General features: G+C 70.5%; 49 protein-coding genes and 1 pseudogene (1 of these 50 running past the window's edge). 22 read left to right on the forward strand and 28 right to left on the reverse strand.

Annotation, left to right across the window (positions count from 1 at the left end; translation table 11 throughout):
* Positions 1-112 precede the first annotated feature (112 nt).
* A complete protein-coding gene (gyrB, locus tag ABZS40_RS14830; RefSeq protein ID WP_354943810.1) occupies positions 113-2059 on the reverse strand; it encodes a DNA topoisomerase (ATP-hydrolyzing) subunit B in 1947 nt (648 codons plus the stop codon).
* Between the two features lie 521 nt (positions 2060-2580).
* On the opposite strand from gyrB, the gene ABZS40_RS14835 reads away from it, so the two are divergent.
* Together ABZS40_RS14835 and ABZS40_RS14840 are read left to right on the forward strand one after the other, a co-directional pair.
* Complete coding sequence (locus ABZS40_RS14835; protein ID WP_354943811.1) at positions 2581-3135, forward strand: hypothetical protein; 555 nt, start codon at positions 2581-2583, stop codon at positions 3133-3135.
* A gap of 86 nt (positions 3136-3221) precedes the next feature.
* On the forward strand, positions 3222-3398 hold the full coding sequence (locus ABZS40_RS14840) for a hypothetical protein (RefSeq protein ID WP_354943812.1): 177 nt from the start codon (positions 3222-3224) through the stop codon (positions 3396-3398).
* 7 nt (positions 3399-3405) lie between these two features.
* Here the strand turns inward: ABZS40_RS14840 and ABZS40_RS14845 are convergent, their stop codons facing one another.
* The 5 genes from ABZS40_RS14845 to dnaA form a co-directional block, all read right to left on the reverse strand.
* Positions 3406-4017, reverse strand: a complete 612-nt coding sequence (locus tag ABZS40_RS14845) for a DciA family protein (RefSeq protein WP_354943813.1) — start codon at positions 4015-4017, stop codon at positions 3406-3408.
* Entirely contained in the window at positions 4007-5140 is a 1134-nt protein-coding gene (recF, locus tag ABZS40_RS14850; protein WP_354943814.1) for a DNA replication/repair protein RecF, read from the reverse strand. The genes ABZS40_RS14845 and recF overlap by 11 nt, the downstream gene beginning before the upstream one ends.
* A gap of 16 nt (positions 5141-5156) precedes the next feature.
* Positions 5157-6029 carry a phosphogluconate dehydrogenase (NAD(+)-dependent, decarboxylating) gene (gene gnd / locus ABZS40_RS14855; protein WP_354943815.1) on the reverse strand — a complete coding sequence of 291 codons (873 nt, stop codon included), beginning with the start codon at positions 6027-6029 and terminating at the stop codon, positions 5157-5159.
* Between the two features lie 39 nt (positions 6030-6068).
* Positions 6069-7202 carry a DNA polymerase III subunit beta gene (gene dnaN / locus ABZS40_RS14860; RefSeq protein ID WP_210782097.1) on the reverse strand — a complete coding sequence of 378 codons (1134 nt, stop codon included), beginning with the start codon at positions 7200-7202 and terminating at the stop codon, positions 6069-6071.
* Between the two features lie 775 nt (positions 7203-7977).
* The gene (gene dnaA / locus ABZS40_RS14865) at positions 7978-9804 is read right to left on the reverse strand and encodes a chromosomal replication initiator protein DnaA (RefSeq protein ID WP_354943946.1); all 1827 of its coding nucleotides are present in this window, start codon (positions 9802-9804) and stop codon (positions 7978-7980) included.
* A gap of 626 nt (positions 9805-10430) precedes the next feature.
* On the opposite strand from dnaA, the gene rpmH reads away from it, so the two are divergent.
* From rpmH to ABZS40_RS14910, 9 genes and pseudogenes are all read left to right on the forward strand, one after another.
* A complete protein-coding gene (gene rpmH, locus ABZS40_RS14870; RefSeq protein WP_007453904.1) occupies positions 10431-10568 on the forward strand; it encodes a 50S ribosomal protein L34 in 138 nt (45 codons plus the stop codon).
* A 34-nt stretch (positions 10569-10602) separates the two neighbouring features.
* Complete coding sequence (gene rnpA, locus ABZS40_RS14875) at positions 10603-11019, forward strand: ribonuclease P protein component (RefSeq protein ID WP_354943816.1); 417 nt, start codon at positions 10603-10605, stop codon at positions 11017-11019.
* The gene (gene yidD, locus ABZS40_RS14880) at positions 11016-11312 is read left to right on the forward strand and encodes a membrane protein insertion efficiency factor YidD (RefSeq protein WP_354943817.1); all 297 of its coding nucleotides are present in this window, start codon (positions 11016-11018) and stop codon (positions 11310-11312) included. Before rnpA ends, yidD begins: the two co-directional genes overlap by 4 nt.
* 2 nt (positions 11313-11314) lie before the next feature.
* Positions 11315-12304, forward strand: coding sequence for a membrane protein insertase YidC (gene yidC, locus ABZS40_RS14885; protein WP_354943947.1), 990 nt, complete (start codon positions 11315-11317; stop codon positions 12302-12304).
* Between the two features lie 212 nt (positions 12305-12516).
* Positions 12517-13137 (forward strand): R3H domain-containing nucleic acid-binding protein, encoded by a 621-nt coding sequence (locus ABZS40_RS14890; protein ID WP_238677489.1) that lies wholly within the window; start codon positions 12517-12519, stop codon positions 13135-13137.
* 148 nt (positions 13138-13285) lie between these two features.
* Complete coding sequence (gene rsmG / locus ABZS40_RS14895) at positions 13286-13996, forward strand: 16S rRNA (guanine(527)-N(7))-methyltransferase RsmG (protein ID WP_354943948.1); 711 nt, start codon at positions 13286-13288, stop codon at positions 13994-13996.
* Positions 13997-14251: 255 nt separating this feature from the next.
* Positions 14252-15577, forward strand: a complete 1326-nt coding sequence (locus ABZS40_RS14900; RefSeq protein ID WP_354943818.1) for an AAA family ATPase — start codon at positions 14252-14254, stop codon at positions 15575-15577.
* 27 nt (positions 15578-15604) lie between these two features.
* The gene (locus ABZS40_RS14905) at positions 15605-16624 is read left to right on the forward strand and encodes a ParB/RepB/Spo0J family partition protein (RefSeq protein WP_354943819.1); all 1020 of its coding nucleotides are present in this window, start codon (positions 15605-15607) and stop codon (positions 16622-16624) included.
* 1425 nt (positions 16625-18049) lie between these two features.
* Positions 18050-18640, forward strand: a pseudogene (locus ABZS40_RS14910) (hypothetical protein); the annotation flags it as partial.
* Positions 18641-19276: 636 nt separating this feature from the next.
* Here ABZS40_RS14910 and ABZS40_RS14915 read toward each other — a convergent pair.
* Both ABZS40_RS14915 and ABZS40_RS14920 read right to left on the reverse strand, forming a co-directional pair.
* Positions 19277-20278, reverse strand: a complete 1002-nt coding sequence (locus tag ABZS40_RS14915; protein ID WP_354943820.1) for a D-alanine--D-alanine ligase — start codon at positions 20276-20278, stop codon at positions 19277-19279.
* Positions 20279-20285: 7 nt separating this feature from the next.
* Positions 20286-21599: a PLP-dependent aminotransferase family protein gene (locus ABZS40_RS14920; RefSeq protein WP_354943821.1), complete on the reverse strand. Its 1314-nt coding sequence runs from the start codon at positions 21597-21599 to the stop codon at positions 20286-20288.
* A gap of 293 nt (positions 21600-21892) precedes the next feature.
* On the opposite strand from ABZS40_RS14920, the gene ABZS40_RS14925 reads away from it, so the two are divergent.
* The gene (locus ABZS40_RS14925) at positions 21893-22558 is read left to right on the forward strand and encodes a GNAT family N-acetyltransferase (RefSeq protein WP_091396576.1); all 666 of its coding nucleotides are present in this window, start codon (positions 21893-21895) and stop codon (positions 22556-22558) included.
* Between the two features lie 14 nt (positions 22559-22572).
* On the opposite strand, the gene ABZS40_RS14930 is transcribed toward ABZS40_RS14925, so the two are convergent.
* The 7 genes from ABZS40_RS14930 to murJ form a co-directional block, all read right to left on the reverse strand.
* Positions 22573-23736 (reverse strand): N-acetylmuramoyl-L-alanine amidase, encoded by a 1164-nt coding sequence (locus tag ABZS40_RS14930; protein WP_354943822.1) that lies wholly within the window; start codon positions 23734-23736, stop codon positions 22573-22575.
* A gap of 171 nt (positions 23737-23907) precedes the next feature.
* Positions 23908-24231 (reverse strand): thioredoxin, encoded by a 324-nt coding sequence (gene trxA, locus ABZS40_RS14935; protein ID WP_030331849.1) that lies wholly within the window; start codon positions 24229-24231, stop codon positions 23908-23910.
* A 31-nt stretch (positions 24232-24262) separates the two neighbouring features.
* Entirely contained in the window at positions 24263-25213 is a 951-nt protein-coding gene (trxB, locus tag ABZS40_RS14940) for a thioredoxin-disulfide reductase (RefSeq protein ID WP_354943823.1), read from the reverse strand.
* Positions 25214-25395: 182 nt separating this feature from the next.
* Positions 25396-26406 carry a hypothetical protein gene (locus ABZS40_RS14945; RefSeq protein WP_354943824.1) on the reverse strand — a complete coding sequence of 337 codons (1011 nt, stop codon included), beginning with the start codon at positions 26404-26406 and terminating at the stop codon, positions 25396-25398.
* On the reverse strand, positions 26403-27113 hold the full coding sequence (gene sigM / locus ABZS40_RS14950; RefSeq protein ID WP_354943825.1) for an RNA polymerase sigma factor SigM: 711 nt from the start codon (positions 27111-27113) through the stop codon (positions 26403-26405). Before sigM ends, ABZS40_RS14945 begins: the two co-directional genes overlap by 4 nt.
* 43 nt (positions 27114-27156) lie before the next feature.
* Positions 27157-28770, reverse strand: coding sequence for a protein kinase family protein (locus ABZS40_RS14955; protein ID WP_354943826.1), 1614 nt, complete (start codon positions 28768-28770; stop codon positions 27157-27159).
* A 445-nt stretch (positions 28771-29215) separates the two neighbouring features.
* Positions 29216-30967 carry a murein biosynthesis integral membrane protein MurJ gene (gene murJ / locus ABZS40_RS14960; RefSeq protein ID WP_354943827.1) on the reverse strand — a complete coding sequence of 584 codons (1752 nt, stop codon included), beginning with the start codon at positions 30965-30967 and terminating at the stop codon, positions 29216-29218.
* 126 nt (positions 30968-31093) lie between these two features.
* On the opposite strand from murJ, the gene ABZS40_RS14965 reads away from it, so the two are divergent.
* Positions 31094-32554 (forward strand): CCA tRNA nucleotidyltransferase, encoded by a 1461-nt coding sequence (locus tag ABZS40_RS14965; RefSeq protein ID WP_354943828.1) that lies wholly within the window; start codon positions 31094-31096, stop codon positions 32552-32554.
* A 194-nt stretch (positions 32555-32748) separates the two neighbouring features.
* Here the strand turns inward: ABZS40_RS14965 and ABZS40_RS14970 are convergent, their stop codons facing one another.
* Together ABZS40_RS14970 and ABZS40_RS14975 are read right to left on the reverse strand one after the other, a co-directional pair.
* Positions 32749-34266, reverse strand: coding sequence for an SPFH domain-containing protein (locus ABZS40_RS14970; protein ID WP_354943829.1), 1518 nt, complete (start codon positions 34264-34266; stop codon positions 32749-32751).
* 28 nt (positions 34267-34294) lie between these two features.
* Positions 34295-34834 carry a hypothetical protein gene (locus tag ABZS40_RS14975; protein WP_238681658.1) on the reverse strand — a complete coding sequence of 180 codons (540 nt, stop codon included), beginning with the start codon at positions 34832-34834 and terminating at the stop codon, positions 34295-34297.
* Positions 34835-34949: 115 nt separating this feature from the next.
* Between ABZS40_RS14975 and ABZS40_RS14980 the strand changes: the two genes are divergently transcribed.
* Complete coding sequence (locus ABZS40_RS14980) at positions 34950-35429, forward strand: methylated-DNA--[protein]-cysteine S-methyltransferase (RefSeq protein WP_354943830.1); 480 nt, start codon at positions 34950-34952, stop codon at positions 35427-35429.
* Between the two features lie 71 nt (positions 35430-35500).
* Here the strand turns inward: ABZS40_RS14980 and ABZS40_RS14985 are convergent, their stop codons facing one another.
* A complete protein-coding gene (locus tag ABZS40_RS14985; protein WP_354943831.1) occupies positions 35501-36580 on the reverse strand; it encodes an inositol-3-phosphate synthase in 1080 nt (359 codons plus the stop codon).
* A 23-nt stretch (positions 36581-36603) separates the two neighbouring features.
* Complete coding sequence (locus ABZS40_RS14990) at positions 36604-37242, reverse strand: PadR family transcriptional regulator (RefSeq protein WP_030331823.1); 639 nt, start codon at positions 37240-37242, stop codon at positions 36604-36606.
* Positions 37243-37417: 175 nt separating this feature from the next.
* Between ABZS40_RS14990 and ABZS40_RS14995 the strand changes: the two genes are divergently transcribed.
* Entirely contained in the window at positions 37418-37867 is a 450-nt protein-coding gene (locus ABZS40_RS14995) for a DUF5318 domain-containing protein (RefSeq protein ID WP_030487681.1), read from the forward strand.
* Positions 37868-38006: 139 nt separating this feature from the next.
* On the opposite strand, the gene ABZS40_RS15000 is transcribed toward ABZS40_RS14995, so the two are convergent.
* Positions 38007-38702, reverse strand: coding sequence for a hypothetical protein (locus ABZS40_RS15000; RefSeq protein ID WP_354943832.1), 696 nt, complete (start codon positions 38700-38702; stop codon positions 38007-38009).
* Positions 38703-38706: 4 nt separating this feature from the next.
* Between ABZS40_RS15000 and ABZS40_RS15005 the strand changes: the two genes are divergently transcribed.
* Positions 38707-40917, forward strand: a complete 2211-nt coding sequence (locus tag ABZS40_RS15005; protein WP_354943833.1) for a transglycosylase domain-containing protein — start codon at positions 38707-38709, stop codon at positions 40915-40917.
* Positions 40918-41043: 126 nt separating this feature from the next.
* Positions 41044-42552 carry a glycosyltransferase 87 family protein gene (locus tag ABZS40_RS15010; protein WP_354943834.1) on the forward strand — a complete coding sequence of 503 codons (1509 nt, stop codon included), beginning with the start codon at positions 41044-41046 and terminating at the stop codon, positions 42550-42552.
* A gap of 28 nt (positions 42553-42580) precedes the next feature.
* Here the strand turns inward: ABZS40_RS15010 and ABZS40_RS15015 are convergent, their stop codons facing one another.
* Both ABZS40_RS15015 and ABZS40_RS15020 read right to left on the reverse strand, forming a co-directional pair.
* The gene (locus tag ABZS40_RS15015) at positions 42581-44851 is read right to left on the reverse strand and encodes a hypothetical protein (RefSeq protein ID WP_354943835.1); all 2271 of its coding nucleotides are present in this window, start codon (positions 44849-44851) and stop codon (positions 42581-42583) included.
* Entirely contained in the window at positions 44848-45639 is a 792-nt protein-coding gene (locus tag ABZS40_RS15020; RefSeq protein ID WP_354943836.1) for a deoxyribonuclease IV, read from the reverse strand. The genes ABZS40_RS15015 and ABZS40_RS15020 overlap by 4 nt, the downstream gene beginning before the upstream one ends.
* A gap of 629 nt (positions 45640-46268) precedes the next feature.
* On the opposite strand from ABZS40_RS15020, the gene rpsF reads away from it, so the two are divergent.
* From rpsF to rplI, 4 genes are all read left to right on the forward strand, one after another.
* On the forward strand, positions 46269-46559 hold the full coding sequence (gene rpsF, locus ABZS40_RS15025) for a 30S ribosomal protein S6 (protein WP_036391391.1): 291 nt from the start codon (positions 46269-46271) through the stop codon (positions 46557-46559).
* Positions 46560-46639: 80 nt separating this feature from the next.
* Positions 46640-47176: a single-stranded DNA-binding protein gene (locus ABZS40_RS15030; RefSeq protein WP_181518404.1), complete on the forward strand. Its 537-nt coding sequence runs from the start codon at positions 46640-46642 to the stop codon at positions 47174-47176.
* Complete coding sequence (rpsR, locus tag ABZS40_RS15035; protein ID WP_051723758.1) at positions 47176-47457, forward strand: 30S ribosomal protein S18; 282 nt, start codon at positions 47176-47178, stop codon at positions 47455-47457. The genes ABZS40_RS15030 and rpsR overlap by 1 nt, the downstream gene beginning before the upstream one ends.
* A gap of 14 nt (positions 47458-47471) precedes the next feature.
* The gene (gene rplI / locus ABZS40_RS15040; protein WP_354943837.1) at positions 47472-47918 is read left to right on the forward strand and encodes a 50S ribosomal protein L9; all 447 of its coding nucleotides are present in this window, start codon (positions 47472-47474) and stop codon (positions 47916-47918) included.
* Positions 47919-48122: 204 nt separating this feature from the next.
* Here rplI and ABZS40_RS15045 read toward each other — a convergent pair whose 3' ends face one another.
* Positions 48123-49682, reverse strand: a complete 1560-nt coding sequence (locus ABZS40_RS15045) for a hypothetical protein (protein ID WP_354943838.1) — start codon at positions 49680-49682, stop codon at positions 48123-48125.
* Between the two features lie 381 nt (positions 49683-50063).
* Between ABZS40_RS15045 and dnaB the strand changes: the two genes are divergently transcribed.
* A complete protein-coding gene (gene dnaB / locus ABZS40_RS15050; protein ID WP_354943839.1) occupies positions 50064-52904 on the forward strand; it encodes a replicative DNA helicase in 2841 nt (946 codons plus the stop codon).
* A gap of 23 nt (positions 52905-52927) precedes the next feature.
* Here dnaB and ABZS40_RS15055 read toward each other — a convergent pair whose 3' ends face one another.
* The 5 genes from ABZS40_RS15055 to ABZS40_RS15075 form a co-directional block, all read right to left on the reverse strand.
* Complete coding sequence (locus ABZS40_RS15055; RefSeq protein ID WP_354943840.1) at positions 52928-53605, reverse strand: maleylpyruvate isomerase N-terminal domain-containing protein; 678 nt, start codon at positions 53603-53605, stop codon at positions 52928-52930.
* 104 nt (positions 53606-53709) lie between these two features.
* The gene (locus ABZS40_RS15060) at positions 53710-54093 is read right to left on the reverse strand and encodes a zf-TFIIB domain-containing protein (protein ID WP_354943841.1); all 384 of its coding nucleotides are present in this window, start codon (positions 54091-54093) and stop codon (positions 53710-53712) included.
* 22 nt (positions 54094-54115) lie between these two features.
* The gene (locus tag ABZS40_RS15065; RefSeq protein WP_354943842.1) at positions 54116-54748 is read right to left on the reverse strand and encodes a phosphoribosyltransferase; all 633 of its coding nucleotides are present in this window, start codon (positions 54746-54748) and stop codon (positions 54116-54118) included.
* 41 nt (positions 54749-54789) lie between these two features.
* On the reverse strand, positions 54790-56139 hold the full coding sequence (locus ABZS40_RS15070) for a glycosyltransferase family 87 protein (RefSeq protein WP_354943843.1): 1350 nt from the start codon (positions 56137-56139) through the stop codon (positions 54790-54792).
* A gap of 50 nt (positions 56140-56189) precedes the next feature.
* Positions 56190-57671: the 3' portion of a bifunctional diguanylate cyclase/phosphodiesterase gene (locus ABZS40_RS15075; RefSeq protein ID WP_354943844.1), read on the reverse strand. It continues 921 nt past the right edge of the window; the window shows 1482 of its 2403 coding nt (coding positions 922-2403); its start codon lies off the right edge, out of view; it ends in the stop codon at positions 56190-56192.

A 57671-nucleotide genomic window follows, 5' to 3' on the forward strand; every position in this document is an offset into this window, starting at 1 on the left:
GCCCCCTGTCTTCCGGGCGCCCCCCCCGGGCCCCCTCCCGCCCCCGCGGTTTCAAACCCGCTGGCCCCCGGCGCCGCCGCCGCCCCGCCCCCCCCCCCCCCACCACGGTCTGTCAGATGTCCAGGAACCGGACGTCCTTGGCGTTGCGCTGGATGAACGACCGGCGCGCCTCGACGTCCTCACCCATCAGCACACTGAACAACTCGTCGGCGGTCGCCGCGTCGTCGAGAGTGACCTGACGCAGGGTACGCGTCGCCGGGTTCATAGTGGTTTCCCACAGCTCGGGATAGTTCATCTCGCCGAGGCCCTTGAAGCGCTGGATGTCGTCCGGTTTGGCGTTCGGCTTCTTCTGCTGGCGCAGCGCGATCAGCCCGTCCCGCTCGCGGTCGGAGTACGCGTACTGGGCGTCGTCGCCCTTCTTGTTCCACTTGATCTTGTAGAGCGGCGGGGCGGCCAGGTAGACGTTCCCCATCTCGACCAGCGGACGCATGAAGCGGAACAGCAGGGTGAGCAGCAGCGTCTGGATGTGCTGGCCGTCGACGTCCGCGTCGGCCATCAGCACCACCTTGTGGTACCGCAGCTTCTCCATGTCGAAGTCGTCGTGGATGCCGGTGCCCAGCGCGGTGATCAGCGCCTGGACCTCGTTGTTCTTCAGCACCCGGTCGATCCGGGCCTTCTCCACGTTGAGGATCTTGCCGCGGATCGGCAGGATCGCCTGGGTCCGTGGGTCGCGACCCTGCTTGGCCGAGCCGCCGGCCGAGTCACCCTCGACGATGAACACCTCGGACTCGCGGGGGTCTGTCGACTGGCAGTCGGCCAGCTTGCCCGGCATCGAGCCGGACTCCAGCAGCGACTTGCGCCGGGCCAGCTTGCGCGCCTGCTGGGCGGCGATCCGAGCCCGGGCCGCCTGGGAGGCCTTCGTGATGATCATCTTGGCCTCGGCCGGGTTGCGGTCGAACCAGTCGACCAGCCGGTCGTTGCAGACCCGCTGCACGAAGCTCTTCACCGGGGTGTTGCCCAGCTTGGTCTTGGTCTGGCCCTCGAACTGCGGGTTGGCCAGCTTGACCGAGATGATCGCCGCCAGCCCTTCGCGAATGTCCTCGCCGGAGAGCTTCTCGTCGCCCTTGAGCAGCTTCTTGTCGGTGCCGTACCGGTTGACCACGCTGGTCAGCGCGGACCGGAAGCCCTCCTCGTGGGTGCCGCCCTCGTGGGTGTTGATCGTGTTGGCGAAGGTGTAGACCGACTCGCCGTACGACTCGTTCCACTGCATGGCGATCTCGAGGGACATGCCCTCCTCTTCGGCCTCGAACTCGACCACGGTCTTGTGGATCGGGCTCTTCGAGGCGTTGAGGTGCCGGACGAAGTCCGCGATGCCGCCCTCGTAATAGAAGGTGACCTCGCGCTGCCGGCCGTCCTCCTCCTCGGCCACCCGCTCGTCGAGCAGGTGGATGCGGAGGGCACGGTTGAGGAAGGCCATCTCCTGCAGGCGCCGGTAGATGGTCTGGAAGTCGAAGTCGACGGTCTCGAAGACGTCGGGGTCGGGCCAGAAGGAGACCGCCGAGCCGGTGCGGTCGGTGGTCTCGCCCTTCTCCAGCTGGCTCGGCTTGGAGTTGGTGTAGTGCTGCCGCCACACGGAGCCGGACTTGTGGATCTCGACGAACATCTTGGTGGAGAGCGCGTTCACCACTGACACACCGACGCCGTGCAGACCGCCGGAGACCGCGTACGCCTTGCCGTCGAACTTGCCACCCGCGTGCAGGATGGTCAACGCGACCTCGACACCGGGCTTCTTGAGCTTCGGGTGAAGGTCGACGGGGAAACCACGGCCGTTGTCGGTGACCCGGACGCCGCCGTCGGCGAGCAGCACCACGTCGATGGTGTCGCAGTATCCGGCCAGCGCCTCGTCGACCGCGTTGTCGACGACCTCCCAGACGAGGTGGTGCAGACCGCGCTCGCCGGTGGACCCGATGTACATACCGGGCCGCTTGCGAACCGCCTCCAGCCCCTCGAGAACGGTGATCGACTCTGCGCCGTACTCCTGCTTGTCCTGCGCTGCCACCCTCGGCCACTTTCTCGCGTCAGCCGCGCCGCTAGGGCGCGTCGGGCGCGGGTTCGGCGGACAGGACGCGACGTCGGCGCGTGGACCGGCGCCGGAGACCTCCGGACAGCGGGTCGAACGCGCCGGTCGCCGCGGTTGCCCGCGGATCGCGATCGGCTCGACCCGACGTGGAGAATGAATCTGGGGCTAGCGGCCCCGTCCCACTCCCGCACCGGGTCTTCGTCTCGCTGTCAATCCTACTGTGCCCGGAGGACAGAACCACCACTCGGCACCCTCAGAGAGGCGGCTGAGAAGTCCATAGCCGGCAGAACCCCGCCGCCCACGACTCCCCCCACACGCCAGGCCCCCATCGCACGCGCCGCCCCGGAACGGGTTGACCCGCGGTCGGGCGGGTCGGGGGTCGCGGCCGAAGCGTCAGTGCCGTACGTTTGCGGCGCCCCGGAACCAGCCTTGATCTTTACCGGTTGGAACCGGGACGATCGACCCGATCGACCCGACACGTGCTCTTTAAGAGGTGACAGATGGGGCTGGACAACGTCGCGGTGCACTGGCCGCGGACCGGCCGCTTCTACGATCCGGTGGCGCCGGCCGAGTTCGTCGACTTCGGCGAGATCGTCGACCTGCCGCGCATCTCCGCGCCGACAGCGGCGCTGGCCGAGCTGATCGCGAAGACCGGCACCATCCGGGCGACCGCGTACACCGAGTTGGTGGATCTGCTGCTCGGCCTCGAGGGTGTGTTGTACGCCACAGACGCCGCCGCCGAGGACGAGGATCCGGTGATCGACCCGGACGGCTGCTCCTGGATCGCGAGCGGCATCGAGCGGTTCGTGGCCGCGCACCGCGCGACCGGCGAGGCGGTCACCTTCGATTCGGTGAGCACCGTGCTGCGCTCCCTGCTCGGCGATGGTCGGTTGGCCGAGCAGCAGCTGCGCTGGCTGGAGAGCCGGCTCGACGCGCTGCGCGACGAGCGCGGTGACCCGCCGCAGTGGAACTTCACCTGCGCCGAGCTGGGCGTGCTGGCCGCGTTCTACCGGCGCTGCGCCGAGCGCGGGTTCGCCGTCTACGCCGACGCCTGAGCCGCCGCGTCGGTCTCCGAGGCGGCTGGCCGGTTGGCGGCCGAGATCAGCCGCGTGAGCACCGCGTGGGCGAGGGTGGCCGACTGATGCGCTGGGCCTTCCGGCACCTCGCCGGCCCGGCCGAGGGTGTGCAGGGCGCGGTGCAGGGTGGCTCGGCCGAGGCCCGCGAGGCGTGGAAACGCGACCTGGCCGAGCGCAAGCGCTTCACCCGGGAGCAGCGGGAACGCAGGCGGGCAGCCCGCGCCGCCGACCGGCGCGGCTGAAGCCGGCTCAGCCGTACGTGTCGCGCGGGCCCCGGCCGCGTACCCGGCGTGGGCCCTTCCCCCAGGAGGGCGCGGCCGGGCCGTGAATGTGCAGCTTGCGCACCACGTTGTGACCGACCTCGCTGGCGATCTGCTTGAGCAGCGAGCCGGCGAGCAGCCGCAGCTGCGTGGCCCAGGCGGTCGACCGGGCCTCCACGGTCAGCTCGCCGTTCTCCAACTTCACCGGGCGACTGTTCTGCGCGACCTCCGCGCCGACGACCCGCTCCCAGGCGCCGAACACGGTGGCCTCGGCCGCCGGCTGCTGCCAGCCCCGCGCCTTCACCAGCCGGTTCAGCACGGCGCTGAGCGGCTGCGGATCGCGCGGATCGGGGCCGGGGCCGGAGTAGCCGCGCAACCGCCGCCCGGAGCCTCCGGCAGCGTCGCCGCCGCCGGGGGTACGCCGGGCGCGGGCCGCCGCCTGCCGTCGGGACAGCGCCGCGTCGAGGACCGCCCGGGCCAGCTCCGGGCCGCTGGCGGCCGCCGCCGACCCACCGGCCGCCGATCCCTCCGCCGCCTTGGGGGTACGCGCAGCAGGGCCGTCGCCGGCCGCTGGCCGTTTGGTGCCTGGCTCATCCGACACGGCGTACCGTCCCTTCGCCGACCTGATAGCGGGTGCCGCGCAGGGCGGCCGGCACGTCGTCGTCCACCGCGCAGGTGACCAGCAGCTGACTCGCCCCGCCGACCAGCTCTGCCAACCGCTCCCGGCGGCCGGTGTCCAACTCCGCGAAGACGTCGTCGAGCACCAGCACCGGCTCGATGCCGTCGGCGCGCAGCAGGTCGTACCCGGCCAGCCGCAGCGCGAGGGCGAACGACCAGGACTCACCGTGGCTGGCGTACCCCTTGGCGGGCAGTGGGCCGAGAGTCAGGGCCAACTCGTCGCGGTGTGGGCCGACCAGGGTGGTGCCCCGCTCGATCTCCGCGGAGCGGGACGCGGCCAGGGCCGCCGTCAGCGCCTCGGCCAGCGCGGCCCGGTCGGTGGTCGGTTCGGCCAGCTCGATCGAGGGCCGGTAGGTGATGCTCGCCGCGCCTCGACCGGCGGCCACCGCGTCGTACGCCTTCGCCACGTGCGGGGTGAGCGCGGCCACCAGCTCCAGGCGGCCGGCGAGCAGCTCGGCCCCGTGCTGGGCCAGGTGGGTGTCCCAGACCGCGAGGGTGCCGAGGTCGCCGCCCCGGGACCCACCGGTCTTGCGGGCCAGGTACGCGGTGCGCAGCAGGGCGTTGCGCTGCTTGACGACCCGCTCGTAGTCGGCCCGCACGCCGGCGAACCGGGGCTGCCGGTTGACCAGCAGGTCGTCCAGGTAGCGGCGGCGCTCGGCCGGGTCGCCCCGGACCAGCTCAAGATCTTCCGGAGCGAAGAGCACCAGCCGGAGCGCCCCGAGCACGTCCCGGGCCCGCCGCGCCGGTGAGCGGCCCAGTCGGGCCCGGTTGGCCTTGCCGGGCACGATCTCCAGCTCGACCAGGAGCTCGCGGCCGTCGTGCACCACGGCGCAGCGGATCACCGCTGACGTGGCGCCCATCCGGACCAGAGGCGCGTCGGTGGCGACCCGGTGCGAGTCCAGGGTCGCCACGTAGCCCAGCGCCTCGACGAGGTTGGTCTTGCCGACGCCGTTGGCGCCGATCAGGACGTTCGCTCCCGGCTGGAGGTCGACGGCCACCCGCTCGTACGAGCGGAAGTCGACCAGTTCCAGCCGGTGAACGTACACAGGTTGTGGATACCGCTCAGCGCTTGTGGACGGCGTGGCCACCGAACTGCTGACGCAGCGCGGAGACGGCCTTCATGGCGGGCGAGTCCTCCTGCCGTGAGGCGAACCGGGCGAACAGCGAAGCGGTGATGACGTTCAGCGGCACCGCCAGCCGGACCGCCTCGTCGACCGTCCACCGGCCCTCGCCGGTGTCCTCCGTGTAGCCGCTCAGGTCCGCCAGCTCCGGGTCCTCGTCGAGCGCCCGGTCCAGCAGGTCGAGCAGCCAGGAACGGACGACGGTGCCCTCCCGCCAGGACTTGATGACACCCGGCACGTTGGTCACCAGCTCCGAGGCGGCCATCAGCTCGTAGCCCTCGGCGTAGGCGTGCATCAGGCCGTACTCGATGCCGTTGTGCACCATCTTCGAGTAGTGCCCGGCGCCGACGGGGCCGGCGTGCACGAAGCCGAACTCACCCTCCGGCTTGAGCGCGTTGAAGATCGGCATCAGGCGGTCCACGTGCTCCTGGGCGCCGCCGACCATCAGCCCGTAGCCGTTCTGCCGGCCCCAGACGCCGCCGGAGACCCCGACGTCCAGGTAGCCGATGCCCCGCTGGTTGAGCCGCTCCGCGCGGGGCGCGTCGTCGCTGAAGCGCGAGTTGCCGCCGTCGATGATGATGTCGCCCTCGCCGAGCACCTCGGCGAGCTCGTCGATCGTGGCGTCGGTGACACCGGCGGGCACCATGACCCAGACCGCGCGGGGCGACTCAAGCTTCTCTGCCAGGCCCGCGATGGTCGTGACGTCGCTGATCTGCGCGTTGTGGTCGAAGCCGACCACCTCGTGCCCGGCCGAACGCAACCGCTCCCGCATGTTGCCGCCCATACGGCCGAGTCCTACCAGGCCGAGCTGCATGTGTTCCTACCTCCGTGGATCTGGTGTTGCTGGGCGCGATCAGCGCGAGACGCGGATCGGCATGATGAGGTACCGGTACCCCGGAATGACCTCGCCATCCTCGCCGGCGGGGGAGATCACCGCGGGCTTGAAGGCGTCGACGAACGAGAGCACGGCCGTCTGGGCGCCCAGGTTTGCCAGACCGTCGATGAGGTACTGCGGGTTGAAGCCGATGGTCAGTGGCTCACCGGTGAAGGTGGCCTCCATCGCCTCGCTGGCCCGTGCCTCCTCGGAACCGCCGGCCTCGACCACCAGGCCGTCGGCGCTGAAGCTGAGCAGCACCGGGGTGGTCCGTTCGGCGACCAGCGCGACCCGCTTGACCACCTCGATCAGCGTGCTGACCGGCACCCGGGCCGCGGCGTTGTGGGTGGCCGGGAAGAGCGACCGCACCGGCGGGTAGTTGGCACCGTCGAGCAGCCGGCTGGTGGTGCGTCGGGTGCCGCCGGCGAGGCCGACCATGCCCTCGCCCGCGGCGCCCTGGGCGAGGGCGAGCGTGACCTCGCCGCCCAGCGGGCCGAGGGCCTTGGCGGTGTCGTTCAGGGTGCGGGCCGGCACCAGGGCGTTGATGCTCACCTCGGGGTCGTCCGGCCGCCACTGGATCTCGCGCAGCGCCAACCGGTAACGGTCGGTGGCGAGCATCGACAGGGTGTCGCCGGACAGCTCGACGCGGACACCGGTCATCATCGGCAGCGTCTCGTCGCGACCGGCTGCGATGGCCACCTGGGCCACGGCGGTGGCGAACGCGGCGGCGTCGACAGTGCCGGCGCTCTGCGGCATCTCGGGCAGCGCTGGGTAATCCTCCACCGGCATGGTGGGCAGGGTGAACCGGGCGCTGCCGCAGACCAGCTCGAGGTGCGCGCCGACCGCGGCGATGTCGACCGGCTTGGCCGGCAGCGCCTTGGTGATCTCGGCGAGCAGGCGGCCGGAGACGAGCGCGGCGCCGTCGGCGTCGCCCTGCACCTCGACGGTCACCTGGCTGGAGACCTCGTAGTCGAACCCGGAGACCCGCAGGTTGCCGTCGGTGACGCGGAGCATCACCCCGGCGAGCACCGGTACGGATGGCCGGTTGGGCAGGCTCTTCGCGGTCCACGCCACAGCCTCGGCGAGCGCGTCGCGCTCCACTCGGAACTTCATCAATGCCTCCGCGTCGACGTCAGCGACAACTCTCTCATGCCGACCGCTGCCTACCGTCCCGCCCGACCGTGCGGGTACCCATCGCACCTTAGGGCGCGGGGACATCGGCTGTGCGCCCGACCCCATGGATCGTGTCGATGCTGACCGGCTGATCCGACAGCGTTCGGCCCGATCCACAGAAAGCCCAACGGTGATGATTGGTTTTTGTTCTCTTAGAAGAGATAACTCATCGTCTTCATCGCACCTGTGCAAACTGTGGAAAACCGAAGTCTGGGCAGCTCAGACAGGTTATCCACCGGTGATTTAGCTGTGGAGAACCCGGGGTGCAACCGGCCTGTGTGTCCACAGCCCGGTGACGACGGCCGGTTGTCCACCGTTGTCCACCGGTTATCCACCGGTAATCCACCGACTTTCTCCCCAAGCCTGTGGATCGCGGGGAAGATCACCATTGCCGTCATCCCCAGAACCTTCAACAGCTCGTACACAGGTTGACGATGATCGGTGGATAACCTGGCCGTCGTCCCCAGGCGTCCACAGCCTCGTACACAGGGTTTTTCCACAGCCTGTGGGTAACTGGCGGAGGACGGACCGTAGTTATCCACCGACGGTGGACAGCGAGCTGTGGATAACGAGTGGGGATCGAGGCGGTCACGGCCTCGATGCTGTGGTCTCCACCATGTCGAGAGTCCAGCTGACCGACCCAAAAAGAACGCCCGACCGGAGATCCGGCCGGGCGTGTTCCGGGCTGTACGCCGCCGTACGGCGGTCGTACGCCTCAGCTGTTCTGCTTGATCCGGTTGGTCAGCTCGGCGATCTGGTTGTAGAGCGAGCGGCGCTCCGCCATCTGCTGACGAATCTTGCGGTCGGCGTGCATGACAGTGGTGTGGTCCCGGCCACCGAACGCCTGCCCGATCCGGGGCAGCGACAGCTCGGTCAACTCCCGACACAGGTACATGGCCACCTGGCGGGCGTTGACGAGCACACGGGACCTGGACTGGCCGCGCAGATCCTCCAGGCTCACTCCGAAGTAGTCAGCGGTCGAGGCCATGATCTGGTCGGCGTTGATCTCCGGACCGGCGCCGTCGGGCATGAAGTCCCGAAGCACCTCCTCGGCCAGCGACAGCTCGACTGTCGACCGGGTCAGGCTCGCGAACGCGGTCACCCGGATCAGCGCGCCCTCCAGCTCCCGGATCGAGTTCGACACCCGGGAGGCGATGAACTCCAACACGTCCGGCGGGGCGTACATCCGCTCCTGCGCCGCCTTCTTCTGCAGGATCGCGATCCGGGTTTCCAGATCCGGCGGCTGGATGTCGGCCAGCAGCCCCCACTCGAACCGGGTTCGCATCCGGTCCTCGAGGGTGGCGAGCTGGCGCGGCGACCGGTCGGAGGTGATCACGATCTGCTTGTTGGCGTTGTGCAGCGTGTTGAAGGTGTGGAAGAACTCCTCCTGGGTGCGCTCGCGGTTCTCCAGGAACTGGATGTCGTCGATCAACAGGATGTCGACGTCGCGGTAGCGCCGCTGGAACGCGCTGGTCTTGTCGTCCCGGAGCGAGTTGATGAAGTCGTTGGTGAATTCCTCGGTCGAGACGTACCGGACCGAGCGGGCGTTGCCGAGTGTCGTGGCGTAGTGCCCGATGGCGTGCAGAAGGTGTGTCTTGCCCAACCCGGAGTGCCCGTAGATGAACAGCGGGTTGTACGCCTTGGCCGGTGACTCCGCCACCGCCACGCTCGCCGCGTGGGCGAAGCGGTTGGACGAGCCGATGACGAACGTCTCAAACATGTACTTCGGGTTGAGCCGGTTGCCGCCGGTGTCGGCACCGGGCAACCGTCGGTCGTCACGGCCACCGGTCCGATGGTCCACCGCGCTGCGACCCGGGCCGCTGTCCGTTCCGCTGTCCCGAGGGAGCGAACGGATCACGTGCTGGTCGCGCGGCGACGCCGAGTCGTCCCGGTAGCGGGGCTCGTAGGGGCGGGTGTCCGGGCCGGGCGGATCCAGGCGGGCGGCCTGGTCGTCGTAGCCGCGCCGGTCCGGGCCCGGTCGGGAGGGCCGCAGGGGCTCCGCGAAAGAGGCGCTGAACAACGCCTCCTGCCCGTCCCTGCTGGCGGGAATCAACCCCGCGCGATGCCCCTCCATGCTCGGCGCGAGCGGCGGACCCGCCGGCGCGGGCGGCGCCACCGGATCGGTGCGCGGCACGGAGGACTGCTCAGGGATCATCGCGTCGGCCGACGGTCGAGAGCCGTGGTCGTCGTCGAACGGCGCGAGACCCGGGCCGTCGATGTCGAGCTGCCCGGTCTCCGGAGCGCTGCGGTAGACGGTGCCGGCCGGTCGGCCGGTGGCGTCCTCGGCCACCCGAACGGTGACCGCTACCTGGATCGGTCGGCCGAGCCGGCGGGTGAGCGCCTCGGTGATGGCCGGGCGCAGCCGTGACTCGATCACGTCGCGGGTGAACGCGTCCGGAACGGAGAGCAGTGCGGTGTCCTCGACGATCGCTCGCAGCCGGGTCAGTCGGAGATAGGCACGCTGCTGGGCGGAGATGATCTCGTCGGCGAGCTCGTCGGTCGCCGCTAACCACACCGCGGCAAGGTCGGTCGTACCGGCCACCGTCGTGCCACCCCCTCGCTTCTGCTCCCGGCCGCCGCTGTCTGCCAGCCGGCCGTCCCGGGCCCGCCGCGTTCGCGGGTGGAACAACACCCACCCGGACGGTCGACCGGTGGTCATCCACAAGTTATCCACAGCCTGTGTACCGACCGATTGTGGCCGCCGCCGGACGCGGGTGGGACCTGCCCCTGCCTGAACGGGCGCTGAAGCGGGTTCACCGTGCCGAACGATTCACTGCCATGTCCGGTCTTGCCTGCGCGACGACCGGACCTTCCGACGCTCACCGCAATCGGGCACGGTAACAGCGTTGTCCCTGCGCCATCAACCGGCGACGCGGCGGCGCCCTTGTCGGCATCAGCGAAAAGCGCCCTTCGGCCTCGGGCGCGTCCCCGTTGTCCACTGCTCGGGGTGTTTGACGGTCATTGCCCCCCTGCGTAGGCTGGAACGGCTGCTTTCTCGCCCTCTGCTAGGGTGATGGTGCTTGCTGTCCGCGGTCGCATCCCCGCATCGCCGAGGTCCCCGCTCCGCTGGACAGCACCGATCGTGGGCCACCGTCGAGGTGGCCTGGACCACCACACGACCCCGGCGATCCCGTCGCGCGGGGCGCGTACGAAAACGGAGAGCCTGACGTGAGCAAGCGCACCTACCAGCCGAACAACCGCCGGCGCGCGAAGACCCACGGCTTCCGGCTGCGCATGCGCACCCGTGCCGGCCGTGCCATCCTGTCGAGCCGTCGCGCCAAGGGTCGCACCACCCTGTCGGCCTGAGCCGACCGGGCCGGTCCAGGGGACGTGGGCAGTCGTGCTGGCCGCCGCACAGCGACTGCGGCGCAGCACTGACTTCGCCGCAGCGGTTCGCGGTGGCCGTCGCGCCGGACGTGGCGCCGTCGTGGTCCACCTGGCCGTGGCGGTGACCGTCGACCCCAGCACACCGACCTCGCCGGAGCCGGCACGGGACAACAGTGCGGAGCAGTCGTCCGCGCCCTCCCGTGCCGGCTTCGTCGTGTCTAAGGCGGTCGGCAACGCGGTGACCCGTAACCGGGTCCGGCGCCGACTGCGGGCGCTGGTCCGGGAACGGTTGACCGACCTGCCCACCGGCAGCACCCTGGTCGTCCGGGCGCTCCCCGCCGCGGCGCAGGCGTCGTACCCCCGGCTCGCCACCGACCTGGACGCCGCCATCGCGGTCGCCCGGTCGCCCCGCGAACGGCGGCCCCGATGACCGGCACCGAGCAGAGCAGCCCACGGCCGTCGACAACAGGTGCCAAGGTGCTGATCGCGCCCATCATCGCGTACCGTCGGTGGATAAGTCCGGCACTGCCGGCTCGCTGTCGGTTCTACCCGTCGTGCAGTGCGTACGCCCAGGAGGCGGTCGTCCGGCACGGCGCGCTCCGGGGAGCCGTGCTGGCGGCCCGGCGGTTGTTGCGCTGCCACCCCTTTCACCCTGGTGGATATGACCCGGTGCCGGAGCCGGGCGGCCGCCGTCGTGCTGATGTGACTGGAGCCCCGAATTGAGTCTGAGTCTCGACTGGATCTACTACGCGATTTCGTGGATCCTGCTGACCTGGCACTCTGCCTGGGACGCCATCGGGGTGCCCGTCGGCGCGGTGATCGGCACCAACTTCGCCTGGATCCTGTCCATCATCTTCCTGGTGGTCACCGTCCGGGTGATCCTGTTCCCGGTCTTCGTCAAGCAGATCAAGTCGCAGCGGGCGATGCAGGCGCTCCAGCCCAAGGTCAAGGAGCTTCAGGAGAAGCACAAGGGTGACCGGGAGACGCTCCAGAAAGAAATGATGGAGCTCTACAAGAAGGAGAAGGCCAACCCGCTGATGGGTTGCCTTCCGATGTTCCTTCAGATCCCGGTCTTCCTGGGCCTCTTCCACGTGCTGCGCCGGCTCGACCCGGACAAGCAGAGCAAGACCCTCTACGGCTGGACCGTCGACCAGTTCCAGAGCGCCTCGGAGGCGAAGCTCTTCACCGCCCCGATCGCCGGCAAGTTCGGCTCCACGGCCGACGAACTGGCCAGCCTCGGCGCCAACGGCACCACCGTGAAGATCATTGCTGGTGTCCTGGTCCTGGTCATGATCGCGACCACCTACCTGACCAGCCGTCAGATGATCCTCAAGACCGGCTGGGCCGAGGACCCGCAGCAGCGGATGATCCAGCGACTGATGCTCTACGGCATCCCCGCGTCGCTGCTGATCTCCGGCGCGATCTTCCCGATCGGCGTCATCATCTACTGGGTCACCAACAACCTCTTCACCCTCGGCCAGCAGCAGTGGGTGCTGCGGAAGTTCCCGCCGCCGGTGACCGCCAAGAAGGCCGTCGCCCCCGCCGCCACCCGCAACCCGGTGCAGCCCGCCAAGTCCGGTGGCCTGTTCGGCCGCGGCAAGGCGGCCCCGCCGGCGCCGGTCAAGGCGACCGCGCCCAAGGTTGCCGGGCCGAAGCCGGGTGCCAAGCCGGTGAACAACCCGAAGAAGAGCCGCCCCGCCAAGCGGCAGGGCTGACCTGCGAGGGCCGCCGCCGGTGATCCGGCGGCGGCCCGTTCCGCACCGCGCAGCCGCCGTACGGCCGGCGCCGGGCGGAACCGACCGCGCACCGCGCGGCCACGGGCGACACTGCCCGTACAGACGTGCCTGTGGGCACCGGCGACCTCCCGCCGGCCCCGGGAAACCAGTCGGACCCCACGGTCCGGCCGAGCGAGTACGGAGATGAGACCGTGACCGAGACCAGCATCCCCCGCGCCGAGCAGTCCCTGGACGAGGAGGAGACCGCCACGCTCGCGGTGGACGGCGACGACACCGAAGCCGATGACACCGAGGCGGACGACGACACCGACACCGCCGCCGCCGGCACCCGGGTGAAGAAGGCTGTGGGCGAGGGCGACCTGTTCCGGCAGAGTGAGATCGCCGCCGACTACGTCGAGGGCCTGCTCGACATCCTCGACTACGACGGCGACATCGACGAGCTGGTCGCCGCCGGCCGTCCGATGGTCGAGGTGGTCGGCGAGCGGCTGCAGAATCTGGTCGGTCAGCGCGGGGCCACCCTGGAGGCTCTCCAGGAGCTGACCCGCCTTGCCGTCTTCCGGCAGACCGGTACGCCGAGCCGCCTGCTGCTCGACGTCGGTGGCTACCGGGCGAACCGCCGCAAGGAACTCGCCGCGGTCGCCAAGAACGCTGTCGAGAAGGTCAAGGAGTACGGCGAGCCGGTCCGCCTGGAGGCGATGTCCGCGTTCGAGCGCAAGTGCGTTCACGACGTCGTCAACGCCATGTCCGGCGTGGCGAGCGAGTCCGAGGGTGTGGAGCCGAACCGGCGCATCGTCGTACGGCCGGCGGACTGACCGGGTGACCCACGACGACATCACGGCCGACGCCGTGTCCGGCCCGGGCGGCACGCCGCCCGGGCCGTCCGCTGTCCGTCCCGCTCCCTTCGACGCCGACGCCGACTCGACCGGGCGTGACACCGCCCCGTCACCGGCCGACGCGGCGTTGCCACCCGAGCTGGCCCCGGCCGCGCTGACCCTCTTCGGTGACCGTCTCGACCTGGCCGCCGCGTACGCCGAACTGCTTGCCACCGACGGGGTGGTCCGCGGCCTGATCGGCCCCCGGGAGGCACCCCGCATCTGGGATCGGCACCTGCTCAACTGCGCTGCGGTCGCGGAGCGGATCCCGTCCGGCGCGACGGTGCTCGACGTCGGCTCCGGCGCCGGTCTGCCGGGTCTCGTCCTGGCCATCGCTCGCCCCGACCTCACTGTCACCCTGATCGAGCCGCTGGCCCGGCGGACGTCGTTCCTGATCGAGGTCGTCGAGCGACTCGGTCTGGCCAAGTCGGTGCGGGTGTTCCGTGGCCGGGCCGACGAGGCGGCCAGCGGGTCGAGCGGCCGGGAGCCGATCAGCGGAGACGTGGTGACTGCCCGCGCGGTCGCGCCCCTGGATCGGCTCGCGGGCTGGAGCCTTCCCCTGGCGGTTCGCGGTGGCCGGCTGCTGGCGCTCAAGGGCTCGTCCGCCGCGGCCGAGATCGAGGAGCACGCCGAGGTGGTCACGCGACTCGGCGGCGGAGAGCCGACCGTGCAGCTCTGCGGCGTCGGGGTGATCGACCCTCCCACCACGGTCGTGGAGATCGTGCGCGAGCGGATGGTCGGCCCGGCCCGCCCGACGGCCAAGAAGCGCGCCCGGGGTGGACGCTCCCGCCGAGGTTGACACTTCGCGCCATCGGGCTTCCGGCCGGTGGGTTGCCTCGTTGTACCGGTACGGATGGACGAGGGGATGAGAACCCGACGTGGACCGGCCGCGCCCGTCCGCCGTAGGCTGACCGCGCGTCGATAGTGTGGAGCGGGTGACGGACGTCGCGGGTCTCCGACCGCTCCCGCGGGCCGTACGCTCCGGGTTGCGGGCGAGGATGCGGCAAGTTGACCGGGGCGCGGACCGACCATCCGAAGCGGGCAGGGATGACAGGTGCATGACGACGGCAGGTACGACGATCCACGCGTGACCGGGTCGACCAGCGATCCCGTTTCACGTGAAACCGACTACCCAAGCTGGTCGCCCGGCGCGACCGGGCCATCGACCCGACCTACCGACGGCGATCCGCCGGCAGCGCTCGACCCGCCGTCGGGCGCAGGGCGGCCCGAGGGTTCGGCCATTCCGGAGCCGGCGACTGGTCGTCGGGCGCCGGAGGCGTCGAGTCGACCGGTCAACGCCGCCGAGGTGCGGTCGACCGCGGGTCGCCGTAACACCGCCGCAGCGGTTCGCTTCGAGCCGGCCGTTCCACACCAACCCACTGCGGCGGCCGTTCGGGACGCCGCGCCGGTGGTCGCCGACGCACCGGTCGCTTCGACCGAGTCGTTGGCTGCCGTGGCGGCCGACCCCACGTATGTTTCACGTGAAACCCCGACGCGCGAAGAGGATGACCCACCGTTGGCTATGGAGGCGATGCGCGCCGTGCAGATCCTGAATCCCAGTGGCGAGGTGACCATGCCTCGACCGGACCGGACCCGGGTCATGTGCGTCGCCAACCAGAAGGGTGGCGTGGGTAAGACCACCACCACCGTCAACCTTGCGGTGGCGCTCGCCCTGCACGGCAACCGGGTGCTCGTAGTCGACCTCGACCCGCAGGGCAACGCCTCGACCGGGCTCAACGTCCCGCACCACACCGGTATCCCCGACGTGTACGACTGCCTGATCAACAGCGTGCCGCTGGCCGAGGTGGCACAGGCGGTCGAGGGCATCCCCAACCTCTGGTGCGTACCCGCGACCATCGACCTGGCCGGCGCGGAGATCGAGCTGGTGTCGGTCGTGGCCCGGGAGACGCGCCTGGACCGGGCGATCGCTGCCTACCCGGGCGAGTTCGACTACGTCTTCATCGACTGCCCGCCCTCGCTCGGCCTGCTCACCGTCAACGCTCTGGTTGCCGCGCAGGAGGTGCTGATCCCGATCCAGTGCGAGTACTACGCGCTGGAAGGGCTCAACCAGCTGATCAACAACATCAACCTGGTACGCCAGCACCTCAACCCGAAGCTCGACGTCTCCACCATCCTGCTGACGATGTACGACCGCCGCACCCGGTTGGCCGACGCCGTCGAGCAGGACGTCCGGAACCACTTCGGCGACAAGGTCCTCCAGGCGGTCATCCCCCGTAACGTCCGGGTCTCCGAAGCGCCGAGCTACGGCCAGTCCGTGATGACCTACGATCCCGGTTCGCGGGGTGCCACGAGTTACTTCGAGGCCGCCCAGGAGATCGCCGAGCGGGGCGTCAAGGAGCCGGTGGGCCGGAATGCGTAGTGCGGACGAGTCGCTGGGAGGCGTGGCATGAAGAACCGTCCTCGGGGCGGTCTGGGTAGGGGCCTGGGCGCGCTGATCCCGACCGGGCCGGCGCCGGGTGCCGCTGGCACCGCGACGGCCGAGCCGGAGAACGAGCACCTGGACGACGACGGCGGCACCGACGCCGTCGCCGCTGTGCCCGCCGGAGCGCCAGTCCGCGAGCCGGAGCCCGTGCTGAGCCCGGTGCCCGGTGCTCGATTCGCCGAGATCCCGGTCGACGCGATCATGCCCAACCCGAAGCAGCCCCGCCAGGTCTTCGATGAGGAGGCGCTGGAGGAGCTGAAGACCTCGATCCAGGAGGTCGGCTTCCTCCAGCCCATCGTCGTTCGGCAGCTCGACGACGAGAAGTACGAACTGGTGATGGGCGAGCGGCGCTGGCGGGCCGCCCAGGCGGTGGGGCGGGAGAGCATCCCGGCGATCGTCCGGGACACCCGTGACGACGCCATGCTCCGCGACGCCCTGCTGGAGAACATCCACCGGGCCAACCTGAACCCTCTGGAAGAGGCCGCCGCCTACCAGCAACTGCTGGAGGAGTTCGGCGCCACCCACGAGGAGTTGGCCCGCCGGATTGGCCGGAGCCGCCCGCAGATCTCCAACACCATCCGACTGCTGAACCTGCCCGCGCAGGTGCAGCGCCGGGTTGCCGCCGGCATCCTCTCGGCGGGGCACGCCCGCGCTCTGCTGAGCCTCGACGAGGCGGAGGCGCAGGAACAGTTGGCCCTGCGGATCGTGGCCGAGGGACTGTCCGTTCGGGCGACCGAGGAGATCGTGGCCTTGGCGCTCAACGACGGGCCGGCGAAGGGCCAGGCCGCGAAACGACGACCCAAGGCGCACGCGCCGGCCCTGACCGATCTCGCCGATCGCCTGTCCGACCGGTTCGACACCCGCGTGAAGGTGGACATCGGCCGGAGCAAGGGCAAGATCACGATCGAGTTCGCGACGGTGGACGACCTTGAACGGATCGTCGGGATCATCGGAGTGCAACAGGAGGCGAGCGGGGAGGACTGACCCCCGCTCGCCCACGGCCGCGCCACCCATTGGGGGCGCGGCCGTTCTGCGTTCCGGGGTCGTCGCGTTTCACGTGAAACAGCCGGCGGCTCTGATTCAGCGGATCGACAGGCCCTGCGGTTCGTCGTCGTCCTCGGCTCGCCCAGCCAACCCGGTGTCCCTCTCTGGCGGCAGGAGGCGTCGGCGGAGAGCGGTGGGGCGGGATGGGGCCGGTCGCGCCCAGCCCGCACGCGCGACAGCACAATCGGCGGTCGGCGGTCGGCGGTCGGCGGACAGGGGCCTGAGGACTGCGGACTGCGGACGGCGGGGCGCGGACTGCGGTCGGCGGGGCGCGATGGCGGTGGGCGCGGTGTTGGGCGACGAACCCCCGCTTGCGAGCTGCTTCTGGCGGAGCGGATGCCGTGGCGGGCGTCCGGTGGCGGCCCTGAGTGGGTGCGGCACCGCGCGGACCTCTACACGCGTCGCAGAAGGCTCGTTGATGGTCCACTCGCCCGCAACCACCCCCTGCGTCGATCAAAGCGCCAGCGAGCCGCTGAGTGCCGCAAAACGGCATCTCCGTGGTCATCGCAGGGGGGCGGAGGCTCCCGATCGCGTTCAATCTGGCGGAGCAGCCTCGCAACGACCTTGGTGGGAGTCCGCGCCGCTGGACCGTCGGACCGCAAGAACTGGGGTGTACGAGCGATAGGCCAGTGGCAGTTCGGCCCCGGACTGCCGGCTCGCCTTCGCTGCCCGGCCCGGACCGCCGGACTCACTTCGCCGCCTTGCGCGCCGTTTCACGTGAAACCGAGTCAGCGCCTCGGTAGCCCTGATCGAAACCACGGGGGTCGGAGCGGCGGTCAAGCGGAGTCGCTCCCCGTCTCATACGCTCGACACCGGTGATGCGAACCGACCTCCCCGCCTTTGGGCATCCGGAGCGTCCGGGCGTCCGGGGCATCCGGGCGTCCGGAGCGTCCGGGCATCCGGGCGTCCAGGCCGCAAGGGCCGAGGTCTGTGCTGACACGGGTCCGCTAACGAGCCAGGGCCGTCACCACTGACGCGTGCCAAACGGGCCAGTGAGGGGCTATCGGCGGCTGGGTGCCGCGCCGGCGGCGGCATGCGGTGCCGATCGGAGGGCCCTCGTTCAATTCCGTCCCCGGTGGCCGTCGGCGCCGTCCATTTGCGGTTCGCGGACAACGACCGACCGGCCGAAAAGTTATCCACACCGGTTGTCCACAGGCACCCCCCGTTTCACGTGAAACAGCGCGTGGGAGCGGGTGTGAGCCTGTGGATGACGGCCTGTGTTCAGGATCTCGGCAGCCTGTGGATATCGCCTCTCGGTGCCCGCGCGACCACGCGGACCTGATCGACGGCGGGCACCGATCCGGTCGCCCGGGACCGCTCGAACAGGTAGGGACAGCGGTGCCAGACTCGGTTAGGGTCAGCGTCGTGCACGACAACCCTCCCTCAGTCCCGGACTTCACCCAGTGGCCGTCATTTCCCTTCGAGGGTGACCTCCACGTGAAGCAACTCGATGATCCGGTCCCGGTCGAACCGCCCCGGAAGGGCGAGGGTCTCCGGGAATGCACCGCCTGCAACGCGCCCGACGACGCCTACATCTGGGTGGGCGAGCGGTGGCGGGTCCGCGCCATGGACCGGCCCACCGGCCTGCCCATGGTGCTCATCCTGGAATCGCGCACCCACCTCGACCTCGGCGACCTGCCGAACCTGCTGGCCGCCGAGCTGGGGGTGATGACCGTACGTCTGGAGCGGGCCATCCGGTCACTCGACGGCGTGGCGCGGGTGCACGTCAATCGCTGGGGCGACGGCTCGGCTCATCTGCACATGTGGTTCCTCGCCCGCCCATACGGCCGCCTTCAGCTGCGGGGCACGTTCCTTTCTCTGTGGGACTCGATCCTGCCGCCGATCTCCGAGGCACAGTGGCGGGAAAATCTGGCGCTCGTCGCCGCCTGGCTCGCCGAGTTCGGTGGCCGCCCGCTCGCCGAGCCGCCCCGCATCCAGTGGCAGGCGCCGTCCAGTCTGCTGGCCCAGTCCGCTGCCGCGGATGCCGCTGCCGCAGCGGAGGCCGCCTCAGCGGCAGCAGCCGGAACGGAGTCGGTCTCGGTCATCGAGGCGGCGGAGGAGATCCCGGAACCAGCGCTCGACTCCACTCCCGATCCGACCGACGCCGACAGCGGGCCCCCGGCCGATCCGGTCGTGGACCCGGATGCTGATGCCGGCTCGACGACGACCACCGTTCCCGGCCGGACGGCTGAACCCGCCCGGGCTGGCACGGTCACCGGGCCGGCGGCTGAACCCGCTCGGACGGCATCCGCCGCCGATCTGCCCGGCACCTCGGCCGCCGTCGCCCGGGACTCCACCGCCGCAGCACCCGACGGCGCTACCACGACGGCCACCGACGGACTCCACGTCGGCCCGGCAAGTGAAAGCGCCGACGAGGTTCCCGCCAACCCGGCCGCGTCCGAGCCGGCCAACGGGGAGGCCGTCAGCAAGGACATCCCCGAGAACGGCGTCGGAGGCACCGGCACTCCGGGCCCAGCTGCGCGCGCCAACGGCAGCGACACACCCGACGTACGCGCGACCCACTGAACTGACGACCATGAGGTTGACGCCGACAGGCCAACCTCATGGTCGTCCGACGGGTTGGCGGGTAGGTCAGTGCTTGGTGAGGCGGGCGGCTGCTCGGGCGACCAGGGTGCCGAGGAGTCGGCCGAAGTCCAGCCCGGCCGCCTGCACGGCGAGCGGAAGCAGTGACGTCTCCGTCATGCCGGGCGAGACGTTGACCTCCAGCACGTGCGGCTGGCCGGCCGCGTCCACGATCACGTCGACGCGGGAGAGATCCCGTAGACCGAGCGCTGTGTGCGCGGCGAGGGCCACGTCGGCGACAGTGGCAGCCACCTCCGGGTCCAGCCGGGCCGGGGCGTGCCAGGTGGTCCGTCCCGCGGTGTAGCGGGCGGCATAGTCGTACACGCCGTTGGGCGGCACGATCTCCACCGGCGGCAGCGCCTGCGGGCCGTCGCCGAGGTCGACGACGGAGACCGCCACATCAATCCCCGGCACGTACCGCTCCACCAGCGCCGTGGAGTAGTACGCGAAGCAGCCGACCATCGCGGCGGGCAGCGCGGCCGCGTCCCGGACCACAGCCCCGCCCAGCCCGGACCCGCCCTGTGCCGGCTTCACCATCAGGGGTACGCCCAGGCGGTCGACGATCCGGTCCAGGACGGCGACCGCGCCAAGCTCGGAGAAACGATCGTGTGGAAGCGCCACCCAGTCGGGGGTGGGGATGCCGGCCTCGCGGAGCACCGCCTTGGCCGAGGGCTTGTCCCAGGCGACCCGGGAGGCCCGAGCGTCGCAGCCGACGTACGGAACGTCGCACAGATCCAGCACCCCGCGCAGTGACCCGTCCTCGCCGGTCGCACCGTGCAGTGCGATCACCACCGCGTCCGGCGGGTCGGCCGCGAGCGCCGGCAGTAGCGCGACGTCAGCGTCTCGCAGCTCGGCCTCCACCCCGACGGCGCGCAGCGCGTCGAGCACCCGACGACCGGAGCGCAGCGACACGTCCCGTTCGTAGGAGAGCCCACCGGCGAGCACCACGACGCGCAGGTCGGCCGAGATGGCGGAATCGGTCACGAGGAGGTGCTCGGCGGTCGTACCCATGCCGGCATCATGCCAAGTCGGGCCCGGGCACGTCGGAGCCGGCCCGGCCGCGTCGGCTGGCGGCGCCACCCACGGCACCGAAGACCCGGCGCATCGCGATTTCCTGCTCCATCACACCGGCCAGCCGGCGGACGCCCTCGCGGATCCGCTCCGGCGGCGGGAAGCTGAAGTTGAGCCGCATGGCGTCGGTGCCGGTGCCGTCGGCGTAGAAGCCGGTGCCGGGAACGTAGGCCACCCGGGCGGCGACCGCTCGCGGCATCATGGCCTTCGAGTCGAGCCCGTCGGGCAGGCTGGCCCACACGAAGAGACCGCCGGCCGGTGTGGTCCAGCTGGTGCCCTCGGGCATCAGGTCGGCCATCGCGTCGAGCAGAGCGTCCCGGCGTTCCCGGTAGACCTCGCGATAGACCTTGAGCTGCTGCCGCCAGGGCATCGTGCTCAGATAGGTGGCCACCGCGGCCTGGGCGAAACCGCTGGGGCAGAGGATCTGCGCCTCGCTGGCGATGACCAGTTTGTCGCGGACCGCGTGCGGCGCCAGGATCCAGCCGACCCGCAGCCCGGGGGCGAAGGTCTTGGAGAACGTGCTGAGGTAGAAGACGCCGTCGCGGCGGCGGGCCCGCAGGGGGGCCGGGGCCTCACCCTCGAACCCCAGTTGGCCGTACGGGTCGTCCTCGACGACGAGCAGCCCGGCGCGCTCGCAGATGTCGAGCACCCGTTCCCGGCGCTCCTCGCTGAGCGTCACGCCGGTCGGGTTCTGGTAGGTGGGGATCGTGTAGAGGAACTTGACCCGCCGGCCCGCGCGGGCCAGGTCGGCGATGGCCGTCTCCAGTGCCTCCGGGATCAGCCCGTCCGCATCCATCGGTACGTGGACGACCTGCGCCTGGGCGGCCTGAAACACGCCGAGCGCACCGACGTACGTCGGCCCCTCGGCGAGCACCACGTCTCCCGGGTCGAGGAAGAGCCGGGCCACCAGGTCCAGTGCCTGCTGCCCGCCCACGGTGACCACGACGTCCTCCGGGGAGGCCCCGCACGCGGCGTCGATCCCGGAGAGCGACATGACCTCGCAGATCCGCTCGCGCAGCTCGAGGGTGCCCTGACCGATGCCGTACTGGAGGGTGGTCACGCCGTGCTCGGAGCCGAGCCGGCCGAGCATCTCGCCGACCGCGTCCAGGGGGAGGGCTGCGATGTACGGTGCGCCACCGGCGAGCGAGACGACCTCCGGACGACTGGCCACCGCGAACAGTGCTCGGATCTCGGAGGCGGTCATCCCGCGTACCCGCCGGGCGTACCGGTCGGTGTAGTCGTCGAGTGTCGTGCCGGTCATGACCTCACCTCGATCGCTGCTCGAGTGGCTCCGCCCCGGGTACCCCGCACACCGCTGACCATGGCGGCGGACACACCGATTGTCGATCCTAGTCCGCCAGAGTCGTGCTGCCGCCGTGCCGAGGCAGATCGACCACATGGCGGACCTTCCTCGGCGTCCCCCGCTGAGGTGGGCATCTGCGCGTCCCCTCCCGTATCGCCGATCGGCGGCGTACGATCGCTCGTCGGGGCAGGAAGGCGGCGCTGTCGTTCCATGCCGCTCTCACCACCGAGCCTATTGTGGGGATGCGCCATATGTCGCGACGTCTGGTCAGCCTGACCCTCGACACGTTGGAAGACCTCCCGCGCCCGTGCCGGCAGTGCGTCTACTGGGAGCTCGATCCGGTCTCCGCGGACCGGGCCTGCGCCGCTGGCGATCCGGGCCTGGAGAAGGAGGCATGGGTCTCCCAGACGCTGCTGGAGTGGGGCTCCTGCGGCAAACTCGCGTACGTCGACGGCATGCCGGCCGGCTTCGTGATGTACGCCCCGCCCGCCTACGTGCCCCGTTCGATGGCGTTCCCGACCTCACCGGTCTCGGCGGACGCGGCACTGTTGATGACCGCCAACGTGGTCGCCGCGTTCTCCGGCGGCGGGTTGGGCCGGATGCTGGTGCAGGGTGTCGCCCGGGATCTGACCAAGCGGGGGATCAAGGCCATCGAGGCGTTCGGCGACGCCAAGTTCGGCGACGCGGACGACCCCGCCGGCGGTTGCGTGGCCCCTGTCGACTTCTTCCTCTCCGTAGGCTTCAAGACCGTACGTCCGCATCCGCGCTTCCCCCGGTTACGCCTTGAGCTGCGTACGGCGCTGAGCTGGAAGTCCGACGTCGAGTACGCGCTGGAGAAGCTGCTCGGCTCGATGAGCCCGGAGACCCTGCTCCGACCGGTACGTCCCGCCCCGGCCACCCGCTCCACCAACGGCTGACTCCCGGCGGCGAATCAGTCCACGACAGTGCCGGCGGTCACCACTGCACGCAGTTCGCTGACGTCGAGCGATCCCGTCGGGACATCTCGTTCGATCGGGTAGTACATCCGCTGCACCGCGGCCACGATCGCCTCCACCACCCGGTCCCGAAAGCGGGGGTCGACCAGGTGGGCGCGGTCCGTCGGCGAGGTGAGATAGCCGACCTCGACCCGGACGGCGGGCATCCGTGTCAGCCGCAGCAACTCCCACGTCTTGGCGTGGGTACGGCAGTCCCGCAGCCCGGTGCGGGCGACGATCTCCCGCTGCACCAGCCCGGCCAGGCGTTCACCGGTCGCCGAGGTCACCCCGTTGTCGGTGCCGTAGTGGTAGGTCGCGACGCCCTCCGCGCTCGGGTTGGCGTGACCGTCCAGGTGCAGCGAGATGAACACGTCGGCCCCGAGCGAGTTGGCTAGCAGGGCCCGGTCGGCGTCCGGCAGGCAACTGTCGGGCGACGGGCCCCGGGTGAGCTGCACTCGCACCCCGGTGGCGGCGAGCCGCCCCTCCAGTCGGCTGGCCAGGTCGTGCATCAGGTCCGCCTCGGTCCAGCGCAGCGAGCCGTCGGGCACCACCATCCCGGGATCGGTGCCGCCGTGGCCCGGGTCGATGACGACCGTCTTGCCGACCAGCGCCGGCCCGGACTGCCGGATCGCGTCGGATTCGCGGAGCCACTGCGGGCGGCCGCCGACCACCTTGCGGCCGATCCGGCGGAGCGCGTTCATCGTGTGAGGGCCGCAGGAGCCGTCGGGGGTGAGCCCGACCTCACGCTGGAACTGCGCCACCGCCCGCGACGTCCGGACACCGTAGATGGCGTCCGCGCGGCCCACGTCGTACCCCATCTCCAGCAGTCGCTCCTGCAGCGACCGGACGTCCTCGCCGGTGAGCGGCTCGGGGACCGCGTGGTAGAGGGTGCGGGCGCCGAGCCGCCAACGGGCGGCATCCAGGGCACGCCAGGTCTCCGCGCCGACCCGGCCGTCCACACTGAGCCCTCGCGACTGCTGGAACGCGCGGACCGCCCGCTCGGTGTCGAGGTCGAACTCGTCGGTCTGCGGGCCGGCGGCGGCCAGCAGTTCGAGGCCGGTCAGGATGGTACGGATCTCCGTGACCGCGGGTCCCCGGTCACCGGGTCGGATCGGACGCACGCACGACCCCCTCTGCACGACGCTGGCTGGCCGGGCGGCCCAGGCTTGAGGCTATGCGTTCTCCGGCGGCGAGGTGGCTGGGGCCGAGAAATACGTCGGCGGTACGGCCGGGAAGACACCGAACCCCGCACCCGGCGAGCGGGTACGGGGTTTGGTTGGTGTTTCTGCTGGTCAGAGGGCCGATTCGATGAGCCGGACCAGCTCGCCCTTCGGCTTGGCGCCGGCGATCGACTGCACCGGCTGGCCGTTCTTGAAGACGGTGAGCGTCGGCACCGACATCACCCGGTAGGCCCGGGCGGTCTCCGGGTTCTCGTCGATGTTGAGCTTGACGATGGTGACCTGGTCACCCATCTCCCGGGCGATCTCCTCGAGCAGCGGCGACACCTTGCGGCACGGCCCGCACCACTCCGCCCAGAAGTCCACCAGCACCGGCTTGTCGGCCTGCAGCACGTCAGCGACGAAGCTCTTGTCGGTGACCGCCTTGGTTGTTCCCACTATGCCCCTCCTCCGGGATGTGTTCCTTGGTTCAGCTGAGCGTCGCGATGAACCGCTCGGCGTCGAGCGCGGCGGCACAACCGGTGCCGGCCGCGGTGATCGCCTGACGGTAGGTGTGGTCGACCAGGTCACCGGCGGCGAAGACGCCGGGGATGTTGGTGCGGGTGCTCGGGGCGTGGACCTTCACGTAGCCCTCGTCGTCCATCTCGACCTGGCCCTGGAACAGCTCGCTGCGGGGGTCGTGACCGATGGCGACGAAGACGCCGGTCACGTCCATCACAGTGGTGTCACCGGTGTGCACGTTGCGGACGCGTACGCCGGTGACCTTGCCGTCCTCGCCGAGGATCTCCTCGACGGCGCTGTTCCACTCGACCTTGATCTTCTCGTTGCTCAACGCCCGGTCGGCCATGATCTTGCTGGCCCGGAACGAGTCGCGGCGGTGGATGATGGTGACCGATTCGGCGAAGCGGGTGAGGAAGCTGGCCTCCTCCATCGCCGAGTCGCCGCCGCCGACGACCACGATGTGCTGATTGCGGAAGAAGAAGCCGTCGCAGGTGGCGCAGGAGGAGACGCCGTGGCCCAGGAATTCCTGCTCACCGGGCACGCCCAGCGGCCGCCAGGCCGAACCGGTGGAGAGGATGATGGATCGGGCCCGGTAGGCGGTCTCGCCAACCCAGACGGTGCTCACCGCGCCGGAGCCGGCATCGCCGGTGTCCACCAGCTCGACCCGGGTCACGTCGTCGGTGAGGAACTCGGCGCCGAACCGCTCGGCCTGCTTGCGCATGTTGTCCATCAGCTCGGGGCCGAGGATGCCGTCGGCGAAGCCGGGGAAGTTTTCCACCTCGGTCGTGGTCATCAGCGCGCCACCGGACTGCACGCCCTCAATGATCAGCGGCTTCAGGTTGGCACGTGCGGCGTAGACCGCCGCTGTGTAGCCGGCCGGCCCGGAGCCGATGATGATCAGGTTGCGGACCTCGTCCACTGCCGTCTCCCGAGTGTGTGTGTTCGGCGTCGGCGCGAGCACCGATGCTGATCCGAGTCGCCGACGCCTGGGTGGGGCCGGCAGCTGACTTCCAGAACGTCATCGTACGAACCGGGGATTCCCGAGCCGGGCATCCGGTGGGTCAGGTCACGTGGGGGGTCATCGTGCCATTGACCGTGGATTCACCCTACCCGCGCCGAATACCGCCTGTCCGAGCCGGACCCAGGCACTCCGCACTCCGGACCACTCACCCAGGCCCACCGCGCTCCGGCCGCGTCGGTGAAGTGGATGACCAGCGCCTGATCGCCCTGGAACCGCGCGTAGTCGATCACCTCGACCACCAGTGGGGCCGACCCGTGTTCCGCCGCGACGCTGGCCAGACAGCTGGTCAGCGCGGCCTCGTCGGTCAGCCGGGCCAGCTGGTCCGACCCGTCGGGAGAGGGATAGCGTCCGCCCTCGGCAGCCCGCTCCGGCTGCTCGTCCGGGGTGTTGCCGGTCGCTCGGCTGGCAGCCGCTGTGCTTGGCGCGTCCGTGCCATAGGCGTTGCCGAGGGTGCGCGGGGTGTAGTTCGTACCACTGCGCAGCGCCGGCCCGGTGGTGCGGGCCGTCCCGGCCCCCGCGGCGGCTTCCGGTGCGCTGGCCGGCTGATTCATGGCGTTGGTGCCACCGGAGTCGTCCGACGCCGGCATCGAGAGCTGGTTGAGGCCCAGCGCGACGGCGATGACGGCGATCGCGGCGGCGGCCACGGGTGCGCCTCGGCGGGCCCAGCCGCGCTGGCGGCGGCCCGGACCGGTGGACGCCCAGCGCCCCGACCCGGCGGGGGTGGGGACGGGCGGACGACGACCGGCCCCGCCCTGCGCCGGTACGACCGACGGCGTCGCCCCGTCGCCGTCCCGATCGGCGGCGGGTGCCTCCTCGGTCGAGGTGTCGTTCGTCGGCTCCGCGCCGGCCAGCGCGGCCAGGAGGCGGTCGGTGATCGCCGACGGCATCTCCGGGGCCGGCTCGGCCCAGCGGGTCAGGTCCGTGCGGACCTCGGTCACGGCGGGGGCCAGCAGCGCGTAAGCCTCGGCCCAGGACGGGTCCGCGGAGACCAGTTGGGCGACCTCGTCCTGCTGCGCGGTGCCGTCCAACGCCCCGCCGAGGTAGTCAGCGAGGAGGTCGGCGTCGACCTCCCGGAACCCCTCGGTCGTCACGTGTCCTCCTGGTTGGCGTCCCGCCGGTATCGACCTGACCCCGATCCGACGCCCTCCACCGGGCCGGGGTTCCCCGGGGTGACGCCGGGCACGCCCGAGATCGGGGCGGCGGCGTCCGGTCGGGCCGAGGGCGTCGCGACGGCGGTGGGGCGGAGATGCCCGAGCAGCACGGCCAGCCGCGCCCGGCCCCGGGCACACCGACTCTTCACAGTGCCCTCGGCGACGCCGAGGATGCGGGCGACCTCGGCGACCGGATAGCCCTGCACATCGACCAGCACCAGCGCGGCGCGTTGCTCCAGGGGCAGCGCGGCGAGCGCCTCACGGACCACCAGCACGGTGTCGTGGTCCGTTGCCGGTGCCGCCGGCTCGAGCCCGCCGGTGCCGTCGTCGGCCCGGTTGCCGTCCGGCAACGGCACCGTGGGGTGCGCCTGCCGGCGTCGAATCCGGTCCAGGCAGGCGTTGACCACGATCCGGTGCAGCCAGGTGGTCACGGCGGAGTCGCCGCGGAAGCGGGCCGCGGCCCGATGCGCCGACAGCAGGGCGTCCTGGAGTGCGTCGGCTGCCTCCTCGCGGTCGCCGAGCGTCCGCAGGGCCACCGCCCACAACCGGTCGCGGTGCCTGCGGAACAACTCGGCGAAGGCGTCCCGGTCTCCGGCGACGTGCGCGCGCAGCAGCTCCAGGTCGCTTGCGGCGGCGCGCCCGTCCATCACCGCCTCCAGAGCATGCGGTGCCCGGATCGTGGTGCCCAGCTCACGACCCCTGGACCGTGATCTCCTGCACCCCCAGCTTGAACTTGGATGCACCCTCGGCCGGAGGCAACTCGGTGATCCAGAACAGCAGGTACTGGTATTTCTGGTCGGCGTCGAAGCCGTTGAACGTCATTGTGGTGCCGTCGTGGTCCTCGAACGGCTGGCCGATGGCGGTCTTGTAGCTCGCGACCAACTGCTTGTCACCGTTGGAGCTGGACTCCGGGTTGGTCGTGCCGGCGAACAGTTGGGCGGACGCGCCGGTGGCCGACAGCACCGCCTGCACCGACTTGACGGTGTGCGGCTCGCCGAGGTCGAGCCAGACGCCCATGCCCTTCTTCAGGTTGCCGAAGTTGGGCTTGTTGTCGTAGGTCTCGGTCTCCCAGCCCTTGTCGTCGTCACCGTCGATGACCTTCTCGGCGTCCTTTACCTCGCTGCGGTTCTTGCTGTCCGGGTCGATGATCCGGACGTCCTTCACTGTCAGCTTGCGCGCCGCCACGGCGGCCGGGGTGGCGTCGCCGGCCGGTGCACTGGAGGTCGGCGCGGCGGCCGGGGTGGGCTGCGGGTCCTCGTCGTCGCCGCCCAACGCGATGATCCCGATCAGCAGACCGACCAGGGCGACGGCCAGCAGACCGGCGATGCCGACGGCGACCTTGCGACCGCCGGCCGCGGCCAGCGGCGACGGCTCTTCCCCGGTCTCGGCGGCGAACCGCAGCGGCCCGCTGTTGTCGAGGTAGTGGTCGTCCTCGGCCGGCACGTCCAGTCGCGCCAACTCGGCGGCGAGCACGTCGGAGGACGGCGGCGCGATCTCGGAGTCGAGCAGATCCATGGTCAGGTCGTCCAGGTACGCCGGAACGCCCGCCCGCACCTGGCGGGGTGCCGCGATGGCGCCCCCGGCGTCCCGAACAGCGTCCGGGATGGCGGCGCGGCCGTGGCCGGCGGTGGCGCCGTGCAGTGGCGCCTCGGCGTGCGGCCAGGAACCGGTCAGCGCGAAGTAGAGGACACCGCCGACCGCCCGGATGTCGTTCTCCTGGCTGTCGGCGCCGTCGGTGCGGGCGTCGGCCAGGACCACCCGGCCCTCGTCGCTGATCATGACGGTGCCCGGGTGGACGTTGCCGTGCACCATGCCGGTGGCGTGCACCGCGGCGAGCGCGCTCGCGACGGCGTTGCCGATGGCAGTGGCCCGAGCCGGATCCAGGGGGCCGTCGGTCGCCAGGTCCCGCAGGGACTGCCCGTCGACCCACTCGCGCACCACGTACGCCCGGTCGGCCTCGTCGATAGCGTCGTAGACGCCGACCAGATTGGGGTGGATGACCCGGCTGGCCGCCACAGCGGCCTGAAGCATCTCGGTGGCGGAGTCGCCACCGGGGTAACGCAGCACCACGGCAACGGGACGGCGCAGGATGACGTCGACCCCGCGCCAGACCAGCCGACCCGCACTGTCGTTGTTGATGTGCTCAACCAGCTCGTATCGCTCGGCGAGGACTTCACCGGCCGTGGGAGCACCGAAGGTCATGACCGGAGGAGCGCTTTCGTCCGCCTCCTGACCCTCGCCGACCTGGGTCACCCGTCCTCCCTCGGTGATCGTGTCGATCGATGAACCCGAACTGCTGGGCATGTGGCTTCCCGCTCTGCCGTTGAAGGAACCGGCCGACCGGTGTCGACGCCCAGCGTCGGCCCCTGCCGTATCCGTCGAGAGCGACCTTACCCGGGTTGCCCGTCTCTCCGACATGTCATCTTCCCGCCGTACCTGGCGGGGTTCCGGCAGTCGAAGAACTCGTCCGGTTACGACCGTTGTCAGCCACGTTGCTGGCACATGTACTAGCTAATCTACGGCTTCACCGCAAGTGACCAACGCCGGGGCTGGGCTGGCGTGGCGCTCGCGCTGCCTCGTACGTTCCCACCGATCGGGTTGCCACCCTCAGCCGTACGGTTGGTTATCCACAGGCTGAAGCGGTGGTTGACCGGCGAATCGCGGAGTTGTCCACAGGCGCATCCCCAGCCTGGTGATCCGTAGTCACGGTCGGTATGAATACCAACTTGTTGTAATCAGTTGTTGGCGCTCAGCGACCGAGGCGGCGGCGAACCATCCCGACCACCTCGGTGATCTCGCCGATCTTCAGCAGCATGGCCAGACCCAGGTAGGTCCCACCGATCACCACGCCGCCGATCACCAACTGGAAGATCGCCTCCAGGCGGCTCGGGGTGTCGTCGCCAGGTAGCAGCTTCACCACCAGAAGGCCGACCACTGCCGAACCCAGCGCCGCAACGGCCACCCTGCCGCCGGTCCGCATGATCTCGCCGAGGCCGATGCGACCGACGCGGGGACGGAGCAACCAGGCGGACGCGATTGCTGCCGCCAGGTAGGAGACCGCGTTGCCGATCATCATCCCGGCGCCGGCGAAGCTCGCCGAGAAGGCCACGAAGAGCACGATCTGCACGCCGACCCGCAGTGCCACGACAGGAATGTTGATCAGCGCGGGAGTGCGGGTGTCCGGCAGCGCGTAGAAGGCAAAGGTGAAGAGCTGGCTCACCGCGAACGGGACCAGCGCCAGCGCGGCGGCGAGCAACACGACGGAGGTGGCTGTGGCGTTCTCCTCGTTGAACGCGCCGAAGCGGAACAGCGTGAAAGCGATCGGGGTGGCAAGGACTGCATAGCAGACAGCGATCGGGGCGAGTACCGCCGTGACAGTGCGGGTGCCCCGCGACAGGTCGGCGGCGACGTCGGCGTACCGGCCGTCGGCGGCGGCCGCGCTCATCCGGGGCATGAGTGCCGTGATGATCGAGACGGCGATGATGCCGTGCGCGGTCATCAGCAGCAGGAAGACGTTGTTGTAGATCAGTGGGCCGGCAGCGTTCTCCTTGCCGGCCCGGTTCAACAGATTGAACAGCACGATCAGGCCGACCTGGCTCACCGCGACGTAACAGATCATCCACGCGCCGAGCCGGCCCAGCTCGCGCAGCCCGAGCGCGCGGAAGTCGAAGCGCAGCTTCCAGCGGAAGCCGACCTTGCGCAGCGCCGGCAGCAGGCCCATCGCCTGGATGGCGACGCCGAGCAGGGTGCCACCGCCAATCAGCAGGATCCGCCCGGTGGTCATGTCCCCTGGCCGGACGATCTCCGCGCCGAATATGGCGATGTAGAGGCCGGCGGTGCCGATCACCACGAGGTTGTTCAGGATCGGCGCCCACATCGGGGCGGCGAAGTGCCCCCGGGTGTTGAGCACCGCACTGATCAGCGCGCTCAGCCCGGAGAAGAAGATCATCGGCAGCATCAGGCGGGCCAGCCCGGTGACCAGCTTCGAATAGTCGTCGGTCGACTCACCGCTGCCGTAGAGCCAGGTCAGCGTCGAGGCGCCCGCGACAGCGAGCAGCGCCGCCACGCCGAGGGCAAGAACCGCCAGGGTCAACAGCCGCTGGGCGTACGCCTGGCCGCCGTCGGTGTCGACCTTGCGGCGGCGCACCAGCACCGGGATCAACACACTGGTGAGCACACCGCCGAGCAGGAACTCGTAGACCATGCCGGGCAGGATCTGCGCGGTGGTGTACGCGTCACCGACCAGCGCGCCACCGAGCGCCGCCGCGATCACCAGGTTGCGCAGGAAGCCGGTACCCCGGCTGACCAGGCTGCCGATCGCCATCACCGCGCTGTTGGCAGCCGCGCTCGCTTCGCCCACCTGCTCCTGCGGCGGCGCTGTCGACTCCATGGCCGGTTGGTTCAGCGGCTCGGCGGAGATGAAGGTGGCGCCGTCCCCGGGACGGACGTCAGGGCCGCCATCGTTCGCGGCGTTGGCGCTGCGGTAGAGCCCGCCGCTCATCTCCAGCCTCCCAGGGGTACGTCGAGTCGGACACCGACCCGCACGCCACAGACCATAGTCACCCCTCACCCGTTACCCGCGCCCGGCGGATCGGATCACACCCCGGCCCGATAAGCTGGCGATCCCATGTCCGAAGCCTCCGCACCTCACGCCGCCGACCGCCGCGAACTCACCGCCGCGCAGCGCAACGCCGTCGCCGAACTGCTCCGGGTGTCCCCGGTCGCCGACGAGTTGGGCCGTCGCTTCGTCCGCGCCGGTCACGAGTTGCACCTGGTGGGCGGTTCGGTGCGGGATGCCCTGCTCGGTCGACTCGGGGACGACCTCGACTTCTGCACCGACGCGCACCCCGATGAGACCCTGCGGATCATCAAGGGCTGGGCCGAGTCGATCTGGGAGACCGGTCGGGAGTTCGGCACCATCGGCGCTCAGCGCGACGGCCTCCGGCTGGAGATCACCACCTTCCGCGCGGAGTCGTACGACCAGGTCAGCCGCAACCCGGTGGTGGTGTACGGCACGAGCCTCGACGAGGACCTGAAGCGGCGCGACTTCACGATCAACGCGATGGCCGTCAGCCTGCCGGACCACCGGTTCACCGACCCGCACGGCGGGCTGGACGACCTCTCGGCCAAGGTGATCCGTACCCCGAGCACGCCCGCTGAGTCGTTCGGCGACGACCCGCTGCGGATGCTGCGGGCCGCACGGTTCGCCGCGCAGTTGCGTTTCGCCGTGCACCCGGCCGTGCACGTGGCGATGACCGAGATGGCCGCGGACCTGGACCGGATCACCGCCGAGCGGATCCGCGACGAGTTCACGAAGCTGCTCTGCGGCGCCGACCCGATCACCGGGCTGCGGCTGCTGGTCGACAGCGGGCTGGCCGAGCGGTTCCTGCCGGAGCTGACCGGGCTGAAGCTGGAGATCGACGAGCACGCCCAGCACAAGGACGTGTACGAGCACACGTTGACGGTCGTCGAGAACGCGGTCTCCTACGAGGAGGAGGGCTGCGACTTCATCCTGCGGATGGCCGCCCTCCTGCACGACGCGGGCAAGCCGGCGACGAAGGCGGTCGGGTCCGACGGCCGGGTCAGCTTCCACCACCACGAGGTGGTCGGAGCCCGGCTGACCAAGGCCCGGATGAAGGCGATGCGGTACCCGAAGGAGGTCACCGCGAAGGTGACCGCGCTGGTCGCGCTGCACCTGCGCTTCTACGGGTACGGGCGGGGCGAGTGGACCGACTCGGCGGTGCGCCGGTACGTCGCCGACGCCGGTGACCTGCTGCCCCGCCTGCACAAACTGACCCGCTCCGACTGCACGACCCGCAATCGGCGCAAGGCCGCCCAGCTCGCGGCGGACTACGACGCGCTGGAGGATCGGATCGCCCGGATCGCCGCCGAGGAGGACCTGGCACGGGTCCGACCCGACCTGGACGGCAACGCGATCATGGAGTTGCTCGGCGTACCGCCGGGGCCGGTGGTCGGGCGGGCGTGGAAGCACCTCAAGGAGCAGCGCCTCGAACACGGCCCGCTGGACCGCGACGCCGCCGAGGCGGAGCTGCTGCGCTGGGCCCGCGCCGAGGGTCTCATCGGTTAGTCCGCCGGCCGGGCTCGGCTTCATGGGCTCGGGCACGCCTTGGCGTCGCACCAGCCATTGAGGCATCCACCGGCTCGGGTGCCTGGGGTGACTGGGCGCGCGTCAATCCGATCGGTGTCGTGAACCGACGGCTCCCGTCACCTCTACCGGTGGCGGGAGCCGTCTTTCGATCCGGTCGACAGACCGCGGAGGCGTCAGCGGCCTTCGACGGCCTTTCCATCGACTGACGCGGCGCCGTTGCCGGCCGGGGTGGAGGCCGAGCCGAGCCGCGCCAGCAGGCCGGGCAGGTCGATCCCGGTGAGGTCACTGCCAAGTTGGAGGCCCTGGGCCACGTTGCCGGCCACCGACCTCGTCAGCGACGACGCGCCGTCGGTGGAGATCACCGTCATCTTGTCGATCGCCCCGATCGGCGCACTGGCCGCCTCCACGATCTGCGGCAGCACCTTGACCAGGAGGTCCAGCACGGCCGCCTCCCCGTACGCGGCGAACGCCTCGGCCTTGCGCGCCATCGCGTCCGCCTCGGCCTCACCCCTGGCCAGGATGGCCGCGGCCTCGGCCTGACCCTCCCGCTCTACCGCCTCGGCGATGGCGGAGCGCCGCCGCTGTTCGGCCTCACCCTCCTTGGCGCCCTCAATGGCGTTCGCCTCGGCGAGCGCGGCTCGCCGGGCCCGCTCGCCCTCACCGGTGAGGCGGGCCTGCTCGGCGGAGGCCTGCGCGGCGGCGATGACCGACTGGCGCTGCGCGTCGGCGTGCAGCACCGCCGCGTTGCGGGACGCCTCGGCCTCCTGCTCCACCTTGTACCGGGCCGCGTCGGCCGGCTTGCGAACCTCGGTGTCGAGTTGGCGCTGCTTGAGTTCGGCGTTGCGCTCGGCCACCTTCTGCTGTTCGGAGAGGATCGCCTGGTCCCGCTCCGCCTGGGCGAGCGGCCCGGCCGCCGCGGACTTCGCCTTCGCCGCGTCGATCTCGGCCTGGATGCCGGCCTGCTTGAGGGCCAGGTTGCGGTTCGCCTCGGCGATGGCCTCCTCGGCGAGCAGCCGCTCCTGCTCGGCCTGCTGCCGGGCCCGGGCCTCGGCGATCGCCGCGTCCTTGAGCACCCGGGCGGCCTCGGGGCGGCCCAGGTCCTGGAGGTAGGAACCTTCGGCGAGGATGTCCTGGAGCTGGAAGGTGTCCAGCACCAGGCCCTGGTTGGTCATCGAGTGCTCGGCCTCCTCGGCGACCGCGCTGGCGAACGCCGCCCGGTCCCGGATGACCTCCTCGACGGTGAGCCGGCCGACGATCGAGCGCAGCGCGCCGGCCAGCACCTCCCGGGTGAAGTTGTCGATCTCGTCCTGCTGGTGCAGGAACCGTTGGGCGGCGGCCCGGATCGCGTCCTCGGTGCCGCCGACCTTGACGATCGCTACGCCGTGCAGGTCGGCGCGGATGCCCTGCTTGCTGACGGCACCCCGGATGCCGACGTCGATCCGGCGGCTGGACAGGTCGAGCGACTGGAGCTTCTGCACCACCGGCAGGACGAACACCGAGGCACCCAGAACGACCTTCTGCCCGGAGTTGTCGGTGGACCGCCCTCCGTCGGCGGTCTGGGTGGTGCGGCCCTTGCGGCCGGTGACGATGAACGCCTCGTTCGGGCCGGCCACCTTGATCCGGGAGAGCACGAAGAGCACCAGGATGAGCGCGAGGAGGACCGCGCCGCCGATGGCGATGAGTAGGGCCATATGAGGAGTCCCGTCTATGAGGGGGAGGTCAGTAGGTCTCTACGTGCACGCTCGTCTCGCTGAGCGCCTGCACGACGAAGACCTGGGCGCCGATCGGGATCGGCTGGTCCGCGCGGGCGCTGAGCTTGACCGGTTGGCCGGCGAGGCGAATGCGGACCTCGCCGTACCCGTTGGCCGGCACCGGGGTGACGACCAGGCCGAGCGCGCCGACCAGGTCGTCGCGGGTGGGGGTGGGGTCGGTGCGCATGTTCCGCGCCGCCCGGCTCAGCCGGGACGCCAACCAGCCGGTGGGCACGGCCGCGAGCACGCCGCCGGCCACCGCCCCGACGACCATGCCAGGTGTACGCGCACCGAGCAGTTCGTTGACGATGGCCGCGCCGAACCCGAACGCCCCGGCGAAGCCGGCGACCGTCTCGACCGAGATCGGCCCGTCCACGTCGGCGTGCCCGAACTGAAGCAGCTCGGTGCCGAGCAGGGCGAGCGCGAGCACGCCGATGCCCGCCCCACCGATGATCAGAAAGATGAGCGTCCCCGTTGCCACGACCTTGACGGTATCGACGTCGCGCAACGCCGAACGGCCCGGCAGACGCAAAGATGATCTACCGATGCGGGCCGGGAGTGGCGCTCGGCCCGACGCTGGCGGCCGGGCCGGCGAGACAGTCCGCATCGGGGAGAATGGGTGCATGCGCTGGACTGTCCTCGACTCCCCGATCGGTCAGTTCTCCGTCGCCACCGACGGCACGAGCGTCTGCGGCGCGCATTTCGGCCGGGTCGAGGCGGCCGCCGAGGAGCCCGACCACGCGTTGTCCCGGCAGGCCGTCGACGAGCTGCGGGCGTACTTCGCCGGTGAGCTGACAGCGTTCACCGTTCCGGTGTCGGTGCCGCGCGGTTCCGACTTCGAGCGCGCCGTGTGGCGGGAGATGACAGGGATCCCGTACGGGGAGACGCTGACGTACGGCGAGGTGGCGCGCCTGGTCGGCGATCCCGGAGCGGCACGGGCGGTGGGAGTGGCCTGCAACCGTAACCCGGTCCCGGTGATCGTGCCCTGTCACCGGATCGTCGGCGCGGGCGGCAAGCTGGTCGGCTTCGGCGGGGGCCTGCCTCGCAAGGTCACGTTGCTGGAGTTGGAGGCCGGGGTCGCGCTGCAACGCGCCTGGTCCTGAGCCGTCCGCGGTGACGAAAGGGCCGGGTCCGCACGGACCCGGCCCTTCCACATGCTTGGCGAATCAGCGCGTCAGCGCGTGACCTCACCGGCGATGAACTCCTCGACGGCCTGGTGGGCGTCGTGGTCGGCGTACTGCACCGGCGGGGACTTCATGAAGTACGACGAGGCCGACAGGATCGGGCCGCCGATCTTCCGGTCCAGGGCGATCTTCGCGGCCCGGACCGCGTCGATGATGACGCCGGCCGAGTTCGGAGAGTCCCACACCTCGAGCTTGAGCTCGGCCATGAGCGGGGTGTCACCGAACGAGCGGCCCTCCAGGCGGATGTACGCCCACTTGCGGTCGTCCAGCCACGGCACGTGGTCCGACGGGCCGATGTGCACGTCGCTCTTGCTCATCTCGTGCGGAATCTGCGAGGTCACCGACTGGGTCTTCGAGATCTTCTTCGAGACCAGCCGCTTGCGCTCCAGCATGTTCATGAAGTCCATGTTGCCGCCGAAGTTGAGCTGGTACGTGCGCAGCAGCTCGACGCCGCGGTCCTCGAAGAGCTTCGCGAGGGCACGGTGCACGATGGTGGCGCCGACCTGGCTCTTGATGTCGTCGCCGACGATCGGCAGGCCCGCGTCCTCGAACTTCTTGGCCCACTCGGGGTCGGAGGCGATGAAGACCGGCAGGGCGTTGACGAACGCGCAGCCGGCGTCGATCGCGGCCTGGGCGTAGAACTTGGCGGCCTGCTCGGAGCCGACCGGCAGGTAGCAGACGACGACGTCGACCTGCGCGTCGCGCAGCGCCTGCGCCACGTCGACCGGGGTGGCGTCCGACTCCTCGACGATCTCGCGGTAGTACTGGCCCAGACCGTCGAAGGTCGGACCGCGCTGCACGCTGATGCCGGTCGGCGGCACGTCGCAGAGCTTGATGGTGTTGTTCTCGCTGGCGACGATCGCCTCCGCGAGGTCCATGCCCACCTTCTTGGCGTCCACGTCGAATGCCGCGACGAACTCCACGGCGTTGACGTGGTAGTCGCCGAAGGCGACGTGCATGAGACCCGGGACGCGGTCGTTCGGGTTGGCGTTCCGGTAGTACTCGACGCCCTGAACCAGGGACGAGGCGCAGTTACCCACACCGACGATGGCGACGCGGACGGAGCCCATAGCGTCTGCCTCCTTCTTTTCTGTCACGGCCGCTCATTCCTGGTCTCTCCAGGCGGAGGCGGGCTGTTGTCTTCTCGTCGGCCGCCGGCTGTCCCGATGTTCGGGACCGTCGGGGCTCGGCCGGAGCGCTCGTTGGCGATGAGCTCCTCCAGCCAGCGGACCTCGCGCTCACAGGCATCAAGGCCGTGGCGCTGCAGTTCCAGCGTGTAAGCGTCGAGGCGCTCGGCCGCCCGGCCCAGCACGTCACGAAGCCCTTCGCGACGTTCCTCGATCTTGCGGCGGCGACCCTCCAGAATGCGCAGTCGGGTCGCCTGGTCGGTCCGGGCGAAGAACGCGAAGTGCACCCCGAAGCCCGTGTCGTCATACGTCTCGGGCCCGGCCTGTGCGATCAGCTGGGCGAAGCGTTCCTTGCCTTCCGCGGTGATTTTGTAGACCACCCGACCTCGTCGGCTGGTCAGCGCGGGAACCTCCTCGGCAGTGGCGGGTGTCTCAGCAGCTTCGGTGATCCATCCCGCCGCCTGGAGCCTGCGTAGCGTGGGGTAGAGCGAGCCGTAGCTGATCGCCGCCCGGATGGCGCCGAGTTTGGCGGTCAGCTCCTTGCGCAGCTCATAGCCGTGCATCGGAGACTCCTGAAGGAGGCCGAGGATGGCGAACTCAAGCACTGGCCACCCTCTCTTTACCCTCCGGCGTGGAGTGGTAACCGCCGCGATGTATCGGACCGATACATCGCACGTTAGCGGGTCGCGCGGGCCAGGGCAAACCCCCGTTCCGAGATGCTGTCGTCACGGATTGTGAGCGTGGTCGCCTGCTCGGGTCGGACCGCGTACCCTTCTCCGCATGCGTACGCAGCGCCAGGTGGTCGACTACTCGCTTCAGAAGCGAGCAGTGCTGCGTGAGCTCCTGGCCGGCCGGGTCGGCACGTACGACGTCTGCGACGCGTCGCCGTACCTGAAGAACGCCGCTCGGTTCCACGGTGAGCCGACCGACCGGCGCTGCCCGATCTGCCGGAGCGAAAACCTGACCCTGGTCCACTACATTTACGGTGACGAACTCAAGCAGTCCGCCGGCCAGGCTCGGACACTGACCGAGTTGCCAGTACTGGCGATGACGCTGCGTGAGTTCCAGGTCTTCGTCGTGGAGGTGTGCCTCGGTTGTGACTGGAACCATCTCGTCGAGCAGTACCTGCTCGGCCGGGACGGTCTGACCGGCGACAGCGACGGCACCAGTGAGCAGGACGCGGCGGGCGCCGAAGGCGCCGGTCGGCGGAGGCGAGAGGCGCAACGGTGATCTCAGCTGGTTGGACGGGCCCCGGGGCCGCAGACGAAACCCGGGACGGCCGACCGCTTGTTGGCCCGATTGGCCCGATTGATACGGCAATGACCCCGGTCGGCCGGCACCCCCATGCCGGCGCCCCGGGTGAAGCAACTCACGGCAACCCGGTGGCGGCGCAGTCGCGCCCCACCGCGACCGGCAGGGTGTGAGGAATGAACTCGTACGGCGATCCCAGTTCTGCGCGCGGACGGACCCAGTACTCGGGTCCGGACGGTGACCCCGGACCGGGCGCGGACGACGCGTACCGCCGACCCGGCGGTGACTCCGGCGGGAGCGGCTGGTCCGCCTCGGAGGGCGGCGCGGCAACCCCAGGGCGGGCCTCGGTGACGCCGAGGGCCGCCGGTGGTCGCGCCACGGTCGGAGGCTCCGCCTCGGTGACGCCGCGCGGCGGCGCGGCCGCCGGGTCCGCCTCGGTGGGTTCCGCAGCTACCGGCCGGGCCGGTCGAGCCTCGGTGCCGGTGTCACCGGCACCGGGTGTGGCCGCTGGCCGCGCCGGCGCCGGTCGAGCCTCGGTGCCCGTCTCCCCGGCGCCGGGCGCGCCGGCGGGTCGGGCGACTGTCGGTGCCGCGGCCGTCGGTGCGGCCTCGGTCGGCACCGCCTCGGCGGGCCGGGCCAGCGTCGGCTCCGCGTCGGTCGGTGGTCGTGCGGCGGTCGCCCGGGCGAGCGTCTCACCGGTTTCCGGTGGGCCGGGCGGCCCGGGGGGTCCCGGTGGGCCGGGTGGTCCGGGCGGTCCCGGTCGAGGCGGCCGTGGTCCGGGTGACTCCGGCGCGGCGCGGGCCAAGAAGCGCAAGCGGATGAACCTGCTGATCGCCGGGTTCGCCGTCTTCATCATGCTCGCCGGCATCGGCGTGGTCGGGTTCACCTACTACTCGACAAACGTGGTCATGCCGAACGAGATGCCGCTGCCGCTGTCCACCACCGTGTACGCCAAGGACGGCAAGACGCAGCTCGCCAAGCTGGGCAGTGAGAACCGCAGCTTCGTGACCATCCAGCAGATCCCGCAGCACGTGCAGGATGCTGTCGCCGCGGCGGAGGACCGGAACTTCTACCGGCACTCGGGCGTCGACTACAAGGGCATCGTCCGGGCCGCATGGAACAACGTCTCCAACGGCGACAAACAGGGCGCCTCGACGATCACCCAGCAGTACGCCCGCAACGCGTTCGAGAACCTCAAGGACGACACGTACGGCCGGAAGGTGAAGGAGGCGATCCTCGCCTCCAAGCTGAACGACAAGTACGACAAGCCGACGATCATGCAGCACTACCTGAACGTCATCTACTTCGGTCGTGGCGCGTACGGCATCGAGGCGGCGGCACAGACCTACTTCGGCAAGCCGGCCATCAAGCTCACCCCCGCCGAGGGAGCAGTGCTGGCCGCAGTGATCAAGCAGCCGCAGCCGAGCAAGACCCACAGGGGGTTCGACCCGGGGGTCAACCCGACTGATGCCAGGTCGCGGTGGGACTACGTGATCGGCGGCATGAAGAAGGAGGGCTGGCTGGACTCCCCCAACCACCCCGCGGCGCCCACCGAGTACCCCAAGGTGCTGCCGATCAAGAAGGACGGCGTCGGCTTCGGCGTCGACAGCCCGCGCGGCAACGTCATCAACTACGTCCGGCAAGAGATGGACGAGATGGGCCTCTGCTCCGACAGCGGTGCGGAGGGCAAGACGAGCTGCGTCGACGCGCTGCGCGATGGCGGCTACCGGATCACCACCACCATCGACCCGAAGCTCCAGGCCGCCGCGGAGAACACCGCGATGCAGTCGAAGAAGGGTTCCGAGCTCAACGACCAGCCGAAGAACCTGATGGCGGCGGTGGTCTCGATCGACCCGTCGAAGGGCCGCGTGCTCGCCTACTACGGCGGTGACAGCGGCGCCGACTTCGACTACGCCGGCAAGAACACCGACAAGAACGGCGACCTGACCGGTGGGCACCAGCCGGGCTCGTCGATGAAGGTGTACACCCTGGCGGCCGCGATCGAGGCTGGCATCTCGGTCAAGTCGCACTGGGACCCCACGCCGTACAAGCCCGAGGGCTCCAGGGACACGATCGGCAACGCCGGCCGCACCAACCTCAAGTGCGGCAAATACTGCACCCTCGAAGAGTCGACGGTCCAGTCGTACAACGTTCCCTTCTACTGGGTCGCCGACACCATCGGCGCCGACAAGGTCGTCGACATGGCCCGGAAGGCAGGCGTGACCACCATGTGGGGCGTCGACCCGCCGCAGGCCTTCGACCTGTCGAAGAAGGGGGCGAAACCGTTCGACAACTACACCGGTTTCGGCAAGTACCCGATCACCGTGTTCGACCACGCCAACGCCATGGCCACGTTCGCCAATGACGGCAAGTACATCAAGGCGCACTTCGTCGTCAAGATCGAACAGCAGGACAAGGACACCGGTAAGTGGAAGGTGGTCGGCAGCGAGCGCATCAAGCCGGAGCAGCGGATCCCCAAGAAGATCACCGACGAGGTCACGGGTGTCCTGAAGCAGATCCCCCGCCCCAACAACATCTCGCTGGAAGACGGCCGCCAGGCCGCCGCCAAGACCGGCACCTGGGAGTACGACAACAAGGACAACTCGCACGCCTGGACGGTCGGCTACACCCCGCAGAACGCCACAGCGGTGTGGGTGGGCAGCCGGGATCCGCGGAAGCCGCAGATCAAGCTCGCCAGCGGTAAGGACATCGGCGGTTCGACGCTCCCCGGCCCGATCTGGGAGAAGTACATGAACACCGCCCTCAAGGGCCAGGAGGAGATCCCCCTGCCCAGCGTCACCGGCGAGGGGGACGTCACGAAGGGCAACGGCAAGGAGCCGCCGCCGCCGCCGACCAACCCGGGGGGCCAGGGCCCTCCCTGTAACCCGCTGATCGATCTGCTCTGCAACCCCGGCGGCAACAACCCCGGCGGCAACCCTGGGGGCAATCCCGGCGGTAATCCGGGCGGTGGCGGCACAGGTGGTGGTGGCGGCGGGCAGTTGCCCAGCCTGCCACCCAACCGCGACTGACCCGCACCAGCGAACGACGCCGCCGCCGGCCGGACGACAGGTCCCGGCCGGCGGCGGCGTTTTCGTACCCGGAACTCCGTGCCGGGACGGGACGGGCACCCCTGTCGTACGGCAGGATGCCTCTTCATGAGCACCCAGTCGACGCCCGGCATCGACGACGCCGGAACCACCGATCACCCGTCCCGCTCCGACGGGTTCGTCCGCGGCGTCTCCAGCGTCATCGGCGGGCCGCTGGGCGACCACGCGACAGCGCTTAACCGGCCGGCCGGTCGGGAGCGTCGCTTCTGGACGGCCGTGCGGGTCGTGCTGGCGATGGTGTGCCTCACGCTTGCGCTGCACTGGGTGCAGAAATCGCCCTGCCAGGACGGCGCCTGGCAGAACAACGTCCAGTACACCCGGTTCTGCTACACCGACGTCCTCGCCCTCTACTACGCCGAAGGGCTCAACGAGGGCAAGGTGCCCTACCGAGACCACCCCGTCGAGTACCCGGTCCTGACTGGCTACTTCATGGGGGCGCTGGGCCTGCCGGTGCACGCCATCGGTGACGGCGACCCGAGCATCAACCAGGGCCAGTGGTTCTACAACCTCAACGCGCTGGTGCTGGGCGCGCTCGCGGTGGCCACGGTGGCGGTGATCCTGGCGTTGCGCCGCCGACGACCCTGGGACGCGGCGATGTTCGCACTCGCCCCGGCGTTGGTGCTCACCGCCACCGTCAACTGGGACCTGCTCGCCATCGGGCTGGCCGCCCTCGGCCTGCTGGCCTGGGCCCGAAAACGACCGGCGGTGGCCGGCGTGCTGCTCGGGTTGGCCGGCGCGGCGAAGCTCTGGCCACTCTTCCTGCTCGGGCCGATCCTCATCCTGGCGCTACGGGCCGACCGGGTTCGTGCCGCGCTCGTCGCCATCGGGACGGCGATCGCCGCCGTGGTGCTGGTGAACCTGCCGGCGGCCCGCGCGTACCCGGAGAACTGGGACCGGTTCTTCGAGCTGAACACCACCCGGCCGATCGACTGGGGCACGCTCTGGTACATCGGGCGCTACCTGGACGGCAAGGTCGGCAACGACCCGGCCAACCTCGGCCCGTTCGAGTGGCTCAACGCCAACATCCCGACCCTCAACACCCTCTCGTACGCGCTGTTCGGGCTGGCCTGCCTCGGCATCGCCGTGCTGGCGCTGAGGGCGCCGCGCCGACCGCGGCTCGGTCAGCTCGCCTTCCTGGTGGTCGCCGCGTTCCTCATCTTCAGCAAGGTCTGGTCACAGCAGTTCGTCCTGTGGCTGCTCCCGCTGGTGGTGCTGGCCCGGCCGAAGTGGGGCGCGTTCCTGGCCTGGCAGATCGCCGAGGTCTGCTACTTCGTCGCCTTCTACGGGGAGCTGCTCGGCGCGGCAACCAGCCGTCCGGTCTTCCCGGAGGGGGTGTTCGTGCTGGCCTCGACGCTGCGACTGGCCACTGTGGTGGTGCTCTGCGTCTTCGTCGTCAAGGAGATCCTGCACCCCGAGCAGGACGCGGTGCGGGCCACCTACCCGGACGACCCGGACGGTGGAGTTCTCGACGGCGCCCCGGACGCCCCCTGGATAGACCGCTGGCGCCGCCCCACGACGACCAGCGAACAAGCACCCGTACCGGTGCCCACGACCTGACCATAAGGTCGACCGTGGCCGGCACGCCTCAGAGGCGATAGACGACGGCCTCGCCGACCTCCTGCCGGCTGATGCCGAGCGACTCGACCGGGGCGTCGATAGTGATCTCCCACGGCGTGCCGGCCACCTGGCCACGCAGCAGCACCACCGTGCGGACGCCGAGCGTGCGCAGGTAGTCGACGCTCGTCTGGTCCGGGAACGACTGGCTCACCCGACGGACGTCGTCGAGCTGGCGGGGCGTGAAGCCGCTACCGCCGTTGACCACGTCGGGGAACCCGCTGGTCGACCAGAGCATCACGTGCTGGTCCAGGCTCTGATTGCTGGGCAGCACCAGCAGCGGACCCTCCGCCGAACGCATCGCCGCCGGTTGGGTCGGCACCACGGGGTGTGGGGTGGTGTTCAGGCCCTCGACGGTGACCAGCAGCAACGGCAGCAGGGTGGCCATCCGCAGCCACGGCCCCGGCCACGACGGAATCCGTTGCGCGGTCAACTCGCGGACCCGGTCGGTGAGCGCGGTGACCGCGCCCGCCGCGAGCAGGCCGAGCAACAGCGTGGTCCAGAGCATCAACCGCCCGGGGGTACGCAGCCCACTCCAGCCCGGCAGGTGCTCGAAGAGAGGCACGTAGGTGAAGGTGCCGTCGAAGAAACGGGTGCCCATGGCGAAGGCCATCGTCAGCAGCACCCCGGCGAGCAGCAGCAGTCGGTGCCGCAGCCGCCAGACCGAGAAGAACAACCCGCCCGCGGCGAGCGCGTAGAGCACGAAGCCCGGCAGCAGGGTCATCTCCGGGTGCCACGGCAGTGCCGCCCGGGCACCCTCGTGCAGGCCACCCCAGATCCGCGACTCCCCGGGCGCCGTCACGAAGCCCGACGCCGGCGGCGAGAAGAGGCCGATGTCGCCGATGGTGCGCTCGGCGTACGGGTGCAGTTCGGTCACCTTGAAGAACGGGAACGCCATCAGCAGACCGACACCGGCGAACAACACCCCGCCGAGCACGTCGGCGGCGAACAACCGGCGACCGAACGGAACGGCCTGCCCGGTGCGCAGCCGCCGCGCGAGGAACAGGACGGCAGCGACCAGCACCACGCCGGCCAGGAGGTACGCGAATGGCAGACCGATGCCGAAGCCGAGGCTGAGTTGCCAGGCAGCCACCAGCCAACCGGCGTAGACCCAACCGTCATGCCGGCGCTCGGGCCGGTAGCCGTGCCGGAGGGACCACCCGTGCCCGCGCGCCAACATCGCCAGCGCCAGCGGAATGCCCCCGTTGGAGAGCACGTGCAGGTGCCCGGCCTGGGCCAACAGCCAGGGCGCGTAGGTGTAGCTCACCCCCGCGACGGCCGCACCGATCCGGCCGGCCCCGAGCTGTCGGGCCAGCGCGTACGCCCCGAACGTGGCGAGCGCGTGCGCCAGCACGAACATGATGTTGTAGCGCAGCACGGCGTCCTCGGGACCGCTGCCGAGCATCCCGGCCGGGGCGTACCCGAGCAGCGTGTCGGAGAACGCGAAGCTCCACAGCTCGGGGAAGAACGTGTTGGATTGCCACAGCCGCGCCGGGTCGGCCAGCAGGATGTGCCCGGACCAGGCCATCTGCCAGGCCTGCAGGCTCGGGTCCCAGTAGTCCTGCGGAAGGGTGTAGCGCGGATAGCGCAGCGTCGGCCAGGTCATCAACACGGCCAGTGCCAACGCGCCGAGGGCGGCCAGGGTCCACTCGTGGATCAGGAAGCGACCGACCGGCCGGCCCGCCCGACTGACGATGGAGGGCCGTGGCTCCGGTGCGGAGGCGAACGCCTCCCAACGCTCCGGGCCGACCGGCTTCGCCTCGCTGTCGGCCTTGTCCGTACCGTCGGCGCCGTCCGCCTTCGCGCCCTTGGCCGGGTCGCCGTCCTTGATCGGGTCGCCGTCCTTGGCCGGGTCGCCGTCCTTGGCCGGGTCGCCGTCCTTGGCCGGGTCGCTGTCCTTGGGTGCGTCGGTGCCCTTGGCGGTGCTGTCACTGGATGCGGCGCCGCCCCCGGCGGCGTCCTGCTTGGCCGTGTCGCCCTGCTTGTCGGCGCGCCGGGCCGCGTCCTTGACGGCACCGCTCGTCGCGGGGTCGGCCTCGGAGTCACCGTTCGGGGCGCTCCCGGTCGCTCCGCCGTCGCCAGCCGGCGGCTGGGCCGCGGTGGTCTCGGCGGCGGGCTCGTCTGACGTGCGAGCCGGCTGGGTGGGGGCGCCGGCCGCGGCAGTGGTGGCCGGCTGACTCTCGGTGTCCGTGCCGGTGGGGGTGGGCCGGGCGTTGCCGGTCCCGGGCTGTCCGCTCGTCATGCCGCCGGGCTCTCCGCTCCGAGCTGCTCACGCAGAAAGTCGATGTCGGCGGCCTGGCCGGTCACACCGCCCGGTGTCTCGACGACCACCGGCGCGCCGGCCGCCCGGATCACCGCCACCACCAACTCCGGGTCGATCGTCCCGCCGCCCAGGTTGTCGTGTCGGTCCTGGCCGGAGTTGAACGCGCCCTTGGAGTTGTTGGCGTGCACCAGGTCGATCCGCCCGGTGATCGCCTTGACCCGGTCGACCAGGCCGAGCAGCTCCTCGCCGCCCGCGTACGCGTGGCAGGTGTCCAGGCAGAAGCCGACCTCGTAGTCACCGATCGCGTCCCAGAGTCGGGCGAGCGCGTCCAGCCGTCGGGCACAGGCGTTGTCGCCGCCGGCGGTGTTCTCGATCAGGACCGGTACGCCGAAGCCGCCGGAGTCCGCCGCGTACGCGAAGGTCTTGCGCCAGTTGTCGAAGCCGACGGCCAGGTCGTCGCCGGCGTTGACGTGCCCACCGTGGACGATCAGGCCCTTGGCGCCGATGGCGGCGGCCGCGGTGGCGTGCCCGAGCAGCAGTTTGCGGCTCGGGATCCGGATGCGGTTGTTGAGCGTGGCCACGTTGATGACGTACGGCGCGTGCACGTAGAGGTCGACCTCGGCAGCGCGCAGCCGCTCGGCATCTTCGCGAGGCTTGGGCGCCTTCCAGCCCTGTGGGTCGGCGAGGAAGAACTGCACGGTGTCGGCGGACCGGGCGGCCGCCTCCGCCAGCGGGTCGGTCGAGTCGACGTGGGCTCCGATACGCATGCGAGCGAGCCTACGTCGCGACCCCGAGCGGCGGGGCGACGGCCGGGGCGGTGTCGCGTCACTGGAGGGACCGACGATCGTTGATGGGTTTGAACCGGAGACCAGTATCCCGGTGCCCCAGCGGCGCGAGCGTCGCACACGGCGACCGGCGGTCGACGGCCGACAGCGGGGTCACCCCCGCGGCGCGGCCCGGCGCAGCGGGGGCGACCCCCTCGCACACCGGCTACCGAGCGACGACGAATCTTCGAAAAATTGTGCTTTTCCCCCCGACAAGGTACGAGTGCTGTTGTATCGTCAGATAACAACACGATAAAGCTCCGCGGGGCGTCTTCGGTCCAACCTCATCGGTGTGGTCGTTCCTCCCCAGGTCCCACCCAAGGAATGCGGACCGGACGCCCCGCGGCCTCGTAGACGGGGGTCCACCACCGACCGATTGACGGTCGGACGGTGGGCCCCCGTCGGCACGTCCGGATCCGGACCCGACCACCCCGGGCATGATCGTTGGGACCGGGTATCCTGGTCAGGTTGTCCGCGTCCGGCCGGGTTCCCTCGGCGCGTGCGGGCAGCGACACAAGACCTCCTGCCACGGAAGGACCGTGGCCGCTTAGCCCACAGGAGGTGAGCACGTCTTGCGTCACTACGAACTAATGGTCATCCTCGACTCCAGCCTCGAGGAGCGCACCGTCGCACCGTCGCTCGACACGTACCTGAACGTGATTCGGACCGCGGGTGGCTCGGTTGAGAAGACCGACGTGTGGGGCCGCAGGCGCCTCGCGTACGAGATCAACAAGAAGGCCGAAGGCATCTACGCCGTCATCGACCTGCAGGCCACGCCTGCTGCGGTGGCCGAGCTGGACCGTCAGCTTCGGCTCAACGAGTCCGTGCTGCGCACCAAGGTCATCCGACCGGAAATGCGCTAGAGCATCCAACCCCGGTTCGTCCGGATCAGCCTCCGCGACTCTGTCGTACGGCTCTGCGAGCCTGTACGACGAGACGCTGAGTGCGCGAGGAGATGGTCATGGCAGGAGACACCACCATCACGGTCATCGGCAATCTGACCGATGACCCCGAGTTGCGGTTCACCCCCTCCGGGGCTGCGGTCGCCAAGTTCCGAGTCGCTTCGACGCCCCGTTTCATGGACAAGGCGTCGAACGAATGGAAGGACGGCGAGCCGCTGTTCCTCGCATGCACCGTGTGGCGGCAGGCCGCCGAGCACGTCGCCGAGTCGCTGCAGCGTGGCGCCCGGGTGATCGTGTCGGGCCGGCTGCGTCAGCGGTCGTACGAGACCCGCGAGGGTGAGAAGCGCACTGTCATCGAGCTTGAGGTCGACGAGATCGGCCCGTCGCTGCGCTACGCCACGGCGAAGGTGCAGAAGATGTCCCGCTCCGGCGGTGGCGGCGGCGGCTTCGGTGGCGGCGGTGGCGGTGGCAACCAGGGCGGCGGCGGAGGCAACTTCGACGACCCCTGGGCTTCGGCTGCTCCTTCTCCCGCGCGTGCCGGTTCGGGCGCCAATTTTGACGAGGAGCCACCGTTCTAATGGCGCCTAGCGCTCGCGATCGCAAACCAGGAGCACGTGCAACGGCCAAGGCTGCGGCACTGCGCAAGCCCAAGAAGAAGGTGAACCCGCTCGACAAGGACGGGATCGCCTACATCGATTACAAGGACACCGCGCTGCTGCGCAAGTTCATCTCCGATCGCGGCAAGATCCGCGCTCGTCGGGTGACCGGCGTGACCTCGCAGCAGCAGCGGCAGATCGCCCGTGCGGTCAAGAACGCCCGTGAGATGGCGCTCCTGCCATACACGGCCACCACCCGCTGAGAGGAGGCACCGATATGAAGATCATCCTGACTCAGGAAGTGTCCGGCCTCGGTGCCCCGGGCGACATCGTCGAGGTCAAGAACGGCTACGGCCGTAACTACCTGCTGCCGCAGGGCTTCGCGATCGTCTGGACCAAGGGCGCGGAAAAGCAGGTCACGGTCATCAAGCGGGCCCGTGGGGCCCGCGAGATCCGCGACCTCGACCACGCCAACGAGGTCAAGGCTCAGCTCGAGGGTCTCAAGGTCAACCTGAAGGTCCGCGCCGGCGACGGCGGACGGCTCTTCGGCTCGGTCACCCCGGCCGAGATCGTCGACGCCGTCAAGGCCGCCAGCGGCCCGGTCCTCGACCGTCGCCGGCTGGAGGTGCCCGGTCACATCAAGTCGATCGGCGCCTACCCGGTGAAGATCAGGCTGCACCCCGAGGTGACCGCGTCGTTCAACCTGAACGTCGTTCAGGGCTGACGTCCGCAACACCACCACGAGGGCCCGCACCGAGCAATCGGTGCGGGCCCTCGTGCGTACGTCGTCCGATCCGGCACTGCCCGGGCCAGGATGGGCCCGCCCGGCGTGCCCGACCCGCCCCAAGCGGGGCCCCGACCTGCCTGCCTTCGGCCCAGCGATGCCCAGACCGACACCCGCCCGGTCTGGCCCCGAACCGCCGACGGGTCAGCCGATGGGCTGGCCCGTCACCGCGCTGATCAGCACCGTGGAGAGGCCGCCACCCACCACCGCGGCGGCCACCGCGATGGTCGCCGAGCGCCACGTCGTGCCCACCCGGCGCAGCAGCGCCGCCACCACCAGACTGCTCACCAACGCCAGACCGAAGCGCGGCGAACCGGCCAGCAGTGACTCCAGCGCGCGGGACCGGGCGGACTCACACCCGCCCCCGCTGATGTCGGTTACACAACCAGCCGGCGCCTGGCTGTCCAACGTCAACAGCCAGACGAAGATCAGCATCGCCGGCACCAGGTAACAGGCCGCCGTGTAGAGCAGGGGCCGGACGGACCCACCCGGATACGGGTCCAGCAGGTCGTCCTCCAGACGCCGTGCCCAGGCACCCGTGGCCGCCGACTCGACCCGCCGACGTACCGACGCCGTTCCCACCGCCGGCCGGTCCGCCCGACGCCCGGGCGCACCCGCACGTGGTGCACCCGCGCGCGGCGCAGGCGCGCTGCGCGGCCGTGGGGCCGTGTATCCCACCACCGGAGACCGGGGCGCCGACGTCGTCGGATCCATCCAACGCGGGTCGTCATCGGCCAACCGGGTGCCGGACCAGAACCCGTCTTCCCGGCTCGGCCACCCCTCGGCCGCCACCGAGCGATCGGAGCGCGGCGCCATCGAACGGTCCCACTCGTCGTCCTCGATCGCGGACCGCTCCCACTGACCGGTGCGGTCCGACCGCTCCCAGCCACCGACGCTCTCCACCGCCGACCACTGCCCGCTCAGGTCCCCGCCGTCCGCGCCGGCCGCCGGTGGCCACGCATGCACACCCGAGGCGTCCCACGGATCCACAGCAGGCGGGTACGACGGTTCGGGTTCCGCCGCCCGGTCGGATCCGCGAACCCATGGGTCGGCCGCCGGACGGGACCAGGATTCCTCCGCCGCACGTCGGCTACGCCGGGTGGGACGGCTCGGCTCCTGGTCCGGCACCTGCTCGCTCGGGGCGGACTCCGGCTCCCCGCCCGACCAGATGACCTGGGGACGGCCAACGGGCGCGCGGCGGGGACGCCGGTCCGAGACAGCGCCGGAGACCGGCCCGTCCTCCCCGGCGTCGGCCCGTCGGCGGCCGGCGTACCCCTGGTCCTGCGGCCGGTCGAGCGTCCACTCTCGGGTGTGGTCCGAGTCCGGCGCCGGGCCGATCGCTGCCTGCTCCCGTCGCCGCGGCTCGCCGCCCCGCCGCCGCCCACCCGACGACTCGGCGGACCGTCGGCCCGCACCGGAGATCGGCCGCTCGCGCTCGTCGTCGGCCTCGTCGTCGTCCGGTGCCGCGTGGCGACCACCGCCGTCCGCGTGCCGGACCCCTGACTCCAGCGCCCACCGGGGCAGGTAGGCGTCGACAGGCTCATCCTGGCCGCGGTCCAACGCACGCCGACGGCTGGAGGTGCGGTAGCGCCCGTCCTCGTCGTACGGATCAACCGGAACGGACGCCGCGCGCTCACCCCACGAGGCGGTTGGCTGGCGCTCGCGCGGGCTGCCATCGCCGCGTCCCCAGTCCCGGTAATTCACGGCCGGAGTGTGACCCTTCTGAACCGAAAGCGGAATCCGCTGTCCAGGTGTAGCCGTTCGCTGGAGATAGTACGGGACGATCGTGTCACAGGCCCGACCGAAATATTCTCCTCCACAGGCTGGGGAGTATGTCTGCGCAGGTCAGCGGCTTATGGCCGAGAATTCCCCAATGGTTATCCACAGGCTGTGCACACGCTGCGCACAAGCTGCCCACCGGGATCCACAGGTTGTCCCGAGGCTCGTCCACCGGCGTTGTTGAGTCTCTGACCTCGGGGTCCGTATGGTTGGCCCTCGACCGCCGGCGATGGCCCCCGATCGACCGGCCCGGTCGAAGGAGAAGTGTCGTACCCCAGCGGTAGAGCTGAGGTTGGATCCGGCGCAGTGGAGGGGGGACCCGTGTCGGTCACCGACGACATGCGGGCAGAGCCACGCTCCGGCGGAGGCCAGCCACCTGCGCAGCAGCGGGATGGCCAGTTCGACAAGACGCCGCCCCAGGACGTCGCCGCCGAGCAGTGCGTCCTCGGCGGCATGCTGCTCTCCAAGGACGCCATCGCCGACGTCGTCGAGATCCTCAAGACCAACGACTTCTACCGGCCGGTGCACGCCACCATCTTCGACATCATCCTCGACATCTACGGCCGGGGTGAGCCGGCCGACTCGATCACGGTCGCGGCGGCGCTCGCCGACTCCGGGGATCTGGTACGCATCGGTGGCGCGCCGTACCTGCACACACTCATCGCCAGCGTGCCCACCGCCGCGAACGCCGCCTACTACGCCCGGATCGTCAGTGAGCGGGCGGTCCTGCGCCGGCTGGTCGAGGCCGGCACGAAGATCGTGCAGCTGGGCTACGGCACCGCCAGCGGCGGCAGCCGCGACGTGGACGACGTCGTCGACCTCGCCCAGCAGGCCGTGTACGACGTCACCGAACGGCGGGTCAGCGAGGACTTCGCAGTCCTGGCTGACATGTTGCAGCCGACGCTGGACGAGATCGAGGCGGTGGGCGCGACCGGCGGCATGATGACCGGCGTGCCGACCGGCTTCAGCGACCTGGACCGACTGCTCAACGGCCTGCACGCGGGGCAATTGATCATCGTGGCGGGCCGGCCTGGTTTGGGTAAGGCGCTTGCGCTCGACACCCCACTGCCGACCCCGGACGGCTGGACCACGATGGGCGAGGTCAAGGCGGGCGATCAGCTACTGGGTGCGGACGGCTCTCCGACCACCGTCACGCACGCCTTCGACGTGATGCGCGACCGTCCCTGCTACGAGGTCGAGTTCTCGGACGGCGCAGTCATCGTGGCGGACGCGGAGCACCTGTGGAAGACGACCACGCGGGCGAGCCGGCGGCAGGAACCAGCGCGGCAGAGGCGGCACTGGTCAGAATCGTCGCTGGCCAACGTACGGGCGGCTCACAAGACGCTCAGCGCCGTGCGAAACCAGCCGATCACCCTCTTCGACGCGATCGAGCAGGTGGGGCCAGAGTTCCGGCATGTCCTGCACACGGTCGCCCGCGAGGTCGGGTCGATTGGCCGGATCAGTCGCCCCATCGTCCGCAACGGCAGGACGCGGAACTGGACTGCGCCCGGCTACCCGGCCGGTCCTCTGCTGACCGCGCTTCTTGAACGAGCCGATGGGAACACAAACGCCGGCAGCCGGGCCGCCCACGACGGTGTCGTCACCACTGCTGACATCGCGGCCACGCTGCGAACCGATACCGCCCAGCCGCGGCTCAACCATGCCGTACGAAATTGCGCTCCCATCCAACTCCCGGACCGTGAGCTGCTGGTCCCGCCCTACACCTTGGGGACGTGGCTCGGTGACGGGCACAGCGGTGCCAGCCGCTTCACCACGGCAGATCCGGAGATGGTTACGCAGGTCGAGGCGGATGGCTTCGTCGTGCGGCCGAGCGGGCCGATGGTCTACACCAATCTGCTGCAGCCCACCTCCACTGCTGCGGGGAACGGTGTCTGCGTGGACTGTGGCGGTTCCACCAGGGCGTTGCGTGAGAATCCAGCGACCAGGAAGTGTGCCGACTGTCGTCACCGGAACGGTTCCTTCCTCGGGCTGTTGCGTCAGATCGGGGTAGCGGGAAACAAGCACATCCCGGGCGTCTATCTGCGCGCCTCTGAGGCTCAGCGTAGGGCGCTGCTGGCCGGGCTGATGGACACCGATGGGACCGTCGCCCCGGCCGGCAACCTCCAGTACACGTCGACCTCGAAGCGGTTGGCTGATGACGTACGCGAACTCATCGTCAGCCTCGGCTACCGCTGCACTGTCAACGCCAAGCCGGTGCGCGGCCGCACCCGCGAGTCGTCGATCGCGTACACGTTGAACTTCTCCACCCCGGATGTCATCTTCCGGCTCAGGCGCAAGCAGGACGCACACGCCGAACGCCGCCGGACCACCTCCGACGTCCGAACGACCTCGCGGTTCATCGTCGACGTCCGGCCGGTCTCCAGCGTTCCGGTGCGGTGTGTGACTGTCGATAACGACGAACACCTGTACCTGGCCAGCCGGTCGATGATCCCTACCCACAACAGCACGGCTAGCATGGACTTTGCCCGAAATGCTGCTATTCGCGCCAATCAGGCGGCAGCTATCTTCTCGCTGGAAATGAGCAAGGTCGAGATCGTCATGCGGCTGCTCTCCGCCGAGGCGCGGGTGCCGCTGCACGTACTGCGCAGCGGTCAGCTCTCCGACGACGACTGGACCAAGCTGGCCCGGTGCATGGGTGAGATCAGCGAGGCGCCGCTCTTCGTCGACGACACGCCGAGCATGAACCTGATGGAGATCCGGGCCAAGGCACGGCGGCTCAAGCAGCGGCACGACCTCAAGATGATCGTGGTCGACTATCTCCAGCTGATGACCTCACCGAAGCGCACCGAGAGTCGCCAGCAGGAGGTCGCGGACCTGTCCCGTGGCCTCAAGCTGTTGGCCAAGGAGGTCGAGTGCCCGGTGATCGCGGTCAGTCAGCTGAACCGTGGCCCCGAGCAGCGCACCGACAAACGACCCCAGCTGTCGGATTTGCGCGAATCTGGGTCAATTGAGCAAGATGCCGACGTTGTTATCCTCTTGCACCGCGACGACTACTACGACAAGGAGTCACCGCGGGCCGGGGAGGCGGATTTCATCATTGCCAAGCATCGGAATGGGCCCACCGACACGGTGACCGTCGCGGCCCAGCTGCACCTGTCCCGCTTTGTCGACATGGCCATCGGCTGACCGACGCGACAACCTGTCGTCGGTCAGCCGAGCAGTGGGAACCAGCCCGCCGACTCGCCCAGTTCCAGCCGGTCGCGTTCGGTCAGCGGCACGCGTCCGGTCGCCTTCAGCAGAAAGTCGTGATCATCCCACGCGGTGGGTCGAACGGTGTCGTCGCTGAGCAGGCCGTCCATGGTCGCCACCGCGACGCGTACCGCCAGTGGGCCGGGCGGCGGCGCATCGGGCAGTTCCAGCGTCAGGTCCAGGTGGTGGACGGCGGCCTCGGTGGTCAGGGTGGCGAGGAAGTCCGGCACGCGAAGCACGTGTCCCTGGGTGGTCACGTACCCGTCGGGGTCGGCTGACGTGGCGGCGCGGGCCGCCGCCGGCGCGGTGTCCCGCCAGAGCTCGACGATCCCGGTCGGGCTGTCGAAGGCGGCGGCCGATCGGCGGACCCACCAGGCGTGCCGGGCGGCCTCGTCGTCTCCGCCGGGAAAGTCACGCCAGTAGCTCACGTCGTCGACGTCGGCGGGGCCGTCGACGGGGCTGGCCAGGGTGACGAGTGCCCGTTGGGCGTCGCCGAGCACGTGCAGGAGCAGGTCGGCGATCAGCCAGCCTCGGCAGCGGGTGGCTCGTTGCAGGCCGGCGTCGTCCAGGCGATCGACCACTGCGGTGATTCCGTCGTACGCCTGGGCCAGCGCCTCGTCCGGTCGGATCGCGGTCATGCGATTCAGCCTCGCATGAAGCATCGCGCCCGCCAACGATCAATGGCCCGGGGTATGTGCCCGGGCCGACGCGTGATCGACCCGGGCGGGAGGTCGGCCTGGGATCAGCCGAACATGTCGTCGAGGAAGCCCTTGCGCTTCTTCTGCCGGTAGTGGCCGTGGTAGCCCTGGTGTTGCTGCTGCTGGTGGCCGTAGGCCGGCTGCGGCGGGTAGCCGTGGGCGGGCGGGGGCGGCGGCGGGACGGCGCCGTAACCGGGCTGGTGCGGCGGGGGCGGCGGGGGCGGGTAGCCGGCCGGCTGCTGCGCCGGTTGCCCTGGCGCGCCGCCGCTCTGTTGGCGGCTCCAGTTGGCCTCCGCCTCGAACAGCTTCTCCAGCTCGCCGCGGTCCAGGAAGATGCCTCGGCACTCCCCGCACTGGTCGATGACGACGCCGCTGCGCTCGTACTGGCGCATTTCTCCGTGACACTTGGGACAGGTGAGGCTACTCATCGCCCGACGGTACCCGGTGTTTCTATGCAGTTGCTGTGAGCGCCTCGGTGACTTCTTCGTCGGACACTTCATGAAAATCGTCGTAGTAGACGCTGACGGCGCCGAAGTCCGCCGGGCGTTGGGCGCAGACGACCTGGTCGGCCTCGGCGGCGAGCAGTTCGTACGCCTCCTGCGCGCCGACCGGGACCGCGACCACGACCCGGTGTGCCCCGAGTTGGCGGACGACTTCGACGGCGACGCGGGCGGTTGCGCCGGTGGCGAGGCCGTCGTCGACGATCACGGCCGTCCGCCCGGTGAGGTCGACCTGTGGGCGGTCGCCCCGGTAGAGCCGTTCCCGGCGTTCCAGTTCGGCCTGCTCCCGGTGGCGGACCTCGGCGATGTCGTCGCCGCTGAGCCGGCTGGCCACCGCGTCGTTGAGCACCTGGACACCGCCCGGCCCGAGTGCGCCGAAGGCAACCTCCCGGGCCCACGGCATGCCGAGCTTGCGGACGACCAGCACGTCCAGTGGTGCGCCGAGCCGTTCGGCGACGACCCGGGCGACCGGCACGCCGCCACGGACGAGGCCGAGGACGACGACGTCCGGTTCGCCGATGAGCGCGGTGAGGCGTTCGGAGAGCACCCGGCCGGCGTCGGCCCGGTCGCGGTACGTGGTCATGTCTTCAGGTCTACGCCCTGACGCGCCGTTCCGCTCGGAAGTTACGCCGAAGTGGTCCGACCGGACCGTTCATCGGCAACCGCGGCGGTCGGTGTGTCGACGGGGCGGTGCAGGGCGGGGGCCCAGGTCAGCAGGGCCAGCGGGTACAGCAGGTAGCCGAAGCGGGTCGAGGGCATCAGGGCGATGGCGGCGAGCAGCCCGTACCCGCAGATGAGCGCGGTGGCGACGGCGGTGCGGGGCGGGCGGCGGGCGAGTCGGACGGCGATGGCCACTCCGGCGGCGACCAGCAGCGCGGCGGCGATCAGCCGGCCGGCGGGTAGCCCGGTGGCTATCAGGTAGCCGGGGAACGGGGACTGCGCGGGGCTGGTGACCAGCCCGTGGCCGAGGGGGAAGCGCAGCACGTTCTCGGTGAGGGCGTCGCGGTCCACCAGCAGCGCCGGCAGTAGTGCGGCGATGGGCAGACCGATGGCGCCGACGGCGACTCGGGTGCCGGCGCGTCGGGTCAGGCCCCAGACGATCAGGACCAGGGCGACCGGCCAGGCGAACAGCTTCAGCGCGCCGGCGAGCCCGACGGCGAGACCGGCCCGGCCGGGTCGGTCGGCGGCGGCGAACGCGAGGGCCAGCAGGCAGAGCGCGAGTACGGGTAGGTCGTCGCCGCCGGTGGCGAGGGTGAGGGCACAGATCGGCAGTACGGTGGCGGCCTGCACGCCGCGCAGCAGGGCGGCGTCTCGTCGGTGGGTAGCGGCGGTGGTGGCCTGGCCGGCGGTGGCCGGTGTTCTGCGCAGGGCGGCCACGGCCAGGGCGAGCGCCAGCGCGGTGCCCACCGCGAACCAGACCCGGGAGTCGGTCCACCAGGTGTCGAGCAGTGCTCTGGGCAGGCCGAACATCGCCATGCCGGGTTGGTACGGGGTGTAGCCCATCAGTTGCTCGCCGGGTGGCAGGGCGGCGATGGCGTCGGGCCCGAGGTAGGGCGTGCCGTGTTCCAGGAGGCGGCTGCCGGCGTGCTCCACGACCACCACCTCCTCCTGGGCCCGGTCGGTGCGCCCACCGGCCCGGTCGATGGCCTGCCAGGCCAGGGGCAGCAGTGTGGTGGTCGCCCAGGCGAGACCGGTGACCACCCAGCGGGCGGACAGACCGGTCAGCCGGGAGGTCGGGGAGCGTCGACGCAGCAGAAGCTGGGCGATCACCGTCAGCGTTGCGAGCAGGTAGCCGACGGCGGCGACCGCGCCCCAGGCGCGGTGCGGCAGCAGGGTGGACGTGACCGCGGTGATCGCGGCGAAGGTGGCCGACACGGCGTAGAGGCCCAGGTCGAGGGCGAGCCCGCCGGCTGCGTTGTCGAGCGTCCGCCAGTGCCAGCGACGGCGGTGGGCGGTCGGGTCGTCGACGATCACGCGCGACAGTCTGGCAGACCAGGCTGTCCGCGCAGCGGGGCGAGGCCTGCTCAGGCGGGCAGGTGTGGCAGGCGGTCGGGCCTGGAACGGCCGGCCTGGCGGCGGTTCTGGCTCAACCGGATCACCGCCCCGGCGTCGTGCAGCGGCGCGGCGAGGGTGCCCGGTCGGCCGCCCGAGCCGCGCTGCATCGCCGCGAGCAGGGTGCCGGACGGCATCGGCCGGGCGAACAGGTGCCCCTGGCCGGCGACGCAGCCCAACTCCCAGAGGGCCCGCCGCTGCGGCTCGCTCTCCACCCCCTCGGCCACCACGTCCAGGTTGAGGCTGCGCCCCAGGTCGAGTGTGGAACGGATGACGGCGGCGGCCTCCGCTGAACTCTCCATCGTCGTCACGAAGCTCCGGTCGATCTTCAGCTCGTGCACCGGGATCCGGGAGAGCAGCGAGAGGGAGGAGTAGCCGGTCCCGAAGTCGTCCAGCGCCAGCCGGACTCCCTCGTCGCGGAGTCGGCTGAGCACCCGGTCGACCACGTCGAGTTGGCTGAGGGTCAGCGTCTCGGTCAGCTCCAGGACCAGCCGGTCCGGTGGTAGGTCGTGGGCGCGGAGGCGGGCCAGCACCGAGCCCGGGAACCGCGCGTCGAGCAGGCTGCGCGGGGACACGTTGACCGCTACCGGTACGTCGAAGCCGGCGTCGCGCCAGCTCACCGCCGCGATCAGCGCCTGGTCGAGGATCGCTTCGGCGAAGGCCGGTAGCAGGCCCGAGCGTTCCACCGCCTCCAGGAACCGCAGCGGGTCGATCAGGCCGTGGGTGGGGTGGTGCCAGCGGGCCAGCGCCTCCGCGCTGGTCACCTCACCGGTGCCCAGGTCGACGATCGGTTGGAAGTTGACGACGAACTCGTGGTCGGCGACCGCGCGCGGTAGGTCACCGCCAAGGGTGAGGCGACCGAGGTCGGCGGTGTCGCGGGTCGGGGCGTACGTGGAGATTCGCTGCCCGGCCCGCTTCGCCTGGTACATGGCCACGTCGGCGCGGCGCAGCAGCTCGGCCATGCCGCCGTTGGACGGGGCGCCGGAGATCCCGCCGCTGGCCTCGACACTGATGCGCATGCCGTCCAGCTCGAACGGCTCGTGCAGGGCGGCGAGCAGCGTCTCGGCCCGGTGCGCGGCGACCGCCGGGGCCGGTAGACCCCGCAGGAGTACGGCGAACTCGTCGCCGCCGAGGCGGGCCACCAGGTCACTCGCCTGGGCGGCACCCCGCAACCGGTCGGCCACCTGCACCAGCACCTGGTCGCCGGCGGCATGCCCGAGCGTGTCGTTGACCTCCTTGAAATGGTTGAGGTCGATCAGCACCAGCGCGGTCACCCCGTCGGCGTGGCGGGTGCTCAACTGTTCGGTGCCCTCGTCGAGGAGGTGCCGGCGGTTGGCCAGGCCGGTCAGCGCGTCGTGCGAGGCCGCGTACGCGTGCTCGTCGGCGACCCGGGCCAGTTCGGCGTACGCCTGGGCGTTGCGGACGGCGGTGCAGAGCGCGGAGGCGAAGGTGCG

The organism is Micromonospora sp. NPDC005324 (assembly GCF_040607155.1).
Taxonomy (GTDB): Bacteria; Actinomycetota; Actinomycetes; order Mycobacteriales; family Micromonosporaceae; genus Micromonospora; species Micromonospora trifolii.

Excerpts from the sequence above, each read along its gene's own strand:
- ABZS40_RS14840 (WP_354943812.1), top strand. The coding sequence starts at position 3,222 with ATGCGCTGGGCCTTCCGGCACCTCGCCGGCCCGGCCGAGGGTGTGCAG.
- ABZS40_RS15055 (WP_354943840.1), bottom strand. The coding sequence starts at position 53,605 with ATGACCGCGATCCGACCGGACGAGGCGCTGGCCCAGGCGTACGACGGA.
- ABZS40_RS15065 (WP_354943842.1), bottom strand. The coding sequence starts at position 54,748 with ATGACCACGTACCGCGACCGGGCCGACGCCGGCCGGGTGCTCTCCGAA.
- ABZS40_RS14920 (WP_354943821.1), bottom strand. The coding sequence starts at position 21,599 with ATGACCGGCACGACACTCGACGACTACACCGACCGGTACGCCCGGCGG.
- ABZS40_RS14995 (WP_030487681.1), top strand. The coding sequence starts at position 37,418 with ATGCGTACGCAGCGCCAGGTGGTCGACTACTCGCTTCAGAAGCGAGCA.
- rpsR (WP_051723758.1), top strand. The coding sequence starts at position 47,176 with ATGGCGCCTAGCGCTCGCGATCGCAAACCAGGAGCACGTGCAACGGCC.
- ABZS40_RS14985 (WP_354943831.1), bottom strand. The coding sequence starts at position 36,580 with ATGGGCTCCGTCCGCGTCGCCATCGTCGGTGTGGGTAACTGCGCCTCG.
- yidD (WP_354943817.1), top strand. The coding sequence starts at position 11,016 with ATGACCGGCACCGAGCAGAGCAGCCCACGGCCGTCGACAACAGGTGCC.
- dnaN (WP_210782097.1), bottom strand. The coding sequence starts at position 7,202 with ATGAAGTTCCGAGTGGAGCGCGACGCGCTCGCCGAGGCTGTGGCGTGG.
- ABZS40_RS14965 (WP_354943828.1), top strand. The coding sequence starts at position 31,094 with ATGTCCGAAGCCTCCGCACCTCACGCCGCCGACCGCCGCGAACTCACC.
- ABZS40_RS14915 (WP_354943820.1), bottom strand. The coding sequence starts at position 20,278 with ATGGGTACGACCGCCGAGCACCTCCTCGTGACCGATTCCGCCATCTCG.
- ABZS40_RS15010 (WP_354943834.1), top strand. The coding sequence starts at position 41,044 with ATGAGCACCCAGTCGACGCCCGGCATCGACGACGCCGGAACCACCGAT.
- ABZS40_RS15005 (WP_354943833.1), top strand. The coding sequence starts at position 38,707 with ATGAACCTGCTGATCGCCGGGTTCGCCGTCTTCATCATGCTCGCCGGC.
- ABZS40_RS14955 (WP_354943826.1), bottom strand. The coding sequence starts at position 28,770 with ATGCCCAGCAGTTCGGGTTCATCGATCGACACGATCACCGAGGGAGGA.
- ABZS40_RS15020 (WP_354943836.1), bottom strand. The coding sequence starts at position 45,639 with ATGCGTATCGGAGCCCACGTCGACTCGACCGACCCGCTGGCGGAGGCG.
- ABZS40_RS14980 (WP_354943830.1), top strand. The coding sequence starts at position 34,950 with ATGCGCTGGACTGTCCTCGACTCCCCGATCGGTCAGTTCTCCGTCGCC.
- ABZS40_RS14925 (WP_091396576.1), top strand. The coding sequence starts at position 21,893 with ATGTCGCGACGTCTGGTCAGCCTGACCCTCGACACGTTGGAAGACCTC.
- murJ (WP_354943827.1), bottom strand. The coding sequence starts at position 30,967 with ATGAGCGGCGGGCTCTACCGCAGCGCCAACGCCGCGAACGATGGCGGC.
- ABZS40_RS14905 (WP_354943819.1), top strand. The coding sequence starts at position 15,605 with ATGAAGAACCGTCCTCGGGGCGGTCTGGGTAGGGGCCTGGGCGCGCTG.
- ABZS40_RS14970 (WP_354943829.1), bottom strand. The coding sequence starts at position 34,266 with ATGGCCCTACTCATCGCCATCGGCGGCGCGGTCCTCCTCGCGCTCATC.
- gnd (WP_354943815.1), bottom strand. The coding sequence starts at position 6,029 with ATGCAGCTCGGCCTGGTAGGACTCGGCCGTATGGGCGGCAACATGCGG.
- ABZS40_RS15060 (WP_354943841.1), bottom strand. The coding sequence starts at position 54,093 with ATGAGTAGCCTCACCTGTCCCAAGTGTCACGGAGAAATGCGCCAGTAC.
- sigM (WP_354943825.1), bottom strand. The coding sequence starts at position 27,113 with ATGGACGGGCGCGCCGCCGCAAGCGACCTGGAGCTGCTGCGCGCGCAC.
- ABZS40_RS15015 (WP_354943835.1), bottom strand. The coding sequence starts at position 44,851 with ATGACGAGCGGACAGCCCGGGACCGGCAACGCCCGGCCCACCCCCACC.
- rplI (WP_354943837.1), top strand. The coding sequence starts at position 47,472 with ATGAAGATCATCCTGACTCAGGAAGTGTCCGGCCTCGGTGCCCCGGGC.
- ABZS40_RS14835 (WP_354943811.1), top strand. The coding sequence starts at position 2,581 with ATGGGGCTGGACAACGTCGCGGTGCACTGGCCGCGGACCGGCCGCTTC.